Origin of the sequence: Pontixanthobacter aquaemixtae, assembly GCF_009827395.1 — a bacterium.
GTDB classification, from domain to species: Bacteria; Pseudomonadota; Alphaproteobacteria; order Sphingomonadales; family Sphingomonadaceae; genus Pontixanthobacter; species Pontixanthobacter aquaemixtae.
Window position 1 is genome coordinate 1 of the sequence record NZ_WTYX01000001.1, and the last position, 54516, is coordinate 54516.

Consider the following 54516-nt stretch of genomic DNA (forward strand, 5'->3'; position numbering starts at 1 on the left):
CGCAATGCGCTGGTCGGTTTTGCGACGCAGTCTGCGCGCGACGCGCTCGATAGCCGGATTTCAACCGCGCTGGTCGAGCAGACCGCGACGATGGTGTTCATGCCCAACAGCCGCGCGCGGGCAGAGGATTATTGCGACGGGTTTGGCCTGTCACAGCACGAGTTGGCGGTCATCAAATCGCTCCCCGCGCATAGCCGGTGTTTCCTGGTGCGGCAGCCCGATGCATCGGTGGTGGTGCGTCTCGATCTGTCGAGCGCGCCCGAAGTTCTCACCATCCTGTCCGGACGCGAGGCCTCGGTACGCAAGCTCGATTTTCTGCGGCAGTCGCTGGGCGATGACCCTGCGGAATGGTACCCTGCGCTGACCGGCAAAGGCTGGCCGGGCGATGCCGGCGCTGATGATGGTGCCGTTTGGCAAGCCGCGGAATGAGACCGGGCGAATGAGCGGCAATTGCGAAGCTTTGATGCAGGATGTCGGCTCGGGCGTGGCGGCGGCGCTGCGCGCGGTCGATTGCACCGCGTCTGAAGTCAGCGCAGCGGTTTTTGGACGGCTGTTCGCACCGGGCGGCACGATGGCACCGGTGCTGACGATTTTGCTCGCGCTGTTTATCGCTTTCTTCGCGATTGCGCTGCTGCTGGGCCGCAGCAATCTGTCTGTTCGTTCGCTCGTTCCGCGCATGCTGACGTTGGGATTGGTGGTGACCTTTGCAACAAGCTGGGTCGCCTATCAGGCGGTGGTGTGGAACCTCGCGATTGGCGCGCCCGGTTATCTGGCCGGTATTCTGACCGGTAGCGAGGGTTCGGCGACCACCACATTCGCCGACAAGATCGATATAGCATTGCTCTCGGTGCAGCAGGCCACCGCAGGCGGGCAGACCAACGGCCAACCTCCTGCCGAAATTACTGCATTCTCCCCGCTTGGCATCTTGTGGCTTGGAGCAATCCTGCTGCTGCTGGGCACAGTGGGCGTTATGGTCACCGCGCGGATCGGCCTTGCGCTGCTCGTTGCACTGGGCCCGATCTTCGTAGTCATGGCGCTGTTTACCAGCACGCGCGGGCTGTTTGTCGGTTGGCTCAAAGGCGTTGTGATGCTGGGGCTGACACCGCTCTTCGCCGTGCTTGGCGGCGGCGTGATGCTGGAAATGGCGGTGCCGATCCTCTCCTCTCTCAGCCAGACGCCGGGCCAAATCGATCCGCGTTCTGCCATGGCATTCTTCCTGTTCGGCGCTGTGCACATGGCGCTGATGATCATGGTGCTCAAAGTCACCGCAACGATGGTTTCGAATTGGCGCGTATTCGGGTTTGCCGATGCAGGAAAAACCGATCGCGATGACGCGCTGCCACGGCAAGAACCAGTGCAGACAGCCGCCGCGTCTTTCGCGCCGCTTTCCACTGCACAAGCCGCCGGGCTCTCCGCGCCGCCGCGCCGGACCATTCCGGTATCGGGTATCGCGCCATCGCAAGCGGCAAATGATGGCGCGGGCGGGGAAAGCGCAGCACCCCGGCGCGAAACCCGCATTTATGCAACCTCATCGGGTGGCGGCCCGGCGCAGCAGCTTACCCCCGCTGCGTCGCGCACCCATGGCATTGGTAACCGGTTCCGCGGTGCCACTGCCAAAATGTCGGAGAAGTTCAAATGACCCGCGCGCTTAAATCCATCCCGCTTGCTTTGCTGGCGCTTTCTGTTGCGGCAAATCCTGCCTTGGCGGAAGACCCGCGACTGGTCGAGCGATTCTATGACCCCGCAGAGGTCGTCCGGATCGAAGGCAAGACCAAAGTTGCTGCTACGATTGCTTTCGCGCCGGACGAAAGGATCGAGAATGTCGTCGTGGGCGATTCCGCCGCGTGGCAGGTCACGCCAAACAAACGCGCCAACCATTTGTTTGTGAAACCGCTCGACCCCACCGCGCGGACCAATATGACGGTGATTACCGACCGGCATACTTACCTGTTCGATCTGGTGGCGAACCCCAAGGCGAGGCCGCTTTATGTGCTACGCTTCGCATACCCTGAAGAGCCCGAGCAGCAGGAAGAGCCAGCGGCTCCGGTGGGAGAGCCAAACGCAGTGGAACTGGCTGCCGCGAACGATCCTTATGCTGTGGTCGATCCGGCTGCGCTCAATTTTGAATGGGCGCGGGAAGGGGACCAAAACCTACTCCCCGCGCGTGCCTATGACGATGGAAATGCAACGTTCTTGACATGGGATCCGGGCAAAGCCGTTCCGGCTATCTTGATTAAGGATGCCAAGGGCACCGAAGGTCCCGTGAACTTTTCCGTGCGCGGCGAAACGGTTGTGGTCGACGGCGTGCCGCGCGAAATTGTGCTGCGCTCCGGCAAGGAAGCCGCGACGCTGACCAATATAGGGCCGGTGCGCACCGGCAGAATAGAAACGCAGGCTTCGTTCGCGGGTCCAGCCATCGTTTCCGGCAGAGGGAATTGACCATGCGTCTCAAGAACAAATTACCCGGCAAAGTCAGCGCCTCGAACGATGTGGACCCGCGCGAGCAGGAAAGCGCCGAAATTATCGATCTGGCGAGCCGCAATTCCTTCCCTGCGGTGACCCAGCGCAAAGGTAAGTCCGACGGTTTGGCTTTGGCAGCGGGCGTTGCGTTGGTTGCGGCGATAGGCGGCGTCACCTTCTGGGGCATGAATTCCGCCAAGGTTCCTCCGCCGCAAGGAGTGGGCGGTCAGCAGCCGGCACAGCCAGCAGCGCCAGCCAACAAGCCCGCTGCCGCGCAGCAGCCGGTGGCCTCTGGCGCTGTCCAACCGGCGGCCGTGCCGCAGCTCAGCGACCCCGCACCTTCGCCGGTGCTCGCGAACACACCGGTGGTGAATCCCGGGCCGGCGGTGAACCCGTACTCCACCCCAACCGTGGTCTTCGATGCCGGCGGCACCCCGCTTGGCACAGTCTCGGTGCCCGCGGCTGCCCAGGGCGAAGCGCCCGCACAAGTGGTGCCAGGTGGCCGTTCGGCAAATGATTTTGCCAGCCGCGTCGGCGGTGTTGGCGGCGGGCCTGCGCAGGCCAAGGCGATGGTCAATCCCGCGACCACCGTCACCGAAGGAACGTTGATCCCCGCAATTCTCGAAACCGCGATTGATACCAATGTGCCCGGCTTCGTCCGCGCGGTGGTGAGCCAGGACGTGCGCAGTTTTGACGGAAAGAACGTGCTGGTCCCGCGCAGCTCGCGCCTGATCGGGCAATATCAATCGGGTGTGCAGAACGGCCAGAAGCGCGCTTATGTCATCTGGACCAGGCTGATCCGCCCCGATGGTGCATCGGTAAACCTGCAATCACCGGCTGTCGGATTTGACGGAACCACGGGCCTTGCGGGCAAAGTCAGCAGCAACTTCTTCCAGCGTTTCGGTTCGGCGATGTTGTTGTCGGTTGTGGGCGGCCTGTCTGCCATCGGCACAGGGGGTGCGTCGGTAATATTGGGCGGCGGCGGCCAAGCCGCTGCAGCAGCGGCGCAGCAAGACAGCCAGATCGGCCCGACAATCCGCGTGCGGATGGGCGAACCGATCCGCGTGTTTACCGCGCGTGATCTCGACTTCTCTTCTGTCACAGGCGGCTGAAGTTCTACCCATGAGCGCAGACATCCATTCCTTGCACGCCGAAGCAGTGGACCCCGCGCAAGATGCGTCTTCGCCGCAATTGGATGCGGAGCGCAGCGTCTATCTTGATGCCTATCTGGAACCGTTCCGGCCATGGCTGGAACGCGATACGGTGACCGAAATTCTGGTCAATCGTCCGGGCGAGGTGTGGATCGAAGATGCGTCCTCGCCAGGTATGCGCAAATTTGCGACGCCGGAAATTGATGACCGGCTTGTCCAGCGTCTCGCCGAACAGGTCGCGCGGGTCAGCCATCAAGGGATCAATCGTGAGCATCCCTTGCTCGGCGCGACCTTGCCTGCGCAAGGCGGACAGAGCGGGGCGCGAATCCAGTTTTGCGGTCCGCCCGCTTCGCGCAAACATTGGGTCATGGCAATCCGCCGGCACAGGCGGCTCGAGCTTCCGCTCGATGCCTATGATGCAGGGCCTTTGACCGCTGTTAAGCCCGCGCCGATGCCGCATCCGCAGCAGGAACCGATAGCCTTTCTGCGCGCCGCGATTGCTGCGCGGCGTACAATTCTGATCTCTGGCGGAACTTCGACAGGTAAGACCACTTTCCTCAACGCCATGCTTGACGAGATACCCGCCCACGAACGCGTGGTATTGGTCGAAGATACGCCCGAACTCAGACTGCCGGGTGAAAATGGCGTGGGGCTGGTGGCCGTCAAGGGCGAGCTGGGCGAGGCGAAAGTCACTGCCAACGAGCTGCTTCAAGCGGCGCTGCGCCTGCGCCCTGACCGGATTGTGCTGGGCGAATTGCGCGGCGAGGAAAGCGTCAGCTTCCTGCGCGCAATCAATACCGGCCATCCGGGTAGCTTCTCCACCATTCACGCCAACAGCCTGCGCGGCGCGCTGGAGCAATTGGCGCTGATGGTTATGCAAACGGGTATCGGGCTCACCCGGCCCGACACCATCGCTTATGCCGCGTCGGTCATTGATGTGATCGTCCAGCTCGGCCGCGACGAGAATGGCAAGCGCGGGATCAAATCGATCGCAGAGACCGCTACTCTTCTATAGAGTAACGGCGTCAGGACGGCCATTGCGGCAAAACTGCATTGCTGGCGGCAATTTCGAGAATCGGAAATTCCGAGCTGAAAAAGCGTTGAGAGTGCAAGGAATCAATCAACGATTCGAACAAATAACCGCCACGCAAATGCGCGAAACGCGGTGATAATTCATGCCCAATTATCTCATAAAAAGAATAGATTAGACTGTTTGGTGCGGTCGAGAAGACTCGAACTTCCACGGGCGTTAGCCCACAACGACCTCAACGTTGCGCGTCTACCAGTTCCGCCACGACCGCACACAGTCAGCAGGGCTGGTATTACCGGCCCGCTTGGTAGGAGCGCGCCACTAGCAAAGCGCCATGCACCGCGCAAGCGCCGTAATGCAGCTTGGAGGCACTAATTTTTGCGAATGCTCGCGTCGCTATTGGCTTAGTTCGGTTTCCAGCCGATTTCGGCAAATTTGGCGGCCTTAGGTACGTCCCTGACTGCCTCGTTGATTGTCATGCTTTCGCCGGGTGCAAGCGTGCTCTTTGGCGGGACTACTTCCCAGCTGTAAATTGGCGTGTTGCGTTCATTGCGCATGACAATCAGGATCGACGGAACGCGCTGCGTTTCGCGGCCCGTATTGGTTACAGTCCCGCTCGCTCCAAAAAATTCGGAACCGTTGGGCAAAGTCCGCCGGTCCTGCTGGTCGGCGGGAAATTCCAGCACCAGATCGGGCTGCGCTACCGCAAATGTGGGTTTGCTTAGCGGGACCCAGTCGGGGACACCGTAATAGCTCACCGCGGCGACGATCCCGAGCGCGATCACGGCGAAGGCGGCAGCGGCGGCAGTCCAGATTTTGAGCGGATTGCGGCGCGATCGGAAGGGCGGTTCGTAATCGAATTGCGACGTTTCGTCGTAATAGAAAGTTTCCGGCTCGGGCTCTGCATCTGCCTCGTCTTCGGCAGCTTCGACCACAGTTGGCGGAGGCGGAATTTCTTGATCGTCGCCGTCGTCTTCGGAATTGGCCTGTTCGGAATCTGCATCTTCGGTCAATCCGCCTGTGTCGCGGTCAGCTGGTGGCGTTTCGTCGGCCTCAGGCTCAGGCGCGGTCGCATGGGTGTTGGAGAAACCCGGCTTGGTGTCGGATGCGGGTGCCTTGGGCTCTTCTGCGGCAGGCGCGGGTTGTTGAACCGGAGCCGGAGTGGGCGCTGGCGCCGGTGCCGGGGTGGGCCGGGGCGACGGTACCGGCGCCGCCTCGGGCGTTTTCTCGAAGTCCCCCAGATCAAGTTCCGGTCCGTCCTGATGCCAACTATGGCGGCATTTGGCGCAGCGCACAGTCCGCCCGTCAACACCGATCGCGGTGTCCGGGACGACATATTTCGTCGAACAGGCTGGGCAGGCGATAATCATACTTGGGACAGGTTCATACGACTGTGTGCGAATCGCAACAAGGCTTACCGGACTGTGGGCAGGTCAGACGGTGGCTTTTTTCCACACCGAAGGGCGGCTATAGGCTGCACGGCATGCGAATTTTCATCCCTTCACTCCATCCTGCCGGACGCGCAATATGAGTATTGGCGACGGTGAAGGGGTCACATTCGACAATGTCGGATTGCGCTATGGCCAGGGCCGCGAGGCGTTGAGCGATGTGTCATTCACGCTGCATCCGGGCAGTTTCTATTTTCTGACGGGTGCCAGCGGCGCGGGTAAGACCTCGCTGCTCAAGCTGCTTTATCTGGCGCAGCGCCCTTCGCGCGGTGCCATCCGGATGTTTGGCACCGATGTGATCACATTACCGCGCGATCGCCTGCCTGCTTTCCGGCGCCGCCTTGGCGTTGTGTTTCAGGATTTCCGCCTGGTCCCGCATCTATCGGCTTTCGACAATGTTGCTTTGCCGCTGCGCGTATCGGGCGTCCGGGAAAGCGATCTGGTCAAACCGGTCACCGATATGCTCGATTGGGTCGGGCTGGCGGACCGGCACAATGCGCGGCCCGCAACATTGTCGGGCGGCGAGCAACAGCGCGTCGCGATTGCCCGCGCGGTGATCGCACGGCCCGATATGCTGGTGGCTGACGAACCAACGGGTAACGTCGATCCGGAAATGGCGCTCAAGCTGCTGCGGCTTTTCGAATCGCTCAACCGGCTGGGGACGACGGTTATTGTCGCGACTCACGATGTGCATTTGCTCAAGAAAGTTCCCGAGTCCTTGATCATGCGGCTCGATAAGGGGCGGCTCCACGACCCGACGGGGGCTTTGCGCTACCCGCCCAAAGCTTCAGGACCGCGAGCATGAGCACCAATCCGGCAAAACCGCCCGCTTTGGGCCGAAAGACCGCGCGCGGATTGATTCCGTTTCGCGGCGAGCGGGCGGCGCAGCTGGTTCCGCAGGCACGGCTCGCTGGTCCGATGCCGTGGGTCATCGCGATTATGGTCACGCTAACAGTGATTGCGGCGGCTGGCGGATTGGTGCTCAACAACGTCGCGTCCACTGCACGCGCCGAGCTGGCGAGCGGTGCGACGGTCCAGATTCTCGACGCTTCGCCCAGCGAGCGTGGACGTCAGGCGCAAGCTGCGGTTGTGCTGCTGCAGGACCATCCCGCGGTCGCCTCCATTCGCCGCGTGCCCGATGAGGAGCTGAGCGAACTGTTGGAGCCGTGGCTGGGAGTCGGCGTCGACAATGAAGCCGTTCCGGTGCCCGCATTGATCGATGTGCGATTGAAAGAAGGCGTGACCGAACAGGCATTGGGCGATCTGCGGCACGATCTGGCCGGGACCGCGCCGGCAGCGCGGATCGATGCGCAGTCCAGCTGGCTTGCGCCAGTATTTTCCGCAATCGAATCCTTGCAATGGCTTTCTGCCGCATTGGTCATTCTGCTGGGGCTAACAAGCGCCGCGGCGGTGTGGCTTGCCGCGCGCAGTGCGCTGGGAACAAATCAGGATACGATCGAGATCGTCCATCTCCTCGGCGGTACCGACACACAGATCGCGCAGATATTCGAACGTTCGATCGGCTTCGACGCTACTCTTGGCGGCGCTGTGGGGCTCGGTTTGGGTCTGATCACCATCCTGTTTCTGGGTCAGGAATTTGGCGCGCTCGGCTCGGGAATGATGGCCGGTGGCGGGCTGAACTGGCTCGACTGGATTTTGATCGCGCTGATCCCGCTCCTTGGTGTAGTGATTGCGATGTTGACCGCGCGTTTCACTGTCGTGGCGGCGTTAAGGCGGATGCTTTGATGAAACGCTTTCTCGCATCGCTGATCACGATCTGGTTCATGGGCTTTATTGCCTTTTCGGTGACGTTGCCCGGGCCGGTAGAGGATGGTGCCGGCCGCGTTGTTATCGTCCCGACAGGGGCGGCGGGCCGGATCGAGCGCGGGCTGGAGCTGCTCGCCGCTGACGATGCGCGCATTATGCTCGTCACCGGAGTAGATCGCGAAGTCAAACCCGGGGAATTTGCGGCGCAATTCGATGTTCCCATGCATGTCATGAAGTGCTGCGTGGTGCTGGGCTTTGACGCGGTTGATACGCGCGGAAACGCAACTGAGACTGCCCAATGGCTGGAGGCGAAGAATATTCGCACGATCCGGTTGGTGACCACCGATTGGCATATGCGGCGGGCCGCCAATGAATTGCGCGGAACTTTGCCGCCATCGATCACAATCATCGAGGATGCGGTGCCTTCGGAACCATCCCTGCGCATCCTGTTTCTTGAATATCACAAATATGTTGCAAGCCTGGTCATGGGCTTGTTCCGAGGGTGAATGCGCGATGCTGCTGCTGCGAAATCTCGGTTTCTATCTGACCTTCTATCTGATCAGCCCGTTCTTCATAATCTATGCGGTGGCGATCATGTATTTCAGCGTGCCCCTGTTCCGCCGCATTGTCCGGCGGTGGTGCAATTTCCATCGCTGGTGCCTGCAGGTGTTTGTCGGAATTCACGTCCATACAGAGGGCGAGAAAGTCGAAGGCGCAGTGTTCTATGCGATCAAGCATGAAAGCTTTTTCGAAGCGCTGGATGCGCCCGCCAATTTTCACTGGCCGGCCCCCTTCGCCAAGAAAGAGCTGTTCTTGATTCCGGGTTGGGGATGGGGCGCAAGGATTTATGGCTGCGTTCCCGTTGCGCGCGACCAAGGGGCCAAAGCGCTGCGGTCGATGATTGCTGCGGCCAAGAAACTGGCGGCGATGGATCGCCCGCTGGTATTCTTTCCCGAAGGAACGCGCGTTCCGCATGGTGAGCGCGGCGAACTGCGCGCGGGTTTTGCTGGGCTTTACAAGCTGATCGGACTGCCGGTGGTTCCGGTCGCAGTGGACAGCGGGCCGCTTTATCACCGCTGGCTCAAACAGCCCGGCACAATCACTTACAAATTTGGCGAGCCAATCCCACCGGGCTTGCCGCGCGAGGACGTGGAAGCTCGCGTGCTCGAAGCGATCAACGCTCTGAACGATTAATGATCGGAGCGCCCGAAATCGGGCCGCGCATCATCCTGGCCCTGTTCGATGATTGACCGGCGGATTGCACGGGTCTTGGTGAACAGATCGTGCAGCGCATCGCCATCACCGCGCCGGATCGCGCGCTGGAGTGCGGTAAGATCCTCTGTGAACCGGCCAAGCATTTCGAGCACCGCATCCTTGTTGGACAGAAAGACGTCGCGCCACATGGTCGGATCGGATGCGGCGATCCGGGTGAAATCCCGAAAGCCGCCTGCCGAATATTTGATCACTTCGCTGCGGGTCACATCTTCGAGGTCGGAAGCAGTGCCCACAATAGTATATGCGATCAGGTGCGGAATATGGCTCGTCACCGCCAACACAAGGTCGTGATGTTCGGCATCCATCAGCTCTACATTCGACCCCAGATTGGTCCAGAACGCGCCCAGCTTCTCCACCGCATCTTCGGGGGCGCCCGCTGGCGGGGTCAGGATGCACCAGCGGTGTTCGAACAATTCGGGAAAGCCCGCTTCCGGCCCGCTTTGTTCGGTGCCCGCCACCGGATGGGCGGGGATGACGCATTGGTCCGGAAGTGCAGCGCGCAGCGTATCGGACACCGATTGCTTGGATGACCCGACATCGCTGATAATCGCGCCTTCGGGCAAGGCATCGCGGATCGCCTCTGCAGCGAAGCCCATTGCGCCAACCGGGACGCACAGGATCACCAGATCGGCGTTCCCGACCGCTTCCGCAGCATTATCGAAAACCGTTCCGGCGAGCTTGCGCTTGCGCGCTGCCTCGCGCGTCGCCGGATCAGCGTCATAGCCTGTCGTGACGATGCCGGGCGCATGTTTGGCGATGGCCAGCCCGATGGACCCGCCCAGCAGGCCAAGCCCGATAATCGCGACACGTTCGATGCTCATTGCGCCGCCTCCGCCTGTTCCCGCAAAATGCGCGCGACGTGATCCATGTGCTCGGTCGTTCCGATGGTAATCCGCAAACAATGCGGCAGACCGGCGCCGGGAAGCCAGCGTGTAGCATAGCCGCCCTCTGCCAAGGCGTTGTAGGCTTTCTCGGCGGACAGCGACCCTTCGAACAGGACCAGCAGAAAATTGCCTTTGCTCGGCAGCGCGCGGAGGCCGTGATTGCCAAGGCGTTCCACGGCATCGACAAACCGGCGTAGCTCAACCGCATTGTGATCGCGCGAGGCGGCAACAAATGCCTGGTCACCGATCGCCGCCAACGCTGCTGCCTGACCGTGATTGGTCACATTGAACGGGCCGCGAATGCGATTGAGCGAGGCGATGATATCCGGATGGCCGGTCGCCCAGCCGATCCGCTCTCCGGCCAGCCCGTAGATCTTTGAAAAAGTGCGCGTTACCAGCACATTTGCGTGGCTTCCGGCCAGAGCTATCCCGCCATCATCCTCATTGCCGGACAGATATTCGGCATAGGCCTGATCGAGGACGAACAGCACATCGCCCGGCAATGCCGCATGCAGACGCGCGATTTGCGATGCGGGCAGAAAGCTGCCGGTGGGATTGTTAGGGTTGGCAACGAAAACCACCCGCGTTTTGTCGGTCACCGCTCCGATCAGCGCATCAACATCCGTGCCGTAATCCTTGTCCGCCGCGATCACTGGCGTGGCGCCGCAGCGCCGCGCGGCAATGTCATAGACTGCAAAGCTGAAATTGCTGAACAGCACCTCGTCGCCCGGCCCGGCATAGGCCTGCGCGGCGAGATTGAGCAATTCATCCGAACCCGTTCCGCACACGATCCGCGCCGGATCGATGCCATGCAGCGCGCCGATTGCCGCGCGCAGATCGCTGGCATCGGGGTCCGGGTAGCCGGCGGGCGATTTTGCGGTTGCGAGCGCGGCCATTGCGGCGGGAGAGCAGCCCAGAGGATTCTCGTTGGCAGACAATTTGACCAGCTCGCGCCCGTCATCGGCATGCGCCTTGCCCGGCACATAGGCGTGAATCGCTTTGATCCATGGTTTGGGTGTGGGCTTGCTGGTCATCTTGGCGGCGCGTCTATCCTCTTTGGCCGGATTAGAACAGGTGGCATAACTTGGCCAATTGACAGCGCAGCTAGTGTGCCGCAAGCCGCGCGGCCATGGCTCCTTCGCCCGCCACGCAAGCGATCACGCTCCCCGATCCTCTCCCGCTCGATAGCGGAGAGGCGCTAGAACACGTGCAGATCGCCTATGAAACCTATGGCGAACTGGCAGCTGACAAGAGCAATGCCATCTTGCTGTGCCACGCGCTCACCGGCGATCAATTTGTCGCGCGCGAACATCCGGTCACGGGCAAGCCGGGCTGGTGGGCCAGGATGGTCGGCCCCGGCAAGCCGATCGACACAGACCGCTACCATGTCATCTGCGCCAATGTGATCGGCAGCTGTATGGGATCGACCGGCCCCGCGTCCGATGCCGCTGACGGCAAGCCCTATGCGATGCGCTTCCCGGTCATCACCATTCGCGACATGGTGCGCGGGCTGGTCGGTTTGCTTGACCAGTTGGAGATTGCGCAGCTGCACGCCGTGGTCGGCGGATCGATGGGCGGGATGCAGGCGCTCAGCCTGGCCGCCAATTTCCCCGAACGGGCAGCGCGGGTTCTTGCTATTGCCTCCACCGCGCGCCACTCTGCGCAGAATATCGCCTTTCACGAGGTTGGCCGCCAAGCGATCATGGCCGATCCCAATTGGGCCGAGGGTGATTATTATGCCACCGGCGCCGCTCCCGATGCCGGCCTCGCCGTGGCGCGGATGGCGGCGCATATCACCTATCTTTCCGAAGCGGGATTGACCGACAAGTTCGGCCGCCGTTTGCAAGACCGGCCGGATGGAACCAAGGGGGCCAAGAGCTTCGGTTTTGACGCCGATTTTCAGGTGGAAAGCTATCTGCGTTATCAGGGCAGCGGCTTCACCCGGCGCTTCGATGCCAATAGCTACCTCTATATTACCCGCGCGATGGACTATTTCGATCTGGCGGAAGAGCACGCCAAAGACGGCAAGGAAGGTCGGCTGGCCGATGCCTTTGCTGACAGCAAGGCGCGTTTTTGCCTGGTGAGCTTCGACAGCGACTGGCTCTATCCCACTGCCGAAAGCCGCCATGTTGTCCACGCGCTCAACGCCGCCGGCGCGCCGGTCAGCTTTGTCGAGCTGTCGGCCCCTTTCGGGCATGACAGCTTCCTGCTCGACGTGCCTGAACTCGACCGCGTGGTGAAAGGGTTCATCGAATGAGCCGGGCTTCAACAGGCCTCCGCCCCGATCTTGCGGTGATCCTCGATCATATCGAACCGGGCAGCCGCGCGCTCGATGTCGGTTGCGGTGACGGTGTGCTGATGGCTGCTTTGCGCGATCAGAAGCAGGTGGATGCACGCGGTATCGAAATTGACGGCGGATGCGTCGAACGCTGCGTGGCGCAGGGGCTCAGCGTGGTGCAGGGCGATGCCGACCGCGACCTTTCCTTCTATCCCGATGGCGCATTCGACTATGCGATCCTCAGCCAGACGCTGCAAACCGCCGCGCGCCCGGACCGGATGCTGCAGGAACTGCTCCGCGTGGGCCGCCGTGCTTTCGTCAGCTTCCCCAATTTTGCCTATTGGCGGATGCGGTGGTCATTGCTGAGCAAAGGGCGGATGCCGGTGACACGGCACTTGCCGGTAACCTGGTACGAAACGCAGAATATCCACCACGTGACGGTGCGCGATTTTGAATCGCTGGCGGGCGATCTGGATATCGCAATTTCGAACCGCTGGTTCTTCACCAATGAACGCGAAGTGGGCGAAAGCGGGGCAAACTGGCGCGCCGAATATGCGCTGTTTGAGGTGGGGCGCAGTTCAGCCAAGGCGCCGCAAGCCTGAACAGATGGACCACATGGACCACGGTCCAATGGGTTAAATCTGGCACCCCGCTTACTTGTGCCTGTCATTGTCCCTTGGCCCTCTGCGACGCCGCCGGGATGACGAACTGGATGTTCTGAGCACCGAAAGACAGATCCGGACAAAGGTGACACCGTGTCACTTTCGCCGACTCGCTCTAAAACACTGAACTATAAATGTATTATTGCCATTCCGCCAACCGGACGGACAGGAACACGCGGCTTTATCTGCCGCCAACAACCGGAAACGAACCCACAATTTGAAAGAGCAGCTTGCCTGTTAACAAGAGACGGGCGTGTAGGAAAACCGTGTCCCGATCCTGCCAGATTTCCGCTGTTTCACCCCAACCGCTCGGCGTGCCAGCGCACATGGCTCTCCATGAAGCTGGAAATGAAATAATATGAGTGATCATAGCCCTCCTGCATTCTGATCTGAGCGGGGATAGCGGCCTTTTTGCAGGCAAGGGCGAGCAGGCCGGTCTTCAGTTCGTCTTTGAGAAAATCGTCCGCCGTTCCCTGATCGACCAGGATATGATCGTGGCGTGCGCCGTCTTCGATCAATGCGACGGCGTCATATTCACGCCATGCCTCGCGCGCTTCGCCGAGATAGCGGCCCAGCGCTTTTTCTCCCCACGGGCATTGGCCGGGTGCGACGATCGGGCTGAAGGCGCTGATCGATTTGAAACGGTCCGCATTGCGCAGCCCGATGGTCAGTGCGCCGTGGCCGCCCATCGAATGGCCGGTGATCGACTGGCGGGCCATATCGGCGGGGAAATTCTCTGCGATCAGGCCGGGCAGTTCGTTCTCTATGTAGCTGCGCATACGGTAATTCTTGCGCCACGGCTCGCGCGTTGCATCGACATAGAAACCTGCCCCTTTGCCGAAATCATATTCCTCCGCGCTATCCGGAACATCTTCGCCGCGCGGCGATGTGTCGGGGGCAACAAAGATAATTCCGTGTTCGGCGCATGCCTGCCGGAATTCCCCTTTTTCGGTGACATTTGCATGGGTGCAAGTGAGGCCCGAAATATACCACAGCACCGGCAGCTTCGCGCCCGCTTCATGCGGCGGTACGTATACCGAGAAAGTCATGCCGGTGCCGGTTTCGGTGGAGGCATGCGAATACACCCCCTGTACGCCGCCAAATGCCCGGTTTTCGCTTACGGTTTCCATTGGTGCTCCAGCATTGCTTGTCCGATGGATTGCCTTAGAACCAGGCTCTGATCCCCACCAGTATTTTCAGCCCGTCGGGGTCTTCGCCAGCGGCCTTTGCAATATCCGCGGTCCGGCCCAGCTTCGCTTCATATTCAACGCCGATATAGGGCGCGAATTCGGGAACAATCTCGTAACGCAAGCGCAAACCCGGTTCGATTTTTGTCAGCCCGGCACCGATATCGCGTTCCGGGATATTCTGCGCGGCGAGTTCGATTTCGATGCGCGGCTGGACAATCAGACGCCGGGTCAGCCGCTGGTCATATTCGCCTTCCAGCCGGGCAGTCAGATCGCCGCGGTCGGACAGGAACAATGCGCTATCAACATGGAACATATAGGGCGCGAGGCCTTGCGCACCGATCACCAGATGGGTGCGCGTGTCGGGTTCGGGATCGATGCGGACGCCCGCTTGCAAATCGAAAAACGGGCCGATGGCGTGGCTGAAAAGCGCCTGGATTTCCGCATCTTCCAATTCGCCGCCAAACGCGCCCTCCCCTTCGGATTTGAGAACAAAGCGGGTGATGTCGCCGCCATACCAGGCTTGCGCATCCCACACATAGAAGGAGTCGCCGCCCTCTGCCGGGAAGCGCGCCTCGAGCCGTTCGACCAGCACCATGCCCGTTTTCATCCCGCCATTTTCGCGCGCGAGCCGGGCGCGGCTGGGGGCCATGGCCTCCGCCCCCCAGATCGCATCGGCGGCATGGCGCGGCCCTTCCAACGCGCGTGCCGGAACGGCCGTTTCGGGCGCGGATTTGTGTTTGAGTTGGGAGCCGTGCTGCCTATGGTCCATACCGGCATGGCCTTCCATGCCGCCGCTCGTTTCAGCGGACGCATCGGGCTCTGCCTGCTTGTGATGCTCCATCGAACCGTGATCCATCGAACCGTGATCCATCGAACCGTGATCCATCGAACCGTGATCCATCGAACCGTGATCCATTGGGCCTTGGTCCATCGAGCTATGGTCCATTTTACCATGGTCCATTGTGCCATGATCTGGCTCTTCGGCTTTGGGCGGGCATTGCTCTGGCGGGCGATGCCCCATCGCGCAGTGATCGGTTTCCGGCACTTCTGCAGCGGGCTGATGATTGGAATGGCCGCCATGCTGCGTGTGACCGGAATGGTCCTGCGCTGCCGCAGGTGCAGCACAGGCGAGCGCGATGCCGGCGGCGAGTTTGCTGGCCCTGATCATGCCGGAAACGGACGCACGGTTACGACCTGCATCATCCCGGCATGCATGTGGTAGAGCAGGTGGCAGTGGAAGGCCCAATCGCCCGGCTCGTTGGCGGTCAGGTCGAATGTCGCCGTGCCGCCCGGCTGCACCACCATCGTGTGCTTGAGCGGCTGGTGCATGTGATCGGCGCCGTTGACCATTTCAAAGAAGTGGCCGTGCAAGTGGATCGGGTGCGCCATCATCGTATCGTTGACCAGCTTCACACGGACCCGCTCGTCATATCCGAAGCGGATCGGATCATCGGTGACGGAAGTGAACTTCTTCCCGTCAAACGACCACATATAGCGTTCCATATTGCCGGTCAGATGGATTTCCATTGTCCGGTCAATTGCGCGGTGCGGATTCATCCGCCTGGCTTTGAGATCGGTATAGCGCAGCACGCGGTGGTCCACCGTGTCGAGGCCAAGCCCGGGAAAGTCCATCCGGTCCGTCGGCATGGGTGCAACCATATCCAGCCCGGGGCCGGTTTTCACATCGTCGGGCAGTTTCGATGTGTCGCGCATGGAGTGGTCCATGCCGCCATCGGTCGCACCCATATCGTGCCCCATCGCGGCGTGATCCATCATCCCCATATCGGTCATGGTCAAAGTCGGGATTTCGCGCAGAGGGGGCGGGGTGGCGATGTGTCCCTTGTGGCTGGTCAGGCTGGCGACACCCATCCCGCTGCGGTCCATCGCCTCTGCAACGATTGCGTGGCTTCCGTCCTTCGGGGCTACGATCACGTCATAGGTTTCCGCCACGCCAATCTGGAACTCGTCCACTTCGACTGCGTCAACATCCTGACCATCGGCCTGTATCACCGTCATCGGCACACCCGGGATGCGCAGGTTGAAGAATGTCATGGCGGAACCATTGATGACCCGCAGCCGCACGCGTTCACCGGGTTTGAATTCCAGCTGCAAATCATCGGCGGGGCCATGGCCGTTGATCAGATAGCTATAGGTCATTCCGGTTACGTCGGAAATGTCGCGCGGGTTCATCCGCATCTGACCCCACATGCGCCGCTGTGCGCCGGGCATTTCACCCTCGGTCGCGCTTTGCATCTGGGTCTGGAAATAATGCTCGCCGACTTTCAGTTTGCGCATGATTGCATGCGGATGCATCGGCGTGAATTCGGACAACAGGACCACATATTCGCGATCATAACGTCGTTCGGGGCGCGGATCGGGCTCGTTGCTTTCGATGACAATCGGGCCGTAATGGCCGGCTTGTTCCTGCAGGCCCGAATGCGAATGCCACCAATAGGTTCCGTTCTGGCGGACCGGAAATTCATAGGTGAATGTTTCGCCCGGTTTGATGCCGGGAAAGCTGACTCCGGGCACGCCGTCAAACTGGAATGGCAGCAGCAGACCATGCCAGTGGATCGAGCTGTCTTCGGCCAGATTGTTTGTCACATGCAGACGGACATTTTGCCCTTCGCGCAGCCGGATTAGCGGGCCGGGCACCGATCCGTTCACAGCAAAAGCGTGCCCCGAACGCCCGCCGGTCGTAAAGTGCGCGTCCCCGATCGTGAGCTGGATGTCCTCCCCCGACAGCTCGCCAAAGCCGTTGCGCGCATGCGGATGCGATGCTCCCTTCGCCCATGCCGGCATCGGCAAAGACGATGCTGCGGCGAGCGCGGCGGTGCTGGAAATAAGCTTTCGGCGGGAGATTGGCGGCATGTTTGCAGTATTCCGGTTGAACGATTACATCGCCCTATATACCCCCTAGGGGTATTTCAACGGAGCAAATCGTGTCGGCCAAGGCAAGTGCAAAAATCAACCGGCTCAATCGCATCGAAGGGCAAGTGCGCGGTGTCGCCAAGATGATCGAGGATGACCGCTATTGCATCGACATTCTGCACCAGATCGCCGCGATCAAATCGGCGCTGGCCAAGGTTGAAACGCAGGTGCTCAAAGACCACGCGGCATGCTGCGTCGCAGAAGCTATCGCAAGCGGCGATGAAAGCGAACAGCGCGTGCAATTTCAGGAACTGGTCGACCTGCTCGAAAGCAGCCGGAAATAGGAATCGCAAATGGCAGAATCCAAATCAGCCAAACTCTATCGCATGGTCATGGAGGACCATGTCTGCCCCTATGGCATCAAGTCCAAATGGCTGCTGGAAAGCAAGGGATATGCTGTCGAGGACCACCACCTGACAACGCGCGAGGAAACCGATGCGTTCAAGGAAAAGCACGCGGTCAAAACAACGCCGCAGACCTGGATCGGCAGCGAACGCATCGGCGGCTATACTGATTTGCGCGCGCATTTCGGCAAGTCTGCCGATGACAATGCGACCAGCTACCGCCCGGTTATTGTGCTGTTCGTGATGATGGCCCTGATGGCAGCGGGCGCGGCGTGGGTGGCGACGGGCAAGCCCGCTTCTATTCTTGCGGTGGAATGGTTTGTCAGCTTCTCTATGTGCGGCCTTGCCTATCTGAAGCTGCGCGATGTCGAGAGCTTCTCGACAATGTTCCTCAATTACGATCTACTGGCCAAGCGCTGGGTGCCATACGGATATGTCTATCCCTTCGCGGAAGGTTTGGCCGGTGTGCTGATGACCGCGCATATCCTCAACTGGGTTTCGATACCCGTGGCGCTGACGATCGGGACCATCGGCGCGGTCAGCGTTTTCAAGGCAATCTATATCGACAAGCGGGAACTCAAATGCGCCTGTGTCGGCGGCGACAGCAATGTGCCGCTGGGCTTTGTTTCGCTGACCGAAAACCTGTCGATGATCGCAATGGCGATCTGGATGTTGGCAAAACCGGCGCTGGCCTAACCGCTCGTACAGCGGCAACCGGCCAGCGCCGGAATTTTCTACTAAACCCGCATCATCGTGCAGACTTTGTTGCCTGCCGGATCGCGCAGATAGGCGAGGTACAGTTTCATCCCTGCGCCTTCGCGGATGCCCGGCGGATCTTCGATTTCGGTGCCGCCATTGGCCGCACCCGCTTTGTGCCAGGCATCGGCTTGCTCGGTGCTTTCGACCGCGAACCCGATTGTCGAACCATTGCCGCAGCTTGCGGCCTCGCCGTCAATCGGCTTGGTCACCATGAACACACCGCCATTGTGCAAATACATGATCCGTCCGCCCGGATCGACGATCCCTTCGCGGCCACCGATTGCGGTAAAGCAAGCGTCGTAGAATTTCTTGGCGGCATCAAGATCGTCTGCCCCCAGCATTACGTGACTGAACATCGTATGATTTCCCTAATTCAAGCGGTCATGCAGGACGGTGAAGACCGCAAATTTTGTGGCCGTCAGGATCGGTGAAATAACACAGATACATCGGCCCCATGCTGCCTTCGCGCAGGCCCGGAGGGTCTTCGATGCTGGTGCCGCCATTGGCCACGGCCACGTCGTGCAGTTCCTGGACCTGCTCGGGCGAATTGCAGACAAAGCCGATGGTGCTGCCGTTTGATGCCTGTACAGGCTTGCCATTGATCGGTTCGCTGACGCTGAAAGTCGATCCGTCATGCGTATAGAACAGCCGGGTCTGGCCGGTGTCGTTAACATGCGCCATCGGTTCGCCCGCGCCCAGCACGCCCAGCACGGCATTGTAGAAGGTCTTCGATTTCTCGATATCGCCCGATCCAACCATAATATGATTTAGCATTGTCTTCTCTCCTTATCGGTTTGCGTTACAGATCGACTGCCTTGGTGGCGGTCGCTTCATTTCCGGTGTTGGGTGTGTCTGCCGCATCCATGACGAATACTTTCGCCTCGCCATGCGGCGCGCGCGGCCGGTGTTCGGTCCCGCGCGGAACGATGATCATTTCGCCCGCGCCAAGCGTTTCGGTGCGATCCCTGAAATCGATTTCCAGCTGGCCGTCCACCACCAGAAACATCTCGTCCGTATCGGCGTGATGGTGCCAATGGAAATCGCCTTCCAACTTGCACAGCCGCACTTCGTTGTGATTGAACCGCGCAACGATCTTGGGGGACCATTGATCGCTGAAAGCCGGGAATTTCTCGGCCAGAATGACTTTCGAAGGCGCGTGCCCAGCCATCAATAAACCACGACGCTGCGGATGCTCTCGCCCGCATGCATCAGGTCGAAACCTTTGTTGATTTCTTCCAAAGTCAATTGATGCGTGATCATCGGGTCGATCTGGATTTTGCCGTTCATATACCAGTCGACGATTTTGGGCACATCGGTGCGGCCCTTTGCCCCGCCAAAGGCTGTGCCGCGCCAATTGCGGCCCGTCACAAGCTGGAAAGGGCGCGTGGCAATTTCCTTGCCCGCTTCGGCCACACCGATGATGATGCTGGTACCCCAGCCCTTGTGGCAGCTTTCCAGTGCCTGGCGCATGACATCGGTGTTTCCCGTGCAGTCGAAAGTGTAGTCCGCGCCGCCATCGAGCATATTAACTAGCGTTTCGACAACATCGCCGACATCCTTCGGATTCACAAAGTCGGTCATGCCGAACTTGCGGCCCCATTCTTCGCGCGCAGGGTTGATATCGACGCCGACAATCCGGTCGGCCCCCGCCATTTTTGCGCCCTGGAGCACATTCAGGCCAATCCCGCCAAGGCCGAACACCACGACATTGTCCCCCGGCTGGACTTTCGCGGTGTTGGTCACCGCGCCGACACCGGTGGTCACGCCGCAACCGACATAGCAACTGGTTTCAAAAGGCGCGTCCTCGCGGATTTTGGCGACCGCGATTTCGGGAAGGACAGTGAAATTGGAGAAGGTCGAACAACCCATATAGTGGTAGATCGTCTCGCCCTTATAGGAAAAGCGGCTGGTCCCGTCAGGCATCAGCCCTTTGCCCTGCGTTTCGCGGATCGCGCTGCACAGATTGGTTTTGCCCGAAAGGCACATTTTGCACTGGCGGCATTCGGGTGTGTAGAGCGGGATAACGTGATCATCGGGCGCGACCGATGTCACACCTGCGCCCACTTCGCGGACAATTCCGGCGCCTTCATGTCCCAGCACGCTGGGGAAAATGCCTTCGTTGTCAAACCCGTCGAGGGTGTAGGCATCGGTATGGCAAATACCCGTCGCCATAATCTCGACCAGCACCTCGCCTTCTTTCGGGCCCTCCAGATCAAGCTCGACAATCTCGAGCGGCTTCTTGGCTTCGAAAGCAACGGCGGCGCGGGTTTTCATTGGACGCGATTCTCCTGTCTGTGATCGGTTTCTTTTCAAGACTGTGGAGCGTCCCGTCAACCGATTAGGCCCGCCAACCGATTGGAAAGGCCGGATCGCTCCACGCAGCTAGGGGTCAGCCAACATGCACCGATTTGGTGACCATGCAGGCCATGATCCCTTCGCGGCCGTCCTCATGCCCGTGGCCTGACCATTTGACCCCGCCAAACGGCATGTCGACCGCGCTCACACTGCCGGCATTGATAGCCAGCATTCCGGACTCGACTTGGGCAATCAGCCGTTCCTGGCGCCCGGCATCTTCGGTCCAGGCATAGGCCGCCAAACCATAGGGAAGGCGGTTGGCTTCGGCGACCATTTCAGCCTCGCCCGCAAACCGGTTGAGAATGGCGACCGAGCCGAACGGTTCTTCATTCATGATTTCTGCGTCGACCGGCACATCGCTGAGCACGGTGGGTTCGTAAAAATATCCCTGATTGCCAATACGCTCGCCGCCCGAAAGCAGCTTTGCACCGTGCGCAACGGCATCTTTGACCATCCGTTCTATCTGGTCGGGACCACGGCTGTTGGCCATCGGCCCGACCTGTATGCCATCCTCCAGACCATTGCCGACTTTCAGCGCTTTGACCCGTTCGACAAAACCGTCGCGGAATTGGTCAAACACCGGCTCCTCGATCAGAAAGCGAGTCGGGCTGACGCAGACCTGCCCCGCATTTCTGAAGGCGTTGGCGGCCATCTGGTCGAGAGCCTTGTCCAGATTGGCGTCGTCAAACACCATCACCGGTCCGTGCCCGCCCAATTCCATAGTGGTGCGCTTCAGATCCTCGGCCGCGAGTTTGCTCAGATGCTTCCCGACAGCGGTTGAGCCGGTGAAACTGAGCTTGCGAATGATCGGCGATCCCAGAAGGTGGCGGCTGACTTCATCGGGTACGCCGAACACGACCTGGCAAACATCACCGGGCAATCCGGCATCGAGCAGGCATTGCACCGTGGCGAGCGCCGCTGCGGGTGTTTCTTCAGACGGTTTGACAATGACAGAGCAGCCCGCCGCAATCGCGCCGCCGACTTTGCGCGCGATGTTGAGCGAGGGGAAGTTCCACGGCGCAAATGCGGCGACGGGGCCAACGGGTTCGTAACGGACTTCCGCGCGCTTGCCCTCTGGCCGGTCGAGCGTCCGGCCTTCGATGCCGGGCAGTTCCCGGGCGTAAAATTCCAGCAGCATCGCGCCGTAAATAATCTCGCCCTTGGCTTCGCCAACCGGCTTGCCCTGCTCGAGAGTCAGGATTTCGGCAATTGTCCCTGCGCGTTCGCGGATCAATGCTCCGGCCTTGGTCAGCACTGCCGCGCGCTGTTCCACCGGTGCGGTGCGCCACATCGCGAAACCCTTTGCCGAATTGGCCAATGCGGCGTCGAGATCGTCTGCGCTTGCATGCGGCAATTTGCCGAGCACATCGCCGGTTGCAGGGTTCAACACCTCTTCGGTCTTGCGGCTTTCGCCCGACACTTGGTTTCCGCCGATGAGTAAGTGCAGTGCCGGATAGGTGCTCATATTCAATTCCTTGTTTGTCGCTGCGCGCTACGTGGGGGTGGGGGCCGCGACTTTCCAGCACTTTCAAAATTTCGAAGGCTTGGCAGGTGAATATTCAGCTTGGCGGGTGTAAGGCGCAGCCCATGAACATCGGAACCAGATTTGCCCGCGTCTTGGCCGCTTTTGCATCGGCTTTTGCATTGGCGCTGCCCGCCAGTGCGCAGGAAACCGCCCCTCAGGCCGCCGAACAGGCGCCGCCGGTGGAAATTCCCCTCGAACAACAAACCGCGCTTCGCTGCGCCGCGGCCTTTGCGATCATCCATGGCAGGCAGGATATCGGTGACGAGAAGGCTTTGTCCTATCCGCCGATGGAAGGGCGCGGCAGGGAATTCATGGTCCGTGCGGCCGTGCGCGCAATCGACGAACTGGGTCTCGATCGCGAGGCGGTTTCCGATTTCATTACGGCTGAAGCGGCCAAGCTGAACGAGGGCGAGGATATCCACAAGATGATGCCTTCGTGCCTGATCCTGCTCGAAGCCTCGGGCCTGTAGGACGACTATTCGCGCCGCCAGCGCGCCGTTCAGCTTCCATGCATTCAGAAAATTGTACGTGAAGATGAACAACATCTTCAGGGGAGATATCCATGCGTGTTTCAATTTTCGCAGCCGCTGCTCTTGCGGCAGTTCCATTTGCGCTTTTGTCCTCGTCCGTGGCGGCGCAAGACCAGGCAGAGCCCGCGCTTGACGAATTGACCGACAAGCTTTCCGATCCGGTCGAGCAGGACAAAATGGCGTCGATGGTCGATGCAATGGGCGAAGTTCTGTTGCAGATGCCGGTCGGCCCGCTGCTGGACGCGGCGGCGAAACTACCCGGCGCTGACATGCCCGAAATGGATCGCGATGCAACGATGCGCGATCTGGCCGGGCCCGATGCAGATGAATTGCCCGGGCAATTGTCCAGCAAAGTTCCGATGATGATGGGCATGCTGTCGGAAATGATCAAAGGCCTCGACGCGATGCGTCCGGCGCTCGAAGATATGGGCAAACAGATGCAGGAACGGATTGAGAGCCCGGCGCAATCCTGAATTGCCACCCGTTGGCCATGCCAAAAATCGCACATGCCCGCTACGCAATCTATAGACGCGATGGTCGAGTTTGGGCATGAGCGATCACATGTGGCGCCTGTACCAATTCCCTCTATGCCCGTTCAGCCGCAAGGTCCGCTTGCTGCTGAGCGAGAAGGGCGTTGCTTACGAGCTGTGGCGCGAGAATCCGTGGGAAGGCAGCGACGAGTTCTGGGCGCTCAATCCTGCGGGGCGCACGCCTGTTCTGCATGATCCGGACAAGAAGATCACCCTGTGCGATAGCCGCGCGATTTGCGAATATTTTGAAGAGACGGTCGATCAGTCGCCAATGATCAACGGCACTGTCAAAGAGCGAGCGGAAATCCGCCGTTTGATCGCGCTTTTCGACGAGAATTTCTTTGCCGATGTGACCGCGCCGTTGCTGCATGAACGGATGAAAAAGCGCCTGATCCTGCGCCAACCGCCGGATTCGCGTGCTTTGGCGCAAGCGATGAAAATGGCGCACGGCCATCTCGATTATATGGATTATCTGATCGACACGCGGCCCTGGCTCGCGGGCTCCCGGATGAGCCTCGCCGATCTGGCCGCCGCCGCGCAAATCAGCGTTGCCGATTATCTGGGCGGGATCGATTGGGACGGGCACGAACAGACCAAGGGCTGGTATTCCGTGTTCAAAAGCCGCCCCAGCTTCCGCCCGCTTCTGAGCGAGCGGATGGAAGTGATCCAGCCGCCCAGCCACTATGCCGATGTGAATGCGTAGTTTGTTTTGAGCTGATCTATCGATCAGCCCCTCAGTCGCAGGGCGCGAGCCATCTGGCTCGCTTGGCTACCTCGCATAAGCTCGGGCGGCCGGTCGGCCTTGCGGTCCGTCCGTTGGCGGACCGGACCGCACTACGTCAGCGACGTTCGTTCTAACTCTTGGTCGCGGCAGCCATAGGGCCACGCGGCCCGCCCGCAGCGCAGCGACCGCCAGGGAGCGAAAGCGAGGATAGCCAAGTGAGCGGATGCGAACGCTGGCGCTTGAGGCCAAACAAAAACCCACCCGGCGACTGAGGGCCTCAAACAAGAAATCCTCTGCTTGAGGCCAACAAAAACAACCCTATATCTCCCGTAAGGAGAATTAAGATGTCTGATCCCAAGACCACTACCGATGCGGAATGGCGCGAAAAGCTGACGCCGGAGCAGTTTCATATTCTCCGCGAGAAAGGCACGGAGCGCGCTTTCACCGGCGAATATGACAAGCATTACGATGAAGGCGAATATGTCTGCGCGGCTTGCGACGCCAAGCTGTTCGAAAGCGATTCCAAATATAATAGCGGCTGCGGCTGGCCCGCATTCACCACCCCTGCCGAAAGCGGTGCAATCGATGAGCACCGCGACACATCGCACGGCATGATCCGCACCGAAGTCACTTGCGCCAGTTGCGATGGCCATCTGGGGCATGTGTTCCCCGACGGGCCGCCCGAAGCAGGCGGGCTACGCTATTGCATCAACAGCGCGTCGCTCGACTTCAATCCGGACGGAATTTTGAAAGACGTGCCCAAGAGTTAAAGTCGGCGACAACTTAACTTTCTCCGTTCACGCGGTGTTACAACTGCTCTATGCATTGATCGCTAGTATTTTGGCGCGCACTGCGCCGTTGATCAGGTGACCGGTTGCAATGGCAAAGCGGGGTAGCCGGCGCAAAGCTGCGGCGGGCCGGAAAAAAGTGAAGCAAAAGCCGACGGGCTGGCGCCTTTGGCTTCGGCGCACGATTGTCTGGGGTGGCAGCCTTGCCTTGATCGGGGCATTGTTTCTTGGCCTCGCAGTGCTGTTCGCGGCGCGATCATTGCCCAGCTATAACGAGTTAAAAGCAACCCAGAACGCGCAGACAATTGTCGTGCGCGCGCGCGACGGGACCGAGATTGTCGAACTGGGGCCGACTTTCGGAAAATGGCTCGATAGCGACGAGATTCCGCAAGTCATGAAAGATGCGATGATCTCGGTCGAGGACAAGAGGTATCATTCGCATTTCGGGGTCGATCCGGTGCGCCTGACCGGCGCGGTGCTCGAATCCTTTACCGGTGACAAGCGCATTGGCGGTACCTCGACCATTACCCAGCAGCTTGCGCGCAATGTGTTTCTCAATTCCAACCGGACGCTGGACCGCAAAATGCGCGAAGCGGTGCTGGCCCTGGCGCTGGAAAGCAAATTCACCAAGGACCAGATCCTCGAGCTCTATCTCAACAAGGTCTATTTCGGCGGCGGAGCCTACGGGATCGACAGCGCGAGCCGCAAATTCTTCAGCCACCCGGCAACCGAACTCACCACTGCCGAAGCGGCGATTATCGCGGGGCTGGTGAAAGCGCCTTCGCGCTATTCACCCACCGCCGATGTGCAGGCCGCAGTGGACCGCGCGCAAGTGGTCTTGCAGCTGATGAAGGAACAGGGTCGGATTGATCCCAATGTTACGGTGGAACCGGCAACGGTGAATCTGAAACCGGACCGCGGACAGAACTCGGTGCGGTACTTCACCGATTGGGTTCTGCCCCAGCTTGATATCCTGCTGCCGGAGACTTTCGAACCGATCGAAGTGTGGACCACGCTCGATGTCGGAATGCAGCGCACCGCCGCCACCGCGGTCAAATCCAACACGCCGGACGGCGCGCAGGGCGCGTTGGTCAGCTTGGATCGTGACGGGGCGATTTTGGCGATGATCGGCGGGACCGATTACGTCGAAACCAATTACAACAGGGCGACCGATGCCGTCCGCCAGCCGGGTTCAGCCTGGAAATTGTTCGTCTATCTGGCGGCTCTGGAAGCCGGCTACACGCCAGAAGATTCGGTCAAGGACGTGCCGGTCACAATCGATGGCTGGAGCCCGCGCAATTCGGGCGGCGGCTATGCGGGCGAGATCAATATCCGCACGGCCTTTGCCTATTCGAAAAACACCGTTGCCGCGCAGCTTGGCAATGAAGTCGGTTTCGGCACGGTTGCCAGCATGGCCAAACGCTTTGGCATTACCACCCCGATTTCGACATTCCCCGCGATGGTTTTGGGCAGCTCGGAAACGCGGGTGATCGATATGACGCGCGCTTTCGCCTCGGTTTCTGCCGGGGGGTTTTCGGTCGAGCCTTACGGTGTTCTCAAAGTCACCACCGGCGATGGCGAAACGCTGTACGAACATGAAAACAAGCGCGCTGCGCGGCTGGTGCCGGACTATGTCGCGGCGGGGATCACCGATTTGCTGCAAACCGCGGTCAATACGGGCACCGGCAAAGCAGCGCAGATCGGCCGGCCGGTGGCGGGCAAAACGGGCACAACATCGTCGAACAAGGATGGCTGGTTTATCGGGTTTTCCAGCGGGATAACCACCGGCGTATGGATGGGCCGTGACGATGCTAAGCGTGTCGCCGGTTTGCAGGGCGGACGCGCACCGGCGCAGGCTTTTGCGGCCTATATGCGCTATGCGGTCAAGGATCGCCCGGTCGAGCAATTCAACACCGATCTAAAATTGCCCGAATGGCAGCTTGAGCCCGATGATGAATTCTATTTCGGCGATCCGGACGAGTATTATTACATCGACGAACAGGGCAATCTGATCGAGCCGGGAGTATCCGATGGCCCGCGCGATCCGTCTTTCCCCGTAGAGGGTGAAGGGCAAACAGGAGATGCCACCGATCGCCCGCAAGTGCCGAATAATGATGCGCCGCCGGCAGCGGGCGATGATTTTCTGAACCGCGCGACGGGCGAAAGGCCTAATACACCGCCAGCGCGCCCTTCGCAGCGCGCGGTTCCACCGCCGCCAGTGCCGCGCCCTGCTCAGCAGCCCGCGCCAAGTGGCAATTAGCTAGTACGTTTCAATCGCGGCGATTCAAATCGCGCAACCTCACGTCACTTCGGGTCAGCCTGTTAAACCCTTATCTTTCCACGAGAATTGACCATCGGGAGGATATTAGGTTATCCTATCCTCTCATTGCGTCCATGAGGAAATTAAATATGTCGTTACGCTTTTTGCTTTGTGCAGCTGCCATTGTGGCATCGTCTTCGGCATCGGCAACCTATTCCAGTTCTTTGGACTCAGATGGATGCTGGGACGGAAAGCTCTCTGCAAATGTTCCGTGTTTACAGATTAAAAGCCATAGCTGGAGCGGCGACAAGATTTCCGTGGTGTATGAGAACAAATGTCCGCAACGAATTTTTGCGAGAGCGTGTCACAGTCAAGAACAAGGCGACAATGGAAAAGCCGATTGCGGATTCTTTGCCGTGCGCGGCTCTGGGACCGCTGTCTACTACACCTATCACGCGACGGGTGATGTTGAGTACAGAGCGGTCGGCTCGACCAAAAGGTCTAATGACTGGACCTGCGTCGCGCAACGCGACTTGGTCAATAATGTCCGCAAAGTGCGGTAACTAACTCGCCAAACAAAAAACCCCTCCCGGTTTTTGGGGAGGGGTTTTAAGTCTTGTTCCTCAGGCTGCTTCAGCGCAATCGCACCGCCACATAGCGGGCGGGCAATCCGCGGCGCTGGACACGCAGCAGTACCGCATCGCGATTGTCGCTCTCGGCCTCGCTGATGACCTGTTCCAGCGCTGACAGGGTTGGCACGTCGACATAATTCGCCGTCAGGATAATGTCACCGCGGCGCAGACCCTTGCGCGCGGCATCCGAAGTCCGGCTGACTGCGGCGACTACCAGACCTGTTGTATCGCTTGATGCGCCCAGGCTGTTGGCGATCTGTCCGGTCAGCGGAATGACTTGCAGACCCAGTTTCTCTTCGATCGCGCCGTTGTCATCCTCTTGGGGCATTTCCGCATCGGCATCGGGATCGAACATTTGCTGGCTGGCCAGCTCTTCTTCGCTCGGACGTTTGCCGATGGTGGCCTGTACGGTCCGCCGCTTGCCGTCGCGGTAAAGCTCGATCGGGACGCGCGTTCCCGGTGTGATATTGGCAACAAGGAAGGACAGCGTTTGTTGCGGCGTCACGCGCTTGTTGTTCACTTCGACCACAATATCGCCCGGTTTGATGCCCGCCTTTTCTGCGGCACCATCGGGCTGGACGCTCTGGACGATCTCGCCAAGGTTCTTTTCAAGGCCCAGCGATGCGGCCAGATCCTCGTCGACACGGTCAATGCCGACGCCAAGGAAGCCGCGCTCGATCTCGATACCCTTGCGCAGATTATCCACGATAGGCGCGGCGATTTCTGCGGGAATGGCAAAGCCGATACCGACACTGCCGCCGGTGGGCGAAATAATCGCATTGTTAATGCCGATCACATTGCCTTGCATATCGAACAGCGGGCCGCCCGAATTGCCGCGATTGATGCTGGCGTCGGTCTGGATATAGCGGTCATAGGCGCCGCCCGATCCGGTGTTACGCAGCACCGCCGATACGATGCCCGAAGTGACCGTGCCGCCGAGGCCGAACGGGTTGCCGATGGCAATAACCCAGTCGCCAACGCGGGCCTGATCGGAATCGCCGAATTTGACGAAGGGGAAATTTTCACCGCCCTGGATCTTGAGCACCGCAAGGTCCGATTGCGCGTCAGTGCCAACCAGTTCGGCGTCATATTCCTTGCCGTCTGGCATTTTGACAGTGATCTCTGTGATCGTGCCGTTTCTGCCAGGGCTGACCACGTGATTGTTGGTCACCACATAGCCGTCAGCCGAAATGATAAAGCCCGAACCCAGCGATTGCGCTTCCTGCGTTTGCGGTTGCTGGCTTCCCCGGCCGCGGCGGTTGCCGAACATGTCGGCAAACGGAGTGCCGGCGAAGGGATTGTTGGCTTGAACTTGCACTTCTTGACGGGTCGAGATGTTGACCACGGCAGGCTGCAATTGTTCGGTCAGATTGGCAAAGCTTTCCGGTGCGCCCGCACGCGGAACCGCCCGCTCCATTTGCAGGCCTTCGTTCTGCGCCGTTTGCGCTCCGGCGGGGTAGCCGCCGATGAGGGAGATGGCTGCGCCGCCAACCAGCAGCGCGGAGGTTAGTCCATAAGCATATCGCACAGGCTTCACGTCCTTTTGTTCCTTTTCATTCTCAACTTCACAACGCCAAAACAAGCCGTGGTGCAAAGACCCGGCCGCCTATTTACATCTCAGGGCAATCGCCCTGAACGGCGTTTGAACGACATCTGTAGTCGCCGACAAATGCCATTCCATAATCGACCAACGGCGCGATTGCCGATTTGTGCCTAGCGCCTGCCGCGGAACTGCCGCAGATATTCATTGTCGGGAGACAATATCATGCTGTTTTGCGGGCCGTCCTCGCGTTTGGCAAAAGTCTGTTCATAGCTCTGCATCGCGCGGTAGAAATCGTAGAAGCCGGCATCTTTGCCGAAGGCGTCGGCGTAGGTTTTGGCAGCATCAGCATCGGCTTCCGCGCGGATAATCCGTGCATCGCGTGTGCCCTGCGCGCGAATGGTGCGGGCTTCGCGTTCGCGGTCCGATTCCATCCGGCGGAATGCCGATTCGAGCGGTGCATCGGGCAAGTCGGTGCGCTTGATCTGCACATCGACAACCTCTGCGCCATATTGCCTTGCCTGCCGGTCCAGATTGGTACGGACATTGGCCAGAGCAGTGCCGCGTTCAGCGGTCAGCATGGCCTGGAAAGTCCGGCGACCCAATTCCTGACGCAGAACCGAGTTGAGGATCGGCTCGAGCGCGGTACGCACGCCGTCGGTTGTCCCTGCGCGTTCAACCATCCTCACCGGATCGGTAATCCGGAACCGCGCATAGGCATTGACGAGCAGACGCTGCTGGTCGTTTGAAAGAACTTCCTCGTCGGTCATTTCAAGATCGAGCAGGCGCTTTTCAACTCTGCGGACCGAATCGATCAGCGGCACGCGTAGATAAAGACCCGCGTTGGTTTTCCCGTTGGGCGTGTTGGCTGTGTTGACGGGATTACCCGCCCGGATGATGACAACCTGTTCTTCCTCGGGCACAATGTAGACGCTCGAGAAGAAGGCCAGGACAGCGACAATCGCCAGAATGGCTGCGCCGCGATAATTGTTCCAGATGTTTTCCATGATTACTGGCCTCCCTGTGCAGAGGATTGTGCCGGGGCTTGTGCGGGCGCAGCCGGTGTCACCGGCGCAGCGGGCGTGGCGCGCTTCCTCAGCTCGGGTAGAGGCAGATAGGGTGTTACCCCGTCGGCTTCGATAACCGTCTTGTCGGTCTGGCTGAGAATCCGCTCCATTGTTTCATAATAGAGCCGCTGGCGGGTGACCTCGGGTGCCAAGCGGTATTCTTCATAGACTTTGTCAAACGCCTGCGCCTCACCCTCTGCAGTGGCGAGGACTTGTTGCGCGTAACCGCGTGCCTGGTTGCGCGCTGCGTCGGCATTTTGCTCGGCAACTTGCACGTCGCGGAAAGCATCGACCACTTGCGCAGGCGGGTCAGCCTTTTCGACCTCTACACCGAGGACGCGGATGCCCGCTTGGTACGAATCGAGCGTGGCTTGCATGCGCTCACGCACATCGAGTTCGATCGAGGCGCGGCCTTGACCAGTGAAGGTTTCGTTGAGCTCTTTTTCGGCAACAGCCGCGCGCATAGCTGCTTCGGCCGCTTCGCTCACCGTTTCGACGGGTTCGACCAAGCGGAATTTGAAGTCGGCCAGATCTTTGATGTTCCACCGGACGATGTAGCTCAAATCCACCAGATTCTGGTCACCGGTCAGGATCAGCTTCACTTCCTGACCGCTATCGGGAATGCGCAATGTCCGCACGCCCGACACGTCCTCGACATCGACCGTTTCGATCGGGAAAGGGGCAGAAAAATTGAGGCCCGGCTCCATTGTCCGGGTAAAGTTGCCCAGCGTTTTGACAACGCCTTTTTCCTGCGGGCCAATCAAATGCGTGCTGGTGGCCAGAATCGCGACGGCAACGATCGCCAATATTGCCACCGGAACCCAGCTTTTGCCGCCTGGCCGTTCGGGCAGGCTAAACCCGCCGCCGCCCGAGCCGCCACCGCCGCCAGAGCCGCGCTTCTTGAAGATATCTTCCACATTGGCGGATCGGCGCGGGCCGTCGGAGCCTGTGCTTGAGGGGGTGCCCGAAACCCACGGATTGCGCGGGCCCTTGGGTTTCTTTGATCCCGAATCTTGTGCCGGATCGTCGCCACCCCCGCCGGAATCTTCCCCGTTATTGGAACCCCAAGGGCTCTTGCCGGCCATTGCCAGTCCGATATTTCTCGTGAAATCGCCAAATGTGCTCATGATCCCTTTATAAGTGTCGATTGCAGGAAAAACAGGGGTTGCGCGCGCAATTTTAATGCTAGGGCCTAGCGCCATGGACGAACAGGCTTTGAAGGCACGACTTCCGGACTCGGTTGCAGCGCGTGTGCAGTCGATCAAGCTGGAGAATGGTCGGGCAACATTGGTGCTTGATGCATCGGGGTTGGAGCCGGAGAACCGCGACGGTCTGGAGTCCGCCGTAAAGCAGATCATTGGCGAAGCAGATGGCGTCGGCGATGTTCGCGTGGCGATGGTCGCCGATCGTGCGCCGCCTCAGCCGGGCCCTACACTGATTGCCGTGGGTTCGGGCAAGGGCGGTGTGGGCAAGTCCACCCTGACCGCAAACCTTGCCGTTGCGTTGGCGCGGCTGGGCCGCAAAGTCGGGATTGTCGATGCCGATGTTTACGGCCCGTCGCAGCCGACCATCCTGAACAACAAAGGGCAAAAGCCCGAAGCGCGCGATGACAAGCTGGTTCCTGTCCCCAGCCCTCATGGAATCCCGCTGCTGTCGATGGGGCATCTGGTTGAACCGGGGGTCGCCTTGGCGTGGCGCGGACCGATGGCGGGCAATGCCATGGCGCAGCTGATCGACGCCCATTGGGACGGCACCGAAGTGCTGCTGATCGATTTGCCGCCGGGCACCGGCGATGTGCAATTGACGATGCTGTCGAAATTCAAGCCGGCCGGGGCAGTGATCGTTTCGACCCCGCAGGATCTGGCGCTGATCGATGCGCAGCGCGCGGCCAATCTGTTCGATTCGGGCAAAGTGCCGATTATCGGATTGGTGGAGAATATGTCGGGCTATGCCTGCCCAAGCTGCGGCGAAGTGAGCGATCCTTTCGGGAAAGGCGGTGTCGAAGCCGCCGCAGATGCAACCGGCATTCCGTTTCTGGGCCGCATCCCGCTCGCGATGGAAATCCGCACTGCCAGTGACAATGGCACGCCATCCGCTGCGGGTGACGGGCACGAGGCAGAACCGTTTCACGCCGTCGCCAAACAATTGGCCGACTGGCTCGATACGCAGCCGGTCGGGGGGCAGGTCTGACCATGGCCATCAGTCGTCGCGGAGTGCTGGTCGGTGCTGCGGTTGGCGGCGGCTTGTTGGTTGCATGGGGTCTGCGTTCGCGCATTTTCCCCACGCCGCTGACGCCGGGTGAAGGCGAATATGCATTCGATGCCTGGCTGAAAGTTGCCGCCGACGGTGTGGTCACCGTGGCGGTGCCCCAACTTGAAATGGGGCAGGGGATCACAACTATCCTTCCGCAAGTCATCGCGCAGGAAATGGGCGCGGACTGGCGGCAAATTGCGGTGGAACCCGCACCGGTCAGCGGGGCCTATGCCAACATCCCGCTTGCCGCGAAGTGGTCGGCTTTGTGGGCCCCGGAATTTTCCAGTTTGGCGGACAGGCCGGATGATCTGGTCACCGAACGCTTTGCCCAAATGACCCGATTTACGGCGACCGCCGATGGAACGTCGCTTGCGGCCTATGAAAATTCCTGCCGCGACGCTGCGGCCTCTGCGCGCTGGCTGTTGACCGAAGAAGCGGCGGAGCGCTGGGACGTGCCGCCCGAAGAATGCCACGCTCTGCGCGGCTTTATCCGTTACGACGACAAGCGTCTGTCCTTCGCCGAACTGGCCGTTGGCGCGGCAGAGCGCGATGCACCCGATCCGCCGCCGCTCCGGTCGGAGCCTGCCGCGGAGACGCCTATCGCGGGCGCGGAATCAGCGGAAATCGAATATCCACGGCTCGACCTGCCTTCGAAAGTCGATGGTTCGCATGTGTTCGCAGGCGATGTGCGTTTGCCCGACATGGTCTATGCGGCGATCAAGCATGGTCCGGTCGAACAATCCAAACTGGCCGCGTTCAACAAGAACGCGGTTCTGGGAAATCCGCGTGTGGTCGGCGTGGTCAAAGGAAAACGCTGGCTGGCCGCTGTCGCGACCGATTGGTGGAGCGCGGATCAAGCCGTCGAAGCGATGGTTCCGCGCTTTACGGTCGCCAACCCGGCAGACAGCAATCGTAGCGATGAGATGATGAATGAAGCGGTGCGCGAAGGCGCGGCGTTCCGCATGGCGACACGCGGGAAAGGAAGCGAGGCGATTTACGGGCGCGACATCGCCCGGCGCTACGATGCAGGCCCGGCACTCCATGCCCAGCTGGAGACTGCCAGCGCGACTGCCCGCTATGCTGATGGCAAGCTGGAGCTATGGCTGGCCAGCCAGGCACCCGAACGCGCGCGCGAAGCTGCCGCCAAAGCTGTCGGGTTGTCGCTGGACGATGTCATTCTCTATCCGATGCCGGCAGGCGGTAGCTTCGACAGCCGGCTGGAACATGATCATGCGATAGAAGTCGCTTTGATTGCACGTGAAATATCGCGCAAGCGCCCGCGGCCGGTGCAACTGGTATGGTCGCGCTGGCAAGAACATCTCGCCGGTTTGCCGCGCGCGCCCGCGGCGGGCTTGATCTGGGCAAATCTGGTGCCGGGCGCCAATGGCCAGATTGATGCGATGCATGTGCGCATCGCCGCCCCGCCGGGCGGCCCCGAATTTGGCGAACGGCTGTTCGGAAACAAGACCGCATGGGCCGCGCGTGAGGCATCCAGTGGCAAGCCCGACCCGATGGCAGTGGAGGGCGCAATGCCGCATTACGGCATCCCCCATGTCGCGGTCGATCATGTCCCGATCGATGTCGGCCATCCGGTCGGCCGGATGCGCGGGAATGCGCACAGCTATACCGCGTTCTTCATCGAATCATTCATCGACGAGACCGCCGCAATGTTTGGCCGCGAACCCTTGTCCTACCGGATCGAGATGCTGGGCAAGGATTTCCGCATGGTCAGCTGCCTTCAGCGCGCGGGGGCGCTTGCGCAATGGGATGGCGGGCGCGACCAAAGCGGACAGGGGTTGGCGTGCCACCGGATGGGCTCCTTTGAAAGTGGCGGCCGGATCGCCTGCATTGCCACCGCGCGCCGCGATGAAGGCGGTCTGAAAGTATCCAAACTCAGCGCCGCGGTTGATATCGGGCGGATTGTCAATCTGGATATTGCCCGCCAGCAGATCGAAGGCGGATTGGTATTCGGGCTAGGGTTGGCGATGGGGTCGAGCACACGATATTCTGCCGGATTGCCGACCAGCCAACGTCTGGCGCAACTCGATTTGCCGGTCCTTGCGGATTGCCCCGAAATCGAAATTGACTTTATCGCGAGCGACAGAGAACCGTTCGATCCGGGCGAACTGGGTGCGGCAGTTTGCGCCCCGGCAATTGCCAATGCCCTGTTTTCGGCAACGGGGCTGCGGTTCCGCCGGCTCCCGCTGTTTTCCGAAGGGTTTTGATGGAAATGACGTGGCAATCGAGCAACCTCCCGTCCGATCATCAGCCGGTCAAATGCGGCCAGGTCGGCGTGCTGATCGTCAATCTGGGAACGCCGGAGGCCCCGACTCCATCCGCTGTAAAAACCTATCTCAAGGAATTTCTTTCCGACCGCCGCGTGGTCGAAATTCCGCCGATTGCGTGGCAGCCGATCTTGCGCGGAATTATTCTGAATACGCGGCCAAAAAAATCGGCGCATGCCTATAGCCAGATTTGGTCTGAAGAAGGCTCGCCGCTGGCGGTAATCACCAAAAAGCAGGCGGAAGGGATGCAGCAGCGGCTGGGAGAGGGCGTGCAAGTCGAATGGGCGATGCGCTATGGCAAGCCTGCGATTGCGGACCAGCTTCAGAAGCTGATGGATGACGGGTGCGACCGCATTCTCCTCGCGCCGCTATATCCGCAATATTCGGGCGCGACGACTGCGACGGCGGTCGACAAGGTGGCCGACAAACTCCGGGATATGCGCTGGCAGCCAGCCTTGCGGACCATGCCGCCCTATTATGATGATCCGGCCTATATCGATGCCCTGTCGAAGGATTTGAACGCGCAGCTCGACTCGCTGGATTTCCAGCCGGAAGTGCTGTTGCTCAGTTTCCACGGGATGCCGCAACGCACGCTCGAACTCGGCGATCCGTATCATTGTCACTGCCGTAAAACCGCGCGTTTGCTCGAGGCGAAAATGGCAGGCCGGAATGGCCCGGACGGACCACTGCGTTTCGAAACGAGTTTCCAATCGCGCTTCGGTCCTGCGCAATGGCTGGAGCCGGCAACCGATGACACGTTGGAACGCTTGGCGACAGAAGGCGTGAAGAATGTCGCGATCGCGGCGCCCGGTTTCTCAGCCGATTGTCTGGAGACGCTGGAAGAGTTGGCCATTCAGGGCAAAGAGCAGTTCTGTGAAGAAGGCGGCGAGAATTTTGCGGCGCTGTCCTGCCTCAATACCAGCACGCCGGGGATGGACATGCTGGAACAGCTGATCCGGCGCGAATTGTCGGGCTGGACATAAATCGCCAATTTACTTACATTCTTGTCAGTAGCAGATTGCGCAGACTTTCGAGGATTGAATGGCCACTCTCGCCGCCGATGTCGTTCCGGACACCCCGCCAAAGCACTGGAGAGAGGGCAACCCCGCTCTGGGCGATTTGGCGCATATTCCCGGCGAAGGCGGCTATCCGCTGGTCGGTAACACGCTTAAAATGCTCGCCGATCCGCATGGTTTTACCCGCAGTATGGTTGAAAAATTCGGCAATGTTTACCGCAACAAGGCCTTTGGCGGATGGGTAGTGGCGCTGGTCGGTGCCGATGCGAACGAATTGATATTGTTCGACCGGCAGAAACTGTTCTCTTCGGAACAGGGCTGGGGGCCGGTCCTCGACAAGCTATTCCCGCGCGGTCTTATGCTGATGGATTTCGACCATCATCGCGCCGATCGCAAAGCCTTGTCGATTGCGTTCAAGCCCGGGCCGATGCGGCATTATGCGGGCAGCCTCAATCGCGGCATTTCCGATGCGGTGAAAAATTGGGAAGGGGAGATGAAATTCTACCCCGTGATCAAGAAGCTTACTCTCGATCTTGCTGCGGACAGTTTCATCGGCATCGAATGGGGGCCGGAAGCGGACAAGATCAACGAAGCATTCGTGAACATGGTGCAGGCCTCTGTCGCGCCGGTCCGCCAACCTCTGCCGTTTACGCTGATGCGCAAAGGCGTGAAGGGCCGCGAATTCCTGGTCGATTATTTCACCAAGGAAACGCATCGCCGCCGCAAGGAAGGTGGCGGGCAGGATATGTTCAGCCAGTTTGCCACTGCCGAACGCGAAGATGGTTCCTTGCTGCCGGTCGAGGAAGTTGTCGATCACATGAACTTTCTGATGATGGCAGCGCATGACACGATTACATCCAGCGCGACGTCGCTGATCTATCTTCTCGCCAAGAATCCCGAATGGCAGGAGAAACTGCGCGCAGAAATCACCGCGATCACCGGCGGCGCAAGCGATGTCGGCTATGACGATCTGGGCAAGCTGGAACTGACCGAAATGGCGTTCAAGGAAGCGCTGCGGATGGTCCCGCCGGTTCCCTCGACTCCGCGCCGCGCTTTGCGTGATTTCGAATTTGGCGGATACACAATTCCGGCTGGCACCCCCGTAGGCATCAACGCGCAATATGTGCATCACATGGAAGAGCACTGGCCCGAGCCCGAGAAATTCGATCCACTGCGCTTCACTACCGATCAGGTGAAAGCACGCCACAAATATGCCTGGGTCCCGTTTGGGGGCGGCGCGCATATGTGCCTCGGCCTGCACTTTGCTTACATGCAGGTGAAAATCCTGATGGCGCAGGTGCTGACCCGCTACCAGATCGAGATCGAGGATGGCTATGATCCGGCGTGGAAGGCATGGCCGATCCCGCAGCCGAAAGACGGGCTGAAAGTCGCTTTCAGGCCGCTCTAAAAATCCACCGCAATGCCGTTTTTCTCCCAATCGCCATAGCGGGTCGGCGAAAGGTCGCGCGGCTCGTCTTTCGCGGGATCGACGGCTTTGGGCTTGGGTGCAGGGTCGTTGGTCCAATGGGCGGGCTTCTCGAAACCCGTCGGCCGTTTTGTTGCGCGTTTCATAAAGCCCAAATGCGCGGGGTAGCGCAAGGTTGCAACCCCGCCTAAAGCGCGGCCCATGAAAAAGAGCAAACATGTCTGATATTCCGGGGCTGCCCGCCCGCCGTGCGGCGCTGCAAATGATCGATGCGGTCCTGCATCGCGGCGAGACGCTGGAAACGGTTGAGCGCAATGCGCTGCGCCGGATGCGCGGCCCTGCCGATCAGGCCTTGGCAAGAGCGATTGCGGGGGAGACTTTGCGCTGGCTGACCGATCTCGATCTGATGATCGATAGCGCAATGAAAAAGCCGCTGCCGCATGATGCGAAACCGCGCTCGGTCCTGCGGTTGATGCTGGCGCAATGGCTCCGGCTCGATACGCCGCCGCATGCGGTCATCGCAACCGCGCTGCCATTGCTCAGCGGTGGTCCGCGCAGACTGGCGCATGGTGTTTTCTCGACCCTGACAAAGCGCGACGGACTGACGCTGCCCGATGCGCCGACTTTGCCAGAAGACGTGGCGTTTCGCTGGGGCTCGCGAGCCGGAGCGATTGCGCAAGGGCTTGTCACTCCGCCGCCGCTCGATCTCGCATTGAAGGATTGGTCCGAAACCGAAGAGCGCGCCAGATCGATGGGCGGAACCAGCCTTGCCCAGGGCCATATCCGTCTGCCGCGCGGCACGCCGATTGACCAATTGCCCAGCTATAAGGACGGCGATTGGTGGGTGCAGGATCTGGCGGCGACGCTGCCTGCGCGTTTGCTGGGGCCGGGCGCCAATGGTTCCGGGGGAAAACGCGTGCTCGATCTGTGCGCAGCGCCGGGCGGAAAGACGATGCAACTGGCCGCGGCGGGGTGGAAAGTCACCGCGCTCGATATCAGTGAGCGGCGGCTCGGCAAGGTCCGCCAGAACCTTGACCGGACCGGACTTGAAGCAGAGATCATCAAGGCGAATGCGCTGACTTGGGAGCCTGCCAAACAATTCGATGCGATCCTGATCGATGCGCCTTGCACGGCAACGGGCACATGCCGCCGCCATCCTGACGTAATCCACCGGATCGGCGATCGCCAGATCGAAGAACAGGCCGAATTGCAAAATGCCTTGCTCGAACGCGCGGCCGGATGGCTGCCTGAGGGCTCGATGCTCGTCTATGCAGTATGTTCGCTGGAGAATTCGGAAGGCATCGCGCAGGCAGAAAGCGTCGGACTGACCCAGTTACCGATCACTCGCGATGAATTGCCTGAAGGGTTGGAGCCGACCGAGGATGGCTGGCTGCGCACCGATCCCGGAATGCTTGGCAATTCCGGCGGTCTCGACGGATTTTTTGTCGGCCGGTGGCGAAAGTAAGGGAGATCAAACCCTTTCGAAATTGAGGGTGATTTCGGTGCAGGCGTGGCCGCTTTGCTCAATCACCAGGCTCGCCCGATTCTCAGCGCGCTCCTGCAATCTGATCGCGAAGACCCGCCCCAACTCGACATAGCGGGTAAACCGCATGTCTCCACGGGCCACTCTCAGCGGAGCTCCCTCTTCCAGCAGATGGACAAATTGATGCGCGGCTTCGGCCAGATGCGTCGCGTTCACATGGTCGCCCGATCCGCTCATATAAGGGTGCGCGGGCGGGAAGGCGTTTTCCAGCGTCATCAGGCCGTTGGCTTCCGGAGTGTCATCGCCGGTCAGGGGGCCAATCAATGCCGGGCCTACACCCGCGCTGCCAACCGTTTCGACCTTGGCAAATTCGAACGCGGAAAGGTCAACCGTGGCGCCGCTGCTTTGTTTCGCCTTGTCCCGCCACGCTTCGAAATCGCGCGTGCGAAATTCGACACCCTTGCTCAGCATAGAGCAAATCTCGCGGTCCTGCGCGTCGAACAGGGTCAGCCGGCTCGCCTGTTTTCCGTTCTCTTCGACTATGTCTGATACGCCATGCGCAAAACCGCCAATTTCTGCGTCACCGCTACGCCAGCGTGTCCAGGTCAGCGCGGTCCACTTGGTGCCATCGAAGGTCCCGCGCTGGCGCGCCGCCTCGACACTTGCCCAATATTGGAGATTTTGCACCGCGATCGGATGATGCGGGTGCAATTCCAACCAAGGCCAAGCCGCAAGGTCACCTGAACACCGGAAGCTGACTTTGCCGTCATCGTGCACAATGCGGTTATGCGTGAACTGGATATCGGGTGCTGTATTGCCCATGGCCTGCGCAGATCAGCTTTTCACCTTGTCCTGAAAGCTTTTGCGCAATTTCATGATCTTGGGCGGAATGACCGCGAGACAATAGGGATTGCTCTTGCCTTCGCCTTCCCAATATTCCTGATGGTAATCCTCTGCCGGGAACCACTGGGTGGCGTCTTCTACCGTTGTCACCGCTTCTCCAGGATGTTCTGCGTTCCAACGCTCGATCGCGGCATTTGCCTCGCTTCGCTGGTCATCATCCAAGGGAAAAATCGCGCTGCGATATTGTGTGCCGATATCATTGCCCTGCCGGTTGAGCTGGGTCGGATCATGCGTGCCCAGAAACACATCATAAATTTCGGGCAGAGTGATCACGTCGGGGTCAAAGGTTACGCGGATGGCTTCTGCATGGCCGGTCGTGCCGGTGCACACCTGTTTATAAGTCGGATCGCTTACCGTGCCGCCAATATATCCGCTTTCGACCTCGCTCACGCCGATCACATCACGGAACACGGCTTCGGTGCACCAGAAGCACCCGCCGGCAATGATGGCTTGTTTTGTGTCGGTCATGTGGCTCTCACGTTTTCCAATTGGGACTTTCCAAACATAGATAGGAAGCCAGCGTTCACTTGTCATCGCCGCGTGCGCGTCTAAAGTGCGGGGCAGGATAAGACACACTTCCCCGGAGAGTATTATGCGTTCGATTTTTGTTGCTACCGCTGCGGCTGCGGCCTTTGCATTGGCCGTGCCCGCTGTCGCCGATGATCATGGCAAAATGGCGTCGCTGACCGATGTGCTTGCATCCGACCATCGCGACGATGATCGCGCGCGCGACCAATATCGCAAGCCGGCCGAAACGCTCGCTTTCTTCCAGATAGAGCCGACCATGACTGTGGCCGAATTCGGCCCGGGCGGCGGCTGGTACACACGGGTGCTGGCGCCGTGGATCATGCCGCATGGCAAATATCTGGCGTTCAACGGCGATAGCGATGCAGGCACATATAATTCGCGCGCGCAGGAAGCCCGGGCCAAAGGCTGGACCGAACGGTTCAAAAGCGATCTTGCCGAAGCAATGGAGGTTGATGCCTCTGAAGTCACAGCCTTTGAAACCGATGAAATGCCCGAAGACATTGCCGGAACGGTCGACCGCGTGGTGATCTTCCGTTCGATGCACGGTCTGAACAACGGTAATTCCGCCGACGATGTGCTCAAGGCCGCGCGCGTTATGCTCAAGGATGATGGCATGGTCGGCGTGGTGCAACACCGCGCACCGCAAGGCGCAAGCTATGACGATTACGGCGCGCGGCAGCGTGGATATATGCGCACGCAGGATGTCGTTGCGATTTTCCGGGCGAACGGATTTGAACTGGTCGCGGAAAGCGAAATTAACGCCAATCCAAAAGATCCGGCGAATTGGGAAGGCGGGGTTTGGACGCTTCCACCCGCTCTCGGCTTTGGCCGGCAATCGGCAGAAGAACAGGCAAAGCACCGCGCCATCGGCGAATCGGACCGGATGACTCTGCTGTTCAAGAAAGCCCAGTGAGTTTAAGGGCAGCGGCATGACCAAAGTTACTGTCGCTGCCCTCCAGCTTGCTCTTGGCTCTGATGATGAGAGCACCAATATCGACGCCGTTTCGCAACTGGTCGAACACGCAGCGGAGAAGGGCGCGCAGATAATCCTGCCGCCCGAATTGTTTTCAGGGCCCTATTTCTGCCGCGAAGAGGACGAAGCGCTGTTTGCGCTGGCCCGGCCAACGCTCGAACACCCCTCGGTCATTGCCATGCGCAAGCTCGCCAAATCTCTCGGCGTCGTGGTTCCGGTGAGCTTTTTCGAACGCGACGGGCATCACTATTACAACACCATTGCGATGGTGGACGGCGAAGGCGAAGTGCTCGGCACCTACCGCAAGAGCCACATTCCCGACGGCCCCGGCTATGAAGAGAAATTCTATTTCCGCCCGGGCAATGACGGGTTCAAAGTCTGGGATGTTTTCGGCGCCAAAGTCGGCGTCGGCATCTGCTGGGACCAGTGGTATCCCGAAGTCGCGCGGGCGATGGCTCTGCAAGGCGCGGAAATGTTGTTCTATCCGACCGCTATCGGCTCTGAACCCTATGATGAGGAACTCGACACCAGCCGTATGTGGCGCCGCGCGATGCAGGGGCATGCGGTTTCCAATTGCATGCCGGTGATCGCCGCCAACCGGATCGGCAAGGAAGGCGAGCAGAGCTTTTATGGCCACAGCTTCATAGCCAATGAGTGGGGCGATCTGGTGTGCGAATTCGGGGCGGAGGAAGACGGCGTGCTTATCTCTACATTCGATCTGGCGATTGCTGCAAAACACCGCGCGGGAATGGGTTTCTTCCGCGATCGCCGCCCGCAGCTTTATGGCCGGCTGGTAGAGGATATTTGACCCATACCTATCTGATCGCTTTGGGCGGGAATATGCGGCATGCCCGATATGGCGGCCCGGGCAAGGTGCTTGCATCGGCAATAGACGCGCTCGATTCGCTCGGATCGGTTCGCGCGTTTTCGCGGATTATAGGCAGCGCAGCGATCGGCCCGTCACAGCGGCGCTTTGCCAATGCAGCACTGGTGCTTGCGGCTGACATTGCGCCGGACAGGCTCCTCGCCGGGCTCAAGAAAATAGAGCGCAATTTCGGAAAACGCGGCGGGCAGCGGTGGTCGGCGCGCGTGCTGGATCTCGATATTATCCTGTGGAGCGGGGGAATCTGGGCTTCTCCCGGCCTCTCCATCCCGCATACATGCTTTCGCGAAAGGGGCTTTGTCCTGGGCCTGGCAGCAGAGATCGCCCCCGACTGGCGCGACCCGATTTCATCTTTATCTGTCCGACAGCTCAATGCCCGCTTGACCAAGCCGCGCCCCATCCCTAGTGGACGCCTCCGGTGAACAAACCACAAAGCGTGGGCCCTTAGCTCAGTCGGTAGAGCAACTGACTTTTAATCAGTAGGTCGCTGGTTCGAACCCAGCAGGGCTCACCACCTTTTCAATGCTTTACCCCAAAGCAACAAGATACCCACTATCTACAGCAACCACATAGCAACCACGCCGACAGGCTTTATATGGTTGGACTTGTGCACTACCTTTGGATCTCAAGTGCGAGCGAATCGTCTCGCACCTTGCTGACCAGCTTGTGAGACAGGTCGCGTGGTCCGCCTGTTTGATATAAAAAACCAATCAGATAATTTGGAGGCACGCCATTGCGATCCGCATACAGGAGCTGTTTGGCGAAGCGAGATAAATCCTGTGGGCTCAAAAAATCCCTGTGTGGATCGATAGCGAGCAACCCCCAATAAAAAGGGTTTTCAGCGTACTCTGGCGATTCAGGGGTCGTGCTAAGACGCTGAACCAAACTCTTAATTGTGTTCGCTCCACCCTTTCTTGATTTCGTCTCGCGGATCAGGGCGTATGCCTCTCTACGCAGATACCCGTTGGCGGAATCAAAAGGCCGTAGGCCTTTGACCGATTGCCTCTGACTAAAACCATCGCGAATAAATTCAGCAGCGTCATCAAAGGCCCATTGCGAATCAGATAATTTTCTCGGTCTGCTTTTAAGGTATCGCTGCTTCGACTTTCCCAAAGTCCGTCCCTTCATCGCATTTGGAAGCGATACTGTATCGCTGTCAGTGGTGCCAATCATGTTCCGTGAACAGTTGTTGGCGAAGTTTGAGCAATCTTGAAAACCAAACGCATGGGTCTTCAAGAGCCAGCCCAAAAGTTGGGCTATTATCTCAGTATGGAAAACACAAGAGAACCGATCGGCAATGCCACACGCTGGCTGACAGAGGCTGAAACCGCCGCTCGTCTTGGGATGAGCAGAAAATGGCTGCAGAAAAACCGACTAACCGGTGAAGGCATTCGGTTTGCCAAATTTGGCCATGCAGTCAGATATTCGTTGGCAGACATAGAGCGCTACGAAGCTGTACAGTTACGGCTTAGCACGAGCGATATTGGCATAATCCAATGAGCCAACCTTCAAAAGACAGGTGTGAGAAAGAATTTTTCTGCACGTCAATACGGCCCATCCCACCTTAGCAAATCACCTCTGCACCAAAGCATTATGTAATATACACCAATACTCACTGAGGCCTCGCACTGCTCCCTATCCATGGGCGTGGCATGGCCTAGTGATGCCAAACTAAGGCTTCAATCAATGAAAAAAAGTAATCCTAAGTCTCCTCGCGATAGAGGTGAGCGCCGCATAGCCAAACTTGAAACAAAGATTCTTGATGCGATAAAACAAGTTGATCAATCAGGCCCTCATCGATCCACGTTAGAGTCGTTGATGGGTATAAATGATCGTGCATCTTTGCTGCTCGCTTCAGACTTAAAGGCCCGATCAAAACTTGGTGATACATTCGCAAAATTAATGCTGGAACACCGGCAAGAATTTCCCGAGATGCACTATTACCATCTGACGCTAATCGACGATGTGGGCAATGTGTCAGACCGACACCCGATCGTTGATGTTAAGAAGTTGCTCAATAAGGCGGACCGAGCGCTGAGACGGCTTGGGCTGAACGGTGTTTTTGTAGTGGAGGCACATCCCCTAGCCAACTACCCGCAAGGTGGTGCGGGGCGCTACGTCTTGTTCCACTCTCATATACTTGGCTATTCTGAAACCCCTCTCGACGTTTCGACCGCAGAAGCAGATCTGATCAATGGCGGGGCATGGCAAAATTCAATGGGTGCAAAGCCCGTCGTGATTAAGGAGGTTGGGCCTGCAAGCGAAGACCTCGAACGTTTGGCTAGGTACATAGTTAAACCACCTCACAGTGCGAAAAATAGGCGGCCGCGAAAGGAGGATCCATCTAGGTTCAAGCTGCTCAATACATATAAGGGTTATCGGCCAGAGTTTGCCTTGAGGACCATGGAGATATTCTCCCAAATTGAATTGCTCGATCTCATTTCGTCAGTCGGATCAGGCAAGCAGATAAGGCAGCAGCTAAGAGCAGAAATGAACTCTTGGCATCGTGAACGACCTGCCACGGTGGATACACTGGAAGGTGATTTCGACATCTGGCAATTTTGGTACCACTTTCGAAAAGGATTTGGTTCAAAGAACTATTTGCCAGTCCGAGTGATTAGTGGGGGTTACAGACCTCGCAAGATTCGCAAGCAGGCAAAACATGGTCGGTCAAACGCGGCATAGATGTCCAAGTGGTTGCATTCGTACGCAGCCCACGCGCTGCTTTCGGTTCATCCGGACATTGCGATCACTCTGTAAGCCATGTTCGGATGACCCAAGCCACCGCACCAAGCACAGTCACGCTCATCCCCCAAATGGCGACCATCCACAAGAGACGTTTCCAGAGCGGAGAGGTCGATTCACTACTCGACGTCATCAATGATACCCCTCGTCACCTACCTTGCCTCGAAACACCCAATAGGCCCACGCCGTGTAGGCCAAGATAAGCGGCAGGGTGATGGCCACACCGATAAGCATGAATATCTGGCTCTTTTCTGGCGCTGCAGCATCCCAGATAGTTAAACCGGGTGGGACGACATAAGGCCACATTGTTACGCCCAATCCGGCCATGCCAAAGAAGAACAGAGCCAGTGACAGCCAAAATGGTTTGCTGTGGCGCTCCGCCTTGAGCGAGCGGATCAAGGCAACCGCGACGATTGCCGTTAGGATTGGAACAGGAGCCGCGAAGTATATCTCGGGTGCAGTCATCCACCTTTCAGCATATTCGGCATTGAGCACCAGATTGTAGAGGCTGACGGCACCCAATAGCACGATGGTCGCCAGAGCCGATATCTTGCCCAACTGCCTAGCTTTCGCCTGTCCCGTTCCGTCTAGCTTCCAGACCAACCACGTTGCCCCAAGAAGTGCATAGCCAGCTACCGTGCCTAAGCCGGTGAGCAGGGTGTACGGCGTCAGCCAATCGAACCAGCTACCCGCGTAAGCCCGATCAACCACTTCGATGCCCTGAAGCAGCGCGCCCAACGTCATGCCTTGCGCCATTGCTGCGACCAGGGAACCGCCTGCGAATGCCGCATCCCAGAACTGGCGATGGTTCGGATCGCGCCATCTATACTCGAACGCAACGCCGCGAAACACGAGGCCAAGAAGCATGGCAATTATCAGAGGATACGTGGCTGGCAGAATTACGGCATAAGCTAACGGGAAAGCAGCCATTAACCCGCCGCCGCCAAGCACAAGCCAAGTTTCGTTTCCATCCCAAACAGGGGCAATGGAATTCATCGCTCGATCTCGTTCCGAACCAACCTGAAAAGTCGGAAACAATATTCCAATGCCAAGATCAAAACCGTCCATCACCACATAGGCAAAAACAGCGAAGGCGATAATGAATGCCCAGATGACTGTGAGGTCCATTACACATCCTCCTTATCGGTCGGAAGCGCTTCCGCGCCCCCGGGATTTTGTGTGGGGCCAGGTGTGATGCCTGCGGTCCTGATCGGACCAGTGTCACCGCGTTTTGCGCCCAGTTCACCCGTATGCGGCCGCTTGCCCATAAGGCGCAAGATATACATTGTGCCGGCTCCAAACACGGCGAAGTAGACAAGAACGAAGGCGAGCAGTGATGCCCCAACTGCGGGCGCATCAAGAGGGCTGGCAGCGTCCGCCGTCCGCATCAGGCCGTAAACCACGTAGGGCTGCCTTCCGACCTCGGTCGTGATCCAACCGGCGATAACGGCAACAAAGCCTGACGGGGCCATGATGAGCGCGGCGCGGTGCAACCCCGGCCATTCATACAACCGATTGCGGAACCGTGCGAGCAAGCTCCAAAGTCCGATGCCAAGCATTGCAAACCCGATCCCGACCATAATTCGGAAAGACCAGAACACGATGCCGACAGGCGGTTCTTCATCATCCGGAATTGTGTCCAATCCTGCAAGTGGCGCGTTGGGGTCATGCTTCAAAATCAGCGATGATGCTTTGGGAATTTCGATAGCATAATCGACCCGCTTCTCCTCACTGTTAGGAATACCAAACAAGATTAGCGGAGCACCATTCGGATGGCTGTCATAGTGGCCCTCCATTGCCATGACTTTTTGGGGCTGATGTTCGAGGGTGTTGAGGCCGTGCATGTCCCCGGCAAAGATCTGCAGGGGAGCGACGGTAACCGCCATCCACATCGCCATAGAGAACATCTTGCGCGCGTGGGCGTTGCTGCGATCTTTCAGTAGGTGCCATGCGCCAACGCCGCCAACGACAAATGCGGTGGTCAGGTAGGTCGCCATGAGAGTGTGTACGAGCCGGTATGGGAAACTTGGATTGAAGACGATGTCGAACCAACTGTCGCCCGGCAGAAATTGGCCGTTCGCACCCATCACGTGGCCCACCGGCGTTTGCATCCAACTGTTTACCGACAAGATCCAGAAGGCAGAAATAAAAGTGCCCAACGCGACCATGCAAGTTGCCGCGAAATGCAGCCTTTTGCCGACCTTGTTCATGCCGAACAGCATTACGCCTAGAAAGCCTGCCTCCAAGAAAAAGGCCGTCAGTACTTCATATGCCATCAGCGGCCCGATCACCGGACCGGCTTTGTCCGAAAAGACGGACCAATTCGTGCCAAACTGATAGCTCATTACTATGCCCGAAACGACGCCCATCGCGAAAGCGATGGCGAATATCTTGACCCAATATTTGAACAGATCGAGGTAGAGTTGCTTACTCGTTTTCAACCATAGACCTTCAAGCACCATCAGGTAGCTTGCCAGCCCGATAGAGAAAGACGGAAAAATGAAATGAAAGCTTACCGTGAAAGCAAACTGTATGCGAGCGAGCAGTAGAGCATCGAGACCATCAAACATAACTGGCTCCTACTTTTTAACCTCTCCTGGTCACATCAGAGCCGCAGATGTTTCCACTAGCTCATTGGGCAACGAAGCTACTGCGTTCGCTTTAACCATCGATAGTCGAGGGCATAAGCCCCGCCGCCTTTGAACCATAGGAATGCCAAAGCACCCATGATTGCTACGTTCTTAAACAACGGTCCGACATGGCCAGGCGCGATATGTGTGAAGAAGGTAATCGGAAGTAGCGTCACGAGAATAAGCAGCGCAGAGAGCCTAGTAAAAAAGCCAATGGCCAAAGTGATACCAAAGATGATGAAAACCACGCCGCTAAGCCAAAGCAAAACCGACGGATCGCCAATCGAGTTCACGACTTCCCTCCATGGCGACTTGTCCATTCGGTCCAGCATGTATTGGTGCTGGCCGAAATGCCCGAGTCCGCCGATTATGAATATCAAGCTAGTCATTACCCGGAATACCGGCTCGACAAGCCTACTCAGACGGACTGATGGTGTCAGCCAGTTGTCAATTGTCTCAAGCATTTTGCGTTTCCCTTTCAGTCAATCTTCGTGGTGCGCAAATACGGACGCAGGGTAGTCCAGCCCTGCGGAAATAGTGGCTTAGCCACTTCGTCAGAAATTGACGGCGGGATGATGACGTCGGAACCGGAGCGCCAATCTGCAGGCGTTGCGATTTGCTTGGCATCGGACAGCTGCAAGGCATCAATCACGCGCAGTATCTCGTCAAAATTCCGGCCGCAGCTCATCGGATAGGTCATTGTCAGACGGATTTTCTTGTCCGGATCGATAATGAACACCGCACGGACTGCTGCCGTTTCGCTCTGGTCAGGGTGGATCATGTCATAGAGCTTCGCAATTGACAGGTCTGCATCCGCGACGATGGGGAATTTCAGGTCGGTGTGCTGGGTATCGTTCACGTCTTCGATCCACTTGCGATGCTCTTCGGCTGTATCGGTCGAGAGACCAATCGGCTTGGTATTGCGTTGCTCGAATTCAGCCGCCAGTTGAGCCGTGCGGCCCATTTCGGTCGTGCAGACAGGCGTAAAGTCAGCAGGGTGGCTAAAGAAAAAGACCCAAGAGCTTCCGGCCCATTCGTGAAAGTTGATTTCGCCGTTCTGGGTATCGACAGTGAAGTCGGGCGCGATATCGCCAATGTGGAGGGACATAAGAATTTCCTTTTTAGTTGGGGGTAGGGCTGTTGGAGAGATTGGCTTTGCGCCAGCGGTAGAATGTCTTCTCAGAGACGCCGACTTCGCGGCAGCTCTCACAAACGCCAGAGCCGGAAGTAATCAGGCGCTCTATTTGACGACATTTCTCGTCTTTATTTCTGATTGCAGTCATCAGATCATACCTCGGGCCAGATCATCGATTGGCGCAGTGTCCAGACCGTCATCCTTGGCCAGTTCGACAAAGGCGCGATCTTGTGAGAGATAAATGCGACCATGAAGGTCATCGAGAAAATGGGTGCGCTTTAGACGGTCGGTAACTGGCCCTTTCACTTCGGAGAGGTGCAGTCCGATATTGCCGTCTGCTAGTCGGTGATTGATCGCCTCCAAGCTTTCGAGGCCGGATGCGTCAATCTCATTCACCGCGCTGCACATCAGGATGACGTGGCGGAGTTTTGGACGCTCGGCGACACGCTCTAGAACGTATTCCTCAAGCCAGCGTGCGTTGAGATAAGTCAGGCTCTCATCAATCCGGATCGAGAGCACATGCGGTACGGTGAACACCCTGTGACGATCAACATTGCGAAAGTGTTCGGTCTCGGGGACACGGCCAACAATCGCTGCATGTGGGCGACTGGCACGCCACAAGTAAAGCAAAAGACCGACTGCAACTCCGGCGATCACGCCCAGCTCTACACCCGCCCACAGTGTAATGCCGATGGTTGCGGCATGTGCAGCAAAATCAGCCTTGGAATAGCGCCACAGCCTGCCTGGTGTTTTCAGATCAACTAGGCTCAGGACAGCAACGATGATCGTTGCAGCCAGTGTCGCAACCGGAAGGGAAAACAGAAGCGGTGTGAGGAAAAGGGTGGCAAGGGCAATGCCTATTGCTGTGTATGCGCCCGCTGCGGGGGTCTGTGCGCCTGCATCGAAGTTTACTGCCGAGCGCGCGAAACCTCCGGTTACTGGGTACCCCCCAGAAAAGGCGCTCGCGATATTCGCAGCGCCGAGCCCGATCAATTCTTGATCGGGCGTAATTCTTTGACGTCGTTTGGCCGCGAGCGTTTGAGCAACCGAAACGCTTTCCACAAAGCCTATTATCGAAATTAGGAGCGCTGGCACCCACAACTTCTCTATCAGCGAGAGGTCAGTGGAGGGGACTGCAAAAGGTGGAAGGCCTTGGGGGATCGCGCCCACCAGATTGACACCCCGTCCATCCAGATCGAAGGCAAGAACAGCCAGAATTGTCAGCGCAACAGCCGCAACGGGCCCGGCTTTGGCCGTCATTTCAGCTGCGCGTTTTGGTAATCCTATTACCTGCAAGGCGGGTTTCGCGCCCTTACGTACCCAGAACAGAAACAGGGTTGCTGGTATCCCGACCGCAAGCGTCCATGGGTTGGTGTCAACGATAGCACTCGCCAGAGAGGCGAGCATATCGGGCCAATTGTCGCCGCCCGCCTGAACACCAAGAATGTGCTTGAGCTGACTTGTTGCGATCAAAATGCCAGATGCAGTAATGAATCCACTGATGACAGGGTGGGACAGCAAGTTTGCCAGAAAACCGGCTCTTAACAGGCCGAGAATGGCAAGCATGATACCTGACAAAGCGGCCAAGGTGATTGCTGCTTCTAGGTATTGTGCCGTGCCCTGATCTGCGACTGCGCCAGCCGCCGATGCAGTCATCAATGAGACCACGGCAACCGGCCCCACGGCCAATGTACGGCTTGTCCCGAAGATGGCGTAGAAGACCAAAGGAAGAATGGATGCATACAGTCCGACCACCGGCGGTAGACCGGCAAGCAAGGCATAGGCCAAGCTCTGCGGTATCAACATTATTGTCACGATCACCGCTGCCATCAGATCATTGGACAGCACCGTTCGATCATAAGTTCGACCCCACTCAAGGATCGGAAGATGTCGTGACAGGATGTTCATCGGGTCAACCGTTCACGCTTACTGCGCGATCAGCCCGCCGGGGCCGGCCATCCACTCGCGGCCCTTGAGCATCCCGTTCCAGTAAATCCACGGCAGCGCATCGGCTTTGAGCATCCATGACAGGCGAGCGGGCTTCGTGCCGTCAATCAGCCAAGTCGGAAAACTTGGAGCTAGCTTTCCACCATAAGCAAACTCAGCGAGCACGATTTTTCCGCGCTCAACCGTCAATGGGCATGATCCATACCCGTCATAACCTGCCTTTGGGCCTTTGCCGTCTAGCTGTTGCAAAACGTTCACGGCCACTACTGGCGCTTGTACACGCGCTGCGGCGGCTGTCTTCGCATTGGGCATCGCGCCCGCGTCACCCAATCCAAAGACATTTGGGTATCGCACATGTTGCAGTGTGTGATGATCTACGTCGGTGAACCCGCTTGCTGCCGCGAGCGGACTCTCAGCTAAGAACTGTGGCGCAACTTGTGGCGGCACAACATGCAGCATATCAAAATCGCGTGTGACTTCGCCGTCTTCGGTTTCGAACACCGCTTGCCGTGCCCCGCCGTCAACTGCCTTCAGAGTGCTACCAAGTCTGAGGTCAACTCCGTACTTCTCGATATAGTTCATCAGCGCGGGAACGTAGTCCGCAACGCCGAAAAGAACGCCCCCAGCATTGTCAAACTCGACATTGATTTGATCAAGAACGCCCGAACGCAGCCAGTGGTCGCAAGACAGATACATCGCCTTCTGCGGGGCACCAGCACATTTAATCGGCATCGGCGGTTGGCTGAAAATCGCTCGGCCTTGTTTAAGGCCTTGCACCAATTCCCAAGTGTAAGGAGCAAGATCGTATCGATAGTTGGACGTGACGCCGTGCTTTCCAAGAGTTTCTTCAAGCCCTTCAATCTGCTCCCAAGCAAGCCGGATGCCGGGCGCTACCACAAGGGCTTCATATGATAACGTAGACCCATCTTCGAGCGTGACTTGGTTGTCGTCAGGTTGGAGCGATTTAGCAGCGAGCTTAAGCCAAGTGACGCCCTTGGGCATTACACTAGCCATCGTTCTGCGCGTAACTTCTTGTTCGAAAACACCGCCACCCACCATTGTCCAGCCAGGTTGATAGGCGTGCGTATCGGCAGGCTCGACGATGGCGATATCAAGTCCTGATCTGCGCTTAAGCAATGATGCTGCCGTGGCGATCCCCGCAGCGCCGCCGCCGACTACGACGACCGTGTGTGAAACAGGCATGGTTGCTCTCCTAGAATTCAGAACTGAGTTGGTCGCTCATCGCGGACAGATCGTAGCCAGCATCAGCGGCTCGCTTGAGCCGTTCCGATGGAGAAACGCTGTTTGGATTGGCCAATGTGTCCAGTGTGATAGAGCGTGTGCCGGTGCGACAATATGCCAGCACAGGTCCTTGCGTTCCGCGTCGCACGGCTCGAAAGGCAGCGATTGCAGCTTCGGGAAATTTTCCTCCAGCGACGGGGATATGATGGAATGCAAGACCTGCGGCCTGTGCTGCATCGCGCATCTCGGCAACGGTGGGCTGCCCGTCTTCTTCACCATCCGGACGGTTGCAAAGCACAGCTGCGAACCCCAGGTCAGCCAATATGACTAAGTCATCAGGTTGCATCTGGGGAGCGACCGCAAAGCCTTCTGTGACGTTGCGAACATCCATCACGCATTTCCTTCCGTCAGGCGGATAAGGAACATGCCAGCAAGCATCGCAGCCACGAAAATGGCGGCTGAAATTGGTTCAATCACAAGTGCTGCAATACCCGGTCCGGGACAAAGGCCTGCGACACCCCATCCGATCCCAAAAAGAGCGGACCCGCCGATAAGTCTTGGTGTTAGGTCTCGCCGCGATGGAAGAGCAAAGGTGTCGGCGAAGATTGGCCGCGCCAATTTTGGCTGCAACTGCCATGCGATTGCCATAACGATTACGGCTCCGCCCATGACAAACGCCAGTGTTGGGTCCCAATCACCAAACAGATTCAAGAAGCCGCGGACACGTGCAGGATCGGTCATGCCGCCTAACGTTAGGCCAGCGCCGAACAACACCCCTGATAGAAGTATCGGAAGGTTGCGACTGATCATGGCAGAACCTTCAAGCCCAAAGCATTCATCGTCGCGACGGTTGCGATACCAAAAGCCATGAAGGTAGCTGTCGCGACCAGAGAGCGAGGCGAAAGGCGGCTCATGCCGCACACGCCATGACCGCTTGTGCACCCGCTCCCGAGGCGAGTGCCCGCACCAACCAGCAAGCCCGCAACTGCGAGCAGCATTGGGTTTGCAAAGCTTGGTTCAAGCCGGTCTATTGCAGCAATCACAACAAGTGCGCCAAAAGGTAAGCCCAACAGAAATATCCACGCCGACGATTTGCGTAAACTGCTATCGCTGATCCCGGTCGCTCTGGAGGCGATACCGGACACTCCTGCAATCCGTCCGACCCCAAGCAACATCAGCGCTGCAGCGAGACCAATTAGAATGCCGCCGCCAAGTCCGGCGAGTGGAGTAGCGTCAGGGAAGCCGGGCAAGGTCATACCGCATTCACCGGAATTTTGATGTAGCTCACACCGTTGTCTTCAGGCTCGGGCAAGCGCCCGCCGCGGATATTGACCTGCACCGACGGCATGATCAGCGTAGGCATTGCCAATGTCTTGTCGCGGCTAGTCCGCATTGCGACAAAGTCGTCCTCAGACGTTCCATCCTTCACATGCACGTTGCCTTCGCGTTGCTGCTTAACGGTAGTTTCCCAAACATACTCTTCACGGCCCGGTGCTTTGTAGTCGTGACAAAGAAACAGCCGCGTTTCATCGGGGAGTTTCAGAAGGCGACCGATTGACTGAAACAATTGCCTTGCATCGCCACCGGGAAAATCCGCTCTGGCGGTACCAAAGTCTGGCATGAACAGCGTGTCGCCGACAAACGCAGCATCGCCGATGATGAACGCCATGTCGGCGGGTGTGTGCCCCGGCACATGAAGAGCAATACCTTCCAATTCCCCTATCGCGAACGCCTCGCCATCATCAAACAGCTTGTCGAACTGCGATCCGTCCCGCTTAAAGTCGGTGCCCGCGTTGAACAGTTTTCCAAAGACGTCCTGCACTCGAATGATCTCACGACCGATGGCAAGCCTGCCTCCCAGTTTTTCTTGGAGATATGGCGCAGCCGAAATGTGATCCGCATGCGCATGGGTCTCAATTAGCCATACCACTTTCAGATTATTAGAAGTGATATATTCAACAATGCGGTCGGCCGATCCATGCGATGTGCGTCCGGCCGCCGCATCATAGTCCAAAACCGAGTCGATAATCGCCGCCTCACAGGACTTCGGATCGTGCACTACATAGCTAATTGTATTCGTAGTTTCGTCGAAAAATCCGGCAATCGTCGGTTTGAGCGACTTGTCAGATTGAGCGCGTTCTATCTGAGTGGCGGCGCACTGAAGGGGCTTGTCAGGATCTCTCACTGCGAATCTCCAATTATCAATTACATTAAATATGTATATGTATTGCATTCTCCCTGTCAAGTGCTACTGAGTTTTCATGGAACAGCATGAAACAAGAAACGCACCTTGCGCAGGCCTGCGTATTGGCGATGAAGCGCCAGACTTTTCGGCGCGGAGCACAGCGGGAAAAGTTCAACTCTCCGACTATCGCGGCAAATGGTTGATCTTGTTCTCACATCCTGCGGACTTCACGCCGGTCTGCACGACCGAGTTTGTAGCGCTCGCCCGGGAAGCCGACGAGTTCGAGAAGCGCAACTGTGAGTTGATGGCGCTTTCGGTAGACAGCCTATTCTCACACTTTGCTTGGCTGCGGATGATCCGCGACCGTTTCGATTTAGAAGTGAGGTTCCCGATAATTGAAGACCCAACGCTGGTGATCGGAACTGCCTACGGAATGGTTGCGCCAAAGGATAATGACAGCGCTACGGTCCGCACTACTTTCTTCATTGATCCGGACGGGATCATTAGGGCTATGACTTGTTATCCAGCCAATGTCGGGCGTTCGACGCCAGAAATGCTTCGGATGTTAGATGCACTCATGGCCGTTGATGAGGAGGCTGCATTAGCTCCGGCGAATTGGCATCCGGGCGATCCGATGCTCCGCCAGCCCCCTGCCAACCTTGACGATGTCTTTTCCGCAAAGGGCGAAACCGATTGGTTTTTGGCTGAGACCAGCACGGAGGACCGCAAGTGAGCGACGATCCATCTATTGA

60 protein-coding genes, 2 tRNA genes and 1 pseudogene (1 of these 63 only partly in view) are annotated in these 54516 nt (G+C 58.6%); 32 read left to right on the top strand and 31 right to left on the bottom strand.

What is annotated here, in order from left to right; translation table 11 throughout:
- The 5 genes and pseudogenes from GRI41_RS00005 to virB11 all read left to right on the top strand — a co-directional run.
- Positions 1-429, top strand: a pseudogene (locus tag GRI41_RS00005) (VirB4 family type IV secretion/conjugal transfer ATPase); the annotation flags it as partial.
- Between the two features lie 10 nt (positions 430-439).
- Complete coding sequence (locus tag GRI41_RS00010) at positions 440-1639, top strand: type IV secretion system protein (protein ID WP_160602630.1); 1200 nt, start codon at positions 440-442, stop codon at positions 1637-1639.
- Positions 1636-2439, top strand: coding sequence for a TrbG/VirB9 family P-type conjugative transfer protein (locus GRI41_RS00015; RefSeq protein ID WP_160602631.1), 804 nt, complete (start codon positions 1636-1638; stop codon positions 2437-2439). The genes GRI41_RS00010 and GRI41_RS00015 overlap by 4 nt, the downstream gene beginning before the upstream one ends.
- A gap of 2 nt (positions 2440-2441) precedes the next feature.
- Complete coding sequence (locus tag GRI41_RS00020; protein WP_160602632.1) at positions 2442-3572, top strand: TrbI/VirB10 family protein; 1131 nt, start codon at positions 2442-2444, stop codon at positions 3570-3572.
- Positions 3573-3582: 10 nt separating this feature from the next.
- Entirely contained in the window at positions 3583-4626 is a 1044-nt protein-coding gene (gene virB11 / locus GRI41_RS00025; protein ID WP_160602633.1) for a P-type DNA transfer ATPase VirB11, read from the top strand.
- Positions 4627-4825: 199 nt separating this feature from the next.
- Here virB11 and GRI41_RS00030 read toward each other — a convergent pair.
- Both GRI41_RS00030 and GRI41_RS00035 read right to left on the bottom strand, forming a co-directional pair.
- Positions 4826-4912: transfer RNA gene (locus GRI41_RS00030), tRNA-Leu, on the bottom strand.
- A gap of 133 nt (positions 4913-5045) precedes the next feature.
- On the bottom strand, positions 5046-6011 hold the full coding sequence (locus tag GRI41_RS00035) for a zinc-ribbon domain-containing protein (RefSeq protein WP_160602634.1): 966 nt from the start codon (positions 6009-6011) through the stop codon (positions 5046-5048).
- Between the two features lie 157 nt (positions 6012-6168).
- Here GRI41_RS00035 and ftsE point away from each other — a divergent pair, with 157 nt between their 5' ends.
- The 4 genes from ftsE to GRI41_RS00055 are packed head-to-tail and all read left to right on the top strand — an operon-like array spanning position 6169 to position 9050.
- Positions 6169-6894 carry a cell division ATP-binding protein FtsE gene (gene ftsE / locus GRI41_RS00040; protein ID WP_160602635.1) on the top strand — a complete coding sequence of 242 codons (726 nt, stop codon included), beginning with the start codon at positions 6169-6171 and terminating at the stop codon, positions 6892-6894.
- Entirely contained in the window at positions 6891-7835 is a 945-nt protein-coding gene (locus GRI41_RS00045; RefSeq protein WP_235901006.1) for a cell division protein FtsX, read from the top strand. The genes ftsE and GRI41_RS00045 overlap by 4 nt, the downstream gene beginning before the upstream one ends.
- Entirely contained in the window at positions 7835-8362 is a 528-nt protein-coding gene (locus GRI41_RS00050; protein WP_202388619.1) for a YdcF family protein, read from the top strand. The genes GRI41_RS00045 and GRI41_RS00050 overlap by 1 nt, the downstream gene beginning before the upstream one ends.
- Positions 8363-8369: 7 nt before the next feature.
- A complete protein-coding gene (locus GRI41_RS00055) occupies positions 8370-9050 on the top strand; it encodes a lysophospholipid acyltransferase family protein (protein ID WP_160602637.1) in 681 nt (226 codons plus the stop codon).
- Here the strand turns inward: GRI41_RS00055 and GRI41_RS00060 are convergent.
- Positions 9047-9952: a prephenate/arogenate dehydrogenase family protein gene (locus GRI41_RS00060; RefSeq protein ID WP_160602638.1), complete on the bottom strand. Its 906-nt coding sequence runs from the start codon at positions 9950-9952 to the stop codon at positions 9047-9049. The two genes, GRI41_RS00055 and GRI41_RS00060, sit on opposite strands and share 4 nt — an antisense overlap.
- The gene (gene hisC, locus GRI41_RS00065) at positions 9949-11049 is read right to left on the bottom strand and encodes a histidinol-phosphate transaminase (protein ID WP_160602639.1); all 1101 of its coding nucleotides are present in this window, start codon (positions 11047-11049) and stop codon (positions 9949-9951) included. The genes GRI41_RS00060 and hisC overlap by 4 nt, the downstream gene beginning before the upstream one ends.
- A 95-nt stretch (positions 11050-11144) precedes the next feature.
- Here hisC and metX point away from each other — a divergent pair, with 95 nt between their 5' ends.
- Positions 11145-12272, top strand: a complete 1128-nt coding sequence (gene metX, locus GRI41_RS00070) for a homoserine O-acetyltransferase MetX (RefSeq protein ID WP_160602640.1) — start codon at positions 11145-11147, stop codon at positions 12270-12272.
- A complete protein-coding gene (gene metW, locus GRI41_RS00075; protein ID WP_160602641.1) occupies positions 12269-12895 on the top strand; it encodes a methionine biosynthesis protein MetW in 627 nt (208 codons plus the stop codon). The genes metX and metW overlap by 4 nt, the downstream gene beginning before the upstream one ends.
- 356 nt (positions 12896-13251) lie before the next feature.
- On the opposite strand, the gene fghA is transcribed toward metW, so the two are convergent.
- From fghA to GRI41_RS00090, 3 genes are read right to left on the bottom strand one after another with little or no spacing between them, the layout of a single operon-like run.
- Positions 13252-14085 carry an S-formylglutathione hydrolase gene (gene fghA, locus GRI41_RS00080; protein ID WP_160602642.1) on the bottom strand — a complete coding sequence of 278 codons (834 nt, stop codon included), beginning with the start codon at positions 14083-14085 and terminating at the stop codon, positions 13252-13254.
- Positions 14086-14119: 34 nt separating this feature from the next.
- Positions 14120-15313, bottom strand: a complete 1194-nt coding sequence (locus GRI41_RS14275) for a copper resistance protein B (RefSeq protein WP_235901007.1) — start codon at positions 15311-15313, stop codon at positions 14120-14122.
- Complete coding sequence (locus GRI41_RS00090; protein ID WP_160602643.1) at positions 15310-17016, bottom strand: copper resistance system multicopper oxidase; 1707 nt, start codon at positions 17014-17016, stop codon at positions 15310-15312. Before GRI41_RS00090 ends, GRI41_RS14275 begins: the two co-directional genes overlap by 4 nt.
- Before the next feature lie 71 nt (positions 17017-17087).
- On the opposite strand from GRI41_RS00090, the gene GRI41_RS00095 reads away from it, so the two are divergent.
- Both GRI41_RS00095 and GRI41_RS00100 read left to right on the top strand, forming a co-directional pair.
- On the top strand, positions 17088-17360 hold the full coding sequence (locus tag GRI41_RS00095) for a metal-sensitive transcriptional regulator (RefSeq protein WP_160602644.1): 273 nt from the start codon (positions 17088-17090) through the stop codon (positions 17358-17360).
- A gap of 9 nt (positions 17361-17369) precedes the next feature.
- The gene (locus GRI41_RS00100) at positions 17370-18116 is read left to right on the top strand and encodes a MauE/DoxX family redox-associated membrane protein (protein ID WP_160602645.1); all 747 of its coding nucleotides are present in this window, start codon (positions 17370-17372) and stop codon (positions 18114-18116) included.
- A 41-nt stretch (positions 18117-18157) separates the two neighbouring features.
- Here GRI41_RS00100 and GRI41_RS00105 read toward each other — a convergent pair whose 3' ends face one another.
- The 5 genes from GRI41_RS00105 to GRI41_RS00125 all read right to left on the bottom strand — a co-directional run bounded on the left by GRI41_RS00105 (position 18158) and on the right by GRI41_RS00125 (position 21999).
- Positions 18158-18535 (bottom strand): VOC family protein, encoded by a 378-nt coding sequence (locus GRI41_RS00105; RefSeq protein WP_160602646.1) that lies wholly within the window; start codon positions 18533-18535, stop codon positions 18158-18160.
- Between the two features lie 25 nt (positions 18536-18560).
- Positions 18561-18953 (bottom strand): VOC family protein, encoded by a 393-nt coding sequence (locus GRI41_RS00110; RefSeq protein ID WP_160602647.1) that lies wholly within the window; start codon positions 18951-18953, stop codon positions 18561-18563.
- Between the two features lie 25 nt (positions 18954-18978).
- The gene (locus tag GRI41_RS00115) at positions 18979-19347 is read right to left on the bottom strand and encodes a cupin domain-containing protein (protein ID WP_160602648.1); all 369 of its coding nucleotides are present in this window, start codon (positions 19345-19347) and stop codon (positions 18979-18981) included.
- Positions 19347-20453 (bottom strand): S-(hydroxymethyl)glutathione dehydrogenase/class III alcohol dehydrogenase, encoded by a 1107-nt coding sequence (locus GRI41_RS00120; protein WP_160602649.1) that lies wholly within the window; start codon positions 20451-20453, stop codon positions 19347-19349. The genes GRI41_RS00115 and GRI41_RS00120 overlap by 1 nt, the downstream gene beginning before the upstream one ends.
- Before the next feature lie 115 nt (positions 20454-20568).
- Positions 20569-21999 carry an NAD-dependent succinate-semialdehyde dehydrogenase gene (locus GRI41_RS00125; protein WP_160602650.1) on the bottom strand — a complete coding sequence of 477 codons (1431 nt, stop codon included), beginning with the start codon at positions 21997-21999 and terminating at the stop codon, positions 20569-20571.
- Positions 22000-22121: 122 nt separating this feature from the next.
- Between GRI41_RS00125 and GRI41_RS00130 the strand changes: the two genes are divergently transcribed.
- From GRI41_RS00130 to GRI41_RS00155, 6 genes are all read left to right on the top strand, one after another.
- Entirely contained in the window at positions 22122-22529 is a 408-nt protein-coding gene (locus tag GRI41_RS00130) for a hypothetical protein (RefSeq protein ID WP_160602651.1), read from the top strand.
- Positions 22530-22687: 158 nt separating this feature from the next.
- The gene (locus tag GRI41_RS00135; protein ID WP_160602652.1) at positions 22688-23062 is read left to right on the top strand and encodes a hypothetical protein; all 375 of its coding nucleotides are present in this window, start codon (positions 22688-22690) and stop codon (positions 23060-23062) included.
- Positions 23063-23150: 88 nt separating this feature from the next.
- Positions 23151-23822, top strand: a complete 672-nt coding sequence (locus tag GRI41_RS00140; RefSeq protein WP_160604542.1) for a glutathione S-transferase family protein — start codon at positions 23151-23153, stop codon at positions 23820-23822.
- A 365-nt stretch (positions 23823-24187) separates the two neighbouring features.
- A complete protein-coding gene (gene msrB, locus GRI41_RS00145; RefSeq protein ID WP_160602653.1) occupies positions 24188-24613 on the top strand; it encodes a peptide-methionine (R)-S-oxide reductase MsrB in 426 nt (141 codons plus the stop codon).
- Between the two features lie 109 nt (positions 24614-24722).
- Positions 24723-26891: a transglycosylase domain-containing protein gene (locus GRI41_RS00150; protein WP_160602654.1), complete on the top strand. Its 2169-nt coding sequence runs from the start codon at positions 24723-24725 to the stop codon at positions 26889-26891.
- 149 nt (positions 26892-27040) lie between these two features.
- Complete coding sequence (locus GRI41_RS00155) at positions 27041-27454, top strand: hypothetical protein (protein ID WP_160602655.1); 414 nt, start codon at positions 27041-27043, stop codon at positions 27452-27454.
- Between the two features lie 70 nt (positions 27455-27524).
- On the opposite strand, the gene GRI41_RS00160 is transcribed toward GRI41_RS00155, so the two are convergent.
- The 3 genes from GRI41_RS00160 to hflK form a co-directional block, all read right to left on the bottom strand.
- The gene (locus GRI41_RS00160) at positions 27525-29051 is read right to left on the bottom strand and encodes a Do family serine endopeptidase (protein ID WP_160602656.1); all 1527 of its coding nucleotides are present in this window, start codon (positions 29049-29051) and stop codon (positions 27525-27527) included.
- A gap of 185 nt (positions 29052-29236) precedes the next feature.
- Positions 29237-30070 (bottom strand): protease modulator HflC, encoded by an 834-nt coding sequence (gene hflC / locus GRI41_RS00165; RefSeq protein ID WP_160602657.1) that lies wholly within the window; start codon positions 30068-30070, stop codon positions 29237-29239.
- 2 nt (positions 30071-30072) lie between these two features.
- Positions 30073-31257 carry a protease modulator HflK gene (gene hflK, locus GRI41_RS00170; RefSeq protein WP_235901008.1) on the bottom strand — a complete coding sequence of 395 codons (1185 nt, stop codon included), beginning with the start codon at positions 31255-31257 and terminating at the stop codon, positions 30073-30075.
- 55 nt (positions 31258-31312) lie between these two features.
- Between hflK and GRI41_RS00175 the strand changes: the two genes are divergently transcribed.
- The 4 genes from GRI41_RS00175 to GRI41_RS00190 are packed head-to-tail and all read left to right on the top strand — an operon-like array spanning position 31313 to position 37092.
- Entirely contained in the window at positions 31313-32320 is a 1008-nt protein-coding gene (locus GRI41_RS00175) for an Mrp/NBP35 family ATP-binding protein (protein WP_407985503.1), read from the top strand.
- Positions 32321-32322: 2 nt separating this feature from the next.
- Positions 32323-34608, top strand: coding sequence for a molybdopterin cofactor-binding domain-containing protein (locus GRI41_RS00180; RefSeq protein ID WP_160602658.1), 2286 nt, complete (start codon positions 32323-32325; stop codon positions 34606-34608).
- A 5-nt stretch (positions 34609-34613) separates the two neighbouring features.
- Positions 34614-35651 carry a ferrochelatase gene (gene hemH, locus GRI41_RS00185; protein WP_160602659.1) on the top strand — a complete coding sequence of 346 codons (1038 nt, stop codon included), beginning with the start codon at positions 34614-34616 and terminating at the stop codon, positions 35649-35651.
- A 58-nt stretch (positions 35652-35709) separates the two neighbouring features.
- Positions 35710-37092, top strand: coding sequence for a cytochrome P450 (locus GRI41_RS00190; RefSeq protein WP_160602660.1), 1383 nt, complete (start codon positions 35710-35712; stop codon positions 37090-37092).
- On the opposite strand, the gene GRI41_RS00195 is transcribed toward GRI41_RS00190, so the two are convergent.
- Positions 37089-37256, bottom strand: coding sequence for a DUF1674 domain-containing protein (locus GRI41_RS00195; RefSeq protein WP_160602661.1), 168 nt, complete (start codon positions 37254-37256; stop codon positions 37089-37091). The two genes, GRI41_RS00190 and GRI41_RS00195, sit on opposite strands and share 4 nt — an antisense overlap.
- A 71-nt stretch (positions 37257-37327) precedes the next feature.
- Between GRI41_RS00195 and GRI41_RS00200 the strand changes: the two genes are divergently transcribed.
- Positions 37328-38575: an RsmB/NOP family class I SAM-dependent RNA methyltransferase gene (locus GRI41_RS00200; protein WP_160602662.1), complete on the top strand. Its 1248-nt coding sequence runs from the start codon at positions 37328-37330 to the stop codon at positions 38573-38575.
- Between the two features lie 6 nt (positions 38576-38581).
- On the opposite strand, the gene GRI41_RS00205 is transcribed toward GRI41_RS00200, so the two are convergent.
- Together GRI41_RS00205 and msrA are read right to left on the bottom strand one after the other, a co-directional pair.
- Entirely contained in the window at positions 38582-39415 is an 834-nt protein-coding gene (locus GRI41_RS00205) for a hotdog family protein (RefSeq protein WP_160602663.1), read from the bottom strand.
- Positions 39416-39427: 12 nt separating this feature from the next.
- Complete coding sequence (msrA, locus tag GRI41_RS00210) at positions 39428-39964, bottom strand: peptide-methionine (S)-S-oxide reductase MsrA (RefSeq protein WP_160602664.1); 537 nt, start codon at positions 39962-39964, stop codon at positions 39428-39430.
- 124 nt (positions 39965-40088) lie between these two features.
- Here msrA and GRI41_RS00215 point away from each other — a divergent pair, with 124 nt between their 5' ends.
- The 4 genes from GRI41_RS00215 (at position 40089) to GRI41_RS00230 (ending at position 42394) form a co-directional block, all read left to right on the top strand.
- Positions 40089-40937: a class I SAM-dependent methyltransferase gene (locus GRI41_RS00215; protein WP_160602665.1), complete on the top strand. Its 849-nt coding sequence runs from the start codon at positions 40089-40091 to the stop codon at positions 40935-40937.
- Between the two features lie 16 nt (positions 40938-40953).
- Positions 40954-41805 (top strand): N-carbamoylputrescine amidase, encoded by an 852-nt coding sequence (aguB, locus tag GRI41_RS00220; protein WP_160602666.1) that lies wholly within the window; start codon positions 40954-40956, stop codon positions 41803-41805.
- Positions 41802-42302, top strand: a complete 501-nt coding sequence (gene folK, locus GRI41_RS00225) for a 2-amino-4-hydroxy-6-hydroxymethyldihydropteridine diphosphokinase (RefSeq protein ID WP_160602667.1) — start codon at positions 41802-41804, stop codon at positions 42300-42302. Before aguB ends, folK begins: the two co-directional genes overlap by 4 nt.
- Positions 42303-42318: 16 nt before the next feature.
- A tRNA-Lys gene (locus GRI41_RS00230) sits at positions 42319-42394 on the top strand.
- Between the two features lie 98 nt (positions 42395-42492).
- Here the strand turns inward: GRI41_RS00230 and GRI41_RS00235 are convergent.
- Positions 42493-43053, bottom strand: coding sequence for a hypothetical protein (locus tag GRI41_RS00235; protein WP_160602668.1), 561 nt, complete (start codon positions 43051-43053; stop codon positions 42493-42495).
- Between the two features lie 36 nt (positions 43054-43089).
- On the opposite strand from GRI41_RS00235, the gene GRI41_RS00240 reads away from it, so the two are divergent.
- Together GRI41_RS00240 and GRI41_RS00245 are read left to right on the top strand one after the other, a co-directional pair.
- Entirely contained in the window at positions 43090-43380 is a 291-nt protein-coding gene (locus GRI41_RS00240) for a helix-turn-helix domain-containing protein (protein WP_160602669.1), read from the top strand.
- A gap of 186 nt (positions 43381-43566) precedes the next feature.
- Positions 43567-44565: a hypothetical protein gene (locus GRI41_RS00245; protein WP_160602670.1), complete on the top strand. Its 999-nt coding sequence runs from the start codon at positions 43567-43569 to the stop codon at positions 44563-44565.
- Positions 44566-44629: 64 nt separating this feature from the next.
- Here GRI41_RS00245 and GRI41_RS00250 read toward each other — a convergent pair whose 3' ends face one another.
- From GRI41_RS00250 to GRI41_RS00305, 12 genes are all read right to left on the bottom strand, one after another.
- Positions 44630-44758, bottom strand: coding sequence for a DUF2474 domain-containing protein (locus tag GRI41_RS00250; protein ID WP_160602671.1), 129 nt, complete (start codon positions 44756-44758; stop codon positions 44630-44632).
- Positions 44758-45753, bottom strand: a complete 996-nt coding sequence (cydB, locus tag GRI41_RS00255) for a cytochrome d ubiquinol oxidase subunit II (RefSeq protein ID WP_160602672.1) — start codon at positions 45751-45753, stop codon at positions 44758-44760. The genes GRI41_RS00250 and cydB overlap by 1 nt, the downstream gene beginning before the upstream one ends.
- A complete protein-coding gene (locus tag GRI41_RS00260) occupies positions 45753-47195 on the bottom strand; it encodes a cytochrome ubiquinol oxidase subunit I (protein WP_160602673.1) in 1443 nt (480 codons plus the stop codon). The genes cydB and GRI41_RS00260 overlap by 1 nt, the downstream gene beginning before the upstream one ends.
- Positions 47196-47272: 77 nt before the next feature.
- Positions 47273-47719 carry a DoxX family protein gene (locus GRI41_RS00265; RefSeq protein ID WP_160602674.1) on the bottom strand — a complete coding sequence of 149 codons (447 nt, stop codon included), beginning with the start codon at positions 47717-47719 and terminating at the stop codon, positions 47273-47275.
- A 14-nt stretch (positions 47720-47733) separates the two neighbouring features.
- Positions 47734-48363 (bottom strand): peroxiredoxin, encoded by a 630-nt coding sequence (locus tag GRI41_RS00270; RefSeq protein ID WP_160602675.1) that lies wholly within the window; start codon positions 48361-48363, stop codon positions 47734-47736.
- Positions 48364-48376: 13 nt separating this feature from the next.
- On the bottom strand, positions 48377-48538 hold the full coding sequence (locus GRI41_RS14490) for a transposase (RefSeq protein ID WP_160602676.1): 162 nt from the start codon (positions 48536-48538) through the stop codon (positions 48377-48379).
- The gene (locus GRI41_RS00280) at positions 48538-50298 is read right to left on the bottom strand and encodes a SulP family inorganic anion transporter (RefSeq protein ID WP_160602677.1); all 1761 of its coding nucleotides are present in this window, start codon (positions 50296-50298) and stop codon (positions 48538-48540) included. The genes GRI41_RS14490 and GRI41_RS00280 overlap by 1 nt, the downstream gene beginning before the upstream one ends.
- Before the next feature lie 18 nt (positions 50299-50316).
- Positions 50317-51540, bottom strand: coding sequence for an NAD(P)/FAD-dependent oxidoreductase (locus GRI41_RS00285; protein WP_160602678.1), 1224 nt, complete (start codon positions 51538-51540; stop codon positions 50317-50319).
- 10 nt (positions 51541-51550) lie between these two features.
- A complete protein-coding gene (locus GRI41_RS14445; protein WP_160602679.1) occupies positions 51551-51970 on the bottom strand; it encodes a TIGR01244 family sulfur transferase in 420 nt (139 codons plus the stop codon).
- The gene (locus GRI41_RS00295; protein ID WP_160602680.1) at positions 51970-52389 is read right to left on the bottom strand and encodes a DUF6691 family protein; all 420 of its coding nucleotides are present in this window, start codon (positions 52387-52389) and stop codon (positions 51970-51972) included. Before GRI41_RS00295 ends, GRI41_RS14445 begins: the two co-directional genes overlap by 1 nt.
- Positions 52386-52835 carry a YeeE/YedE family protein gene (locus GRI41_RS00300; protein ID WP_160602681.1) on the bottom strand — a complete coding sequence of 150 codons (450 nt, stop codon included), beginning with the start codon at positions 52833-52835 and terminating at the stop codon, positions 52386-52388. Before GRI41_RS00300 ends, GRI41_RS00295 begins: the two co-directional genes overlap by 4 nt.
- A complete protein-coding gene (locus GRI41_RS00305) occupies positions 52832-53764 on the bottom strand; it encodes an MBL fold metallo-hydrolase (protein WP_328600488.1) in 933 nt (310 codons plus the stop codon). The genes GRI41_RS00300 and GRI41_RS00305 overlap by 4 nt, the downstream gene beginning before the upstream one ends.
- Before the next feature lie 76 nt (positions 53765-53840).
- Here GRI41_RS00305 and GRI41_RS00310 point away from each other — a divergent pair, with 76 nt between their 5' ends.
- Positions 53841-54497: a peroxiredoxin gene (locus GRI41_RS00310; protein ID WP_160602683.1), complete on the top strand. Its 657-nt coding sequence runs from the start codon at positions 53841-53843 to the stop codon at positions 54495-54497.
- Positions 54494-54516, top strand: the beginning of a protein-coding gene (locus tag GRI41_RS00315) for an ArsR/SmtB family transcription factor (protein ID WP_160602684.1). The gene runs 316 nt beyond the window's last position; 23 of the gene's 339 nt are visible here — the first part of the coding sequence; it begins with the start codon at positions 54494-54496; its stop codon lies beyond the right edge, outside the window. The genes GRI41_RS00310 and GRI41_RS00315 overlap by 4 nt, the downstream gene beginning before the upstream one ends.

What these genes read in the sequence shown, in the direction of transcription:
- msrA (WP_160602664.1), bottom strand. Translation starts at nt 39,964, where the DNA reads ATGACCGACACAAAACAAGCCATCATTGCCGGCGGGTGCTTCTGGTGC.
- GRI41_RS00125 (WP_160602650.1), bottom strand. Translation starts at nt 21,999, where the DNA reads ATGAGCACCTATCCGGCACTGCACTTACTCATCGGCGGAAACCAAGTG.
- GRI41_RS14445 (WP_160602679.1), bottom strand. Translation starts at nt 51,970, where the DNA reads ATGGATGTTCGCAACGTCACAGAAGGCTTTGCGGTCGCTCCCCAGATG.
- GRI41_RS00180 (WP_160602658.1), top strand. Translation starts at nt 32,323, where the DNA reads ATGGCCATCAGTCGTCGCGGAGTGCTGGTCGGTGCTGCGGTTGGCGGC.
- GRI41_RS00055 (WP_160602637.1), top strand. Translation starts at nt 8,370, where the DNA reads ATGCTGCTGCTGCGAAATCTCGGTTTCTATCTGACCTTCTATCTGATC.
- GRI41_RS00155 (WP_160602655.1), top strand. Translation starts at nt 27,041, where the DNA reads ATGTCGTTACGCTTTTTGCTTTGTGCAGCTGCCATTGTGGCATCGTCT.
- hflK (WP_235901008.1), bottom strand. Translation starts at nt 31,257, where the DNA reads ATGAGCACATTTGGCGATTTCACGAGAAATATCGGACTGGCAATGGCC.
- GRI41_RS00105 (WP_160602646.1), bottom strand. Translation starts at nt 18,535, where the DNA reads ATGTTCAGTCACGTAATGCTGGGGGCAGACGATCTTGATGCCGCCAAG.
- GRI41_RS00195 (WP_160602661.1), bottom strand. Translation starts at nt 37,256, where the DNA reads ATGAAACGCGCAACAAAACGGCCGACGGGTTTCGAGAAGCCCGCCCAT.
- msrB (WP_160602653.1), top strand. Translation starts at nt 24,188, where the DNA reads ATGTCTGATCCCAAGACCACTACCGATGCGGAATGGCGCGAAAAGCTG.
- GRI41_RS00060 (WP_160602638.1), bottom strand. Translation starts at nt 9,952, where the DNA reads ATGAGCATCGAACGTGTCGCGATTATCGGGCTTGGCCTGCTGGGCGGG.
- metW (WP_160602641.1), top strand. Translation starts at nt 12,269, where the DNA reads ATGAGCCGGGCTTCAACAGGCCTCCGCCCCGATCTTGCGGTGATCCTC.
- GRI41_RS00010 (WP_160602630.1), top strand. Translation starts at nt 440, where the DNA reads ATGAGCGGCAATTGCGAAGCTTTGATGCAGGATGTCGGCTCGGGCGTG.
- GRI41_RS00045 (WP_235901006.1), top strand. Translation starts at nt 6,891, where the DNA reads ATGAGCACCAATCCGGCAAAACCGCCCGCTTTGGGCCGAAAGACCGCG.
- GRI41_RS00235 (WP_160602668.1), bottom strand. Translation starts at nt 43,053, where the DNA reads ATGATTGGCACCACTGACAGCGATACAGTATCGCTTCCAAATGCGATG.
- cydB (WP_160602672.1), bottom strand. Translation starts at nt 45,753, where the DNA reads ATGGACCTCACAGTCATCTGGGCATTCATTATCGCCTTCGCTGTTTTT.
- GRI41_RS00250 (WP_160602671.1), bottom strand. Translation starts at nt 44,758, where the DNA reads ATGACGTCGAGTAGTGAATCGACCTCTCCGCTCTGGAAACGTCTCTTG.
- GRI41_RS00100 (WP_160602645.1), top strand. Translation starts at nt 17,370, where the DNA reads ATGGCAGAATCCAAATCAGCCAAACTCTATCGCATGGTCATGGAGGAC.
- hisC (WP_160602639.1), bottom strand. Translation starts at nt 11,049, where the DNA reads ATGACCAGCAAGCCCACACCCAAACCATGGATCAAAGCGATTCACGCC.
- fghA (WP_160602642.1), bottom strand. Translation starts at nt 14,085, where the DNA reads ATGGAAACCGTAAGCGAAAACCGGGCATTTGGCGGCGTACAGGGGGTG.
- hemH (WP_160602659.1), top strand. Translation starts at nt 34,614, where the DNA reads ATGACGTGGCAATCGAGCAACCTCCCGTCCGATCATCAGCCGGTCAAA.
- GRI41_RS00295 (WP_160602680.1), bottom strand. Translation starts at nt 52,389, where the DNA reads ATGATCAGTCGCAACCTTCCGATACTTCTATCAGGGGTGTTGTTCGGC.
- GRI41_RS00215 (WP_160602665.1), top strand. Translation starts at nt 40,089, where the DNA reads ATGCGTTCGATTTTTGTTGCTACCGCTGCGGCTGCGGCCTTTGCATTG.
- GRI41_RS00020 (WP_160602632.1), top strand. Translation starts at nt 2,442, where the DNA reads ATGCGTCTCAAGAACAAATTACCCGGCAAAGTCAGCGCCTCGAACGAT.
- GRI41_RS00260 (WP_160602673.1), bottom strand. Translation starts at nt 47,195, where the DNA reads ATGTTTGATGGTCTCGATGCTCTACTGCTCGCTCGCATACAGTTTGCT.
- GRI41_RS00130 (WP_160602651.1), top strand. Translation starts at nt 22,122, where the DNA reads ATGAACATCGGAACCAGATTTGCCCGCGTCTTGGCCGCTTTTGCATCG.
- metX (WP_160602640.1), top strand. Translation starts at nt 11,145, where the DNA reads ATGGCTCCTTCGCCCGCCACGCAAGCGATCACGCTCCCCGATCCTCTC.
- GRI41_RS00035 (WP_160602634.1), bottom strand. Translation starts at nt 6,011, where the DNA reads ATGATTATCGCCTGCCCAGCCTGTTCGACGAAATATGTCGTCCCGGAC.
- GRI41_RS00310 (WP_160602683.1), top strand. Translation starts at nt 53,841, where the DNA reads ATGGAACAGCATGAAACAAGAAACGCACCTTGCGCAGGCCTGCGTATT.
- GRI41_RS00245 (WP_160602670.1), top strand. Translation starts at nt 43,567, where the DNA reads ATGAAAAAAAGTAATCCTAAGTCTCCTCGCGATAGAGGTGAGCGCCGC.
- GRI41_RS00140 (WP_160604542.1), top strand. Translation starts at nt 23,151, where the DNA reads ATGTGGCGCCTGTACCAATTCCCTCTATGCCCGTTCAGCCGCAAGGTC.
- GRI41_RS14275 (WP_235901007.1), bottom strand. Translation starts at nt 15,313, where the DNA reads ATGATCAGGGCCAGCAAACTCGCCGCCGGCATCGCGCTCGCCTGTGCT.
- hflC (WP_160602657.1), bottom strand. Translation starts at nt 30,070, where the DNA reads ATGGAAAACATCTGGAACAATTATCGCGGCGCAGCCATTCTGGCGATT.
- GRI41_RS00015 (WP_160602631.1), top strand. Translation starts at nt 1,636, where the DNA reads ATGACCCGCGCGCTTAAATCCATCCCGCTTGCTTTGCTGGCGCTTTCT.
- virB11 (WP_160602633.1), top strand. Translation starts at nt 3,583, where the DNA reads ATGAGCGCAGACATCCATTCCTTGCACGCCGAAGCAGTGGACCCCGCG.
- GRI41_RS00115 (WP_160602648.1), bottom strand. Translation starts at nt 19,347, where the DNA reads ATGGCTGGGCACGCGCCTTCGAAAGTCATTCTGGCCGAGAAATTCCCG.
- GRI41_RS00200 (WP_160602662.1), top strand. Translation starts at nt 37,328, where the DNA reads ATGTCTGATATTCCGGGGCTGCCCGCCCGCCGTGCGGCGCTGCAAATG.
- GRI41_RS00120 (WP_160602649.1), bottom strand. Translation starts at nt 20,453, where the DNA reads ATGAAAACCCGCGCCGCCGTTGCTTTCGAAGCCAAGAAGCCGCTCGAG.
- GRI41_RS00090 (WP_160602643.1), bottom strand. Translation starts at nt 17,016, where the DNA reads ATGCCGCCAATCTCCCGCCGAAAGCTTATTTCCAGCACCGCCGCGCTC.
- aguB (WP_160602666.1), top strand. Translation starts at nt 40,954, where the DNA reads ATGACCAAAGTTACTGTCGCTGCCCTCCAGCTTGCTCTTGGCTCTGAT.
- GRI41_RS00265 (WP_160602674.1), bottom strand. Translation starts at nt 47,719, where the DNA reads ATGCTTGAGACAATTGACAACTGGCTGACACCATCAGTCCGTCTGAGT.
- GRI41_RS00050 (WP_202388619.1), top strand. Translation starts at nt 7,835, where the DNA reads ATGAAACGCTTTCTCGCATCGCTGATCACGATCTGGTTCATGGGCTTT.
- GRI41_RS00110 (WP_160602647.1), bottom strand. Translation starts at nt 18,953, where the DNA reads ATGCTAAATCATATTATGGTTGGATCGGGCGATATCGAGAAATCGAAG.
- GRI41_RS00150 (WP_160602654.1), top strand. Translation starts at nt 24,723, where the DNA reads ATGGCAAAGCGGGGTAGCCGGCGCAAAGCTGCGGCGGGCCGGAAAAAA.
- GRI41_RS00190 (WP_160602660.1), top strand. Translation starts at nt 35,710, where the DNA reads ATGGCCACTCTCGCCGCCGATGTCGTTCCGGACACCCCGCCAAAGCAC.
- GRI41_RS00300 (WP_160602681.1), bottom strand. Translation starts at nt 52,835, where the DNA reads ATGACCTTGCCCGGCTTCCCTGACGCTACTCCACTCGCCGGACTTGGC.
- GRI41_RS00175 (WP_407985503.1), top strand. Translation starts at nt 31,313, where the DNA reads ATGCTAGGGCCTAGCGCCATGGACGAACAGGCTTTGAAGGCACGACTT.
- GRI41_RS00280 (WP_160602677.1), bottom strand. Translation starts at nt 50,298, where the DNA reads ATGAACATCCTGTCACGACATCTTCCGATCCTTGAGTGGGGTCGAACT.
- GRI41_RS00285 (WP_160602678.1), bottom strand. Translation starts at nt 51,540, where the DNA reads ATGCCTGTTTCACACACGGTCGTCGTAGTCGGCGGCGGCGCTGCGGGG.
- GRI41_RS14490 (WP_160602676.1), bottom strand. Translation starts at nt 48,538, where the DNA reads ATGACTGCAATCAGAAATAAAGACGAGAAATGTCGTCAAATAGAGCGC.
- ftsE (WP_160602635.1), top strand. Translation starts at nt 6,169, where the DNA reads ATGAGTATTGGCGACGGTGAAGGGGTCACATTCGACAATGTCGGATTG.
- GRI41_RS00205 (WP_160602663.1), bottom strand. Translation starts at nt 39,415, where the DNA reads ATGGGCAATACAGCACCCGATATCCAGTTCACGCATAACCGCATTGTG.
- GRI41_RS00270 (WP_160602675.1), bottom strand. Translation starts at nt 48,363, where the DNA reads ATGTCCCTCCACATTGGCGATATCGCGCCCGACTTCACTGTCGATACC.